This window comes from Methylococcus sp. S1M (genome assembly GCF_051295855.1).
Classification (GTDB): Bacteria; Pseudomonadota; Gammaproteobacteria; order Methylococcales; family Methylococcaceae; genus Methylococcus; species Methylococcus capsulatus.
On sequence record NZ_JBPDXO010000007.1, the window covers coordinates 111,851 to 166,486 of the forward strand.

The window sequence follows — 54,636 nt, forward strand, 5'->3', positions numbered from 1 at the left end:
CCCAGAACGTCCGCAACGACATGTACCTCCTCGACGAGGCGATGCGGCGGCTGGAAAAGCTGGGCCAGCCGGTGTTCGACGAGCGCACGAGAAAGGAGATCGGCGGCTACCGCAAGGCGCTGGGGAACGCCACCCGCTTTATCCCCACCTGGGTGAAGGTCGCCGTCGCCATCGCCCTGGGCCTGGGCACGATGGTGGGCTGGCGGCGCATCGTGGTGACCGTCGGCGAAAAGATCGGCAAGCAGCACCTGACCTACGGCCAGGGCGCGTCGGCGGAACTGGTGGCCATGAGCACCATCGCGGCGGCGGACATGTACGGGCTGCCGGTGTCGACGACCCACGTGCTGTCGTCAGGAGTGGCCGGGACGATGGCGGCCAATGGCTCGGGTCTGCAGTGGTCCACGATCCGCAATCTGGCCATGGCCTGGGTGTTGACCCTGCCCGCCGCGATCCTGCTTTCCGGGAGCCTCTTCTTCGTGTTTCACCAGATGATCGCCCATTGACCCCGATCCGCGATTGCCGTTGACGGCTCAGGGCGAATTTTCCAGCAATCGCCGCAGGGCATCTTCGATGCGGGCGAGCATCCGCCCATGGGGCTCGGCCTCGCCCGCTCGCAAAGGGGCGCCGAAGCGCACACTCACGGGGGCCGCGGCGCGTGGCACGATCCTGCCCGGCGGCATGACCTTTTCGGTGCCTTCGATGACCAGGGGCACCACGGGCACCCCCATGTCGACTCCGATGGTGCCGGCGCCCCGGCGGAGCGGCTGGATGCCCAGTCCGCCCCGGTTCATCTGGCCTTCCGGGAAGATCAGGACATTCCAGCCGTCGTCGAGGAGGCGGCCGATGAGTTCGAGGCCGGGGCGGATGTTCTCGTCGGGGCCGCTGGGGAGCGGGAAGGCGTTGAGCGAGAGTTCGCCGATCGGCACGGCCCAGCGGTAGCGGGTGTACAGCACCCCGGTGGCGGCGGCGATGGCGAGGCGGTAGCGGAAGCGGTCGGGCAGGGCGAAGCTGGCCATGGCGGAGTCGAGATAACTGCGATGGTTGGCCATGAAGATCACCGGGCCTTCCAGCGCCGCCAAGTGCTCCAGGCCCGAGACCCGGAGCCGGCAGAACGGTGCGATCCACCACTGCAGGAAAACCTTCTGTGCCAGGGGACGTAACCTTGAAGCCCAGGGAGACAGCGACCAGCGCGGATGGGCATCGACTCGCGGCATCCGGCCCTGACGCCGTACCAGCAGGTTTTCGAGATCGGCCACCGTGGTCAGCGGGCCGATGTCGATTTCGTCCAGGCAGACGCCGAGATCTTCTTCGATACGGGCCACCAGTTCGATACGGAGCAGGGAGTCGAGTCCCAGGTCGGGGACCAGGCGGGTGTCATCGCTCAGGGCGCCGGCCTCGGTTCCGGCCACCTGGGCCAGGAGAAGCCGAAGCGGTGTCGACCGTCCGACGGGTACCGCTTGGGTCGAGGGCTCGCGTCGCAATCGGCCCAGGACCTCGTCCTTCTTGACCTTGCGCGTGACCGAGCGGGGAAAGTCCGGTTCCGGCCACAGCGACCAGCTCACGATGCGTTGATGCGGCGCCAGGTGGCGGTTGGCCTCCGCGACGATGGCGGCGGCCCGTGCTTCGTCAGCGTCAGCGAGCAGCACGGCGTGGACGAGGGTGCGTCCGCCGCTTTCCAGTCCGACGACGGCGCAGTCCGTGATGCCGGCAGTGCGGTTGAGCACGGCCTCTATGTCTTCCGGAAATACGTTTTCTCCTCCCGGCCCCAGGATCATGTAGCGCTTCCTGCCGTAGACGTACAGGAAGCCGTCGGCATCGAGGCGGCCGGCGTCGTCGGTTTTCAGCCAGCCGTCGGCGAAAGCCGCTTCGGTGCGTACCGGGTCGCGGAAATAACCGGCCATGACCATGGGGCCCTTCACCAGGATTTCGCCGTCGGAGGCGATGCGCAGCTCCACTTCGTCCAGCGGCTTGCCGACCGAGCCGAGGCGATGGGCCTGGGGCGTGTTGGCGGCGATCACCGGGCTGGTTTCGGTCAGGCCGTAGCCTTGCAGCACTTCGAAGCCCAGCGCCCACCATTTTTCTTCGACGACCGGATCCAGTGGGGCACCGCCGCACACGATGGTCCGCAAAGAGCCGGAAATCCGGGCGCGGATCCTGCCCCGCAGCAGAGGCCACAGGAAGCCGGGAATCCTGCCGATGCGGGCCTCCAGCCGGTCCATCATGGTCTTGAGAACTTCCGGCACCGCGACGAGGTGAGTGACGGGCGTGTGCGTCAGTGCCTCGAGCACGCTGCGGGTGGTAGGCGTCGTGAGGTAGCTGACCGGACAGCCTGCGGCGAGCGGGCAGAATAGGCTGGTCATCTGGCCGTAGACGTGGAACAGCGGGACCAGGCTCAGCACATGGTCATCCGGCGCCAGCGGAACGGCACGCGCAACCGCGCTCAGGTCGGACAGCAGATTGGCGTGGGTGAGCATGACGCCCTTGGGGTCGCCGGTGGTCCCCGAGGTATAGATGATCTCGGCCAGTCGCGCGGGACCGGTGCGGGTAGCCGGCCGGTTGGATGGCACCCTACCGGGACGTTCGATATCTACGACGGGTAGCGGGGGACCTTCCCAGCGACGGCGGGGCGACGCCAGGACCAGACTCGGCCCGGCCGATCGAACCAGATTGGCGAGCTGTTCCGGCGGGCTCCTGGGGTTGAGTGGCACGATGACCGCACCGCGGGCGGCGATGGCGAAGAAGGCCGCCACCCAGTGAGGCGAGTTCTCGGCGGACAGAAACACCCGATCGCCGCTGCCGACACCGTGTTCGTCCAGCAACGATGCCAGCTTCGCGGCGTGGGTTCCGAGTTCGAGGTAGCTCCAGCGCAGGGTGCGGTAGCGTGGACGGTACTGTATGGCGAGGCGGGGACCGTAACGGCCCACCATGTCGTCCAGGAATTCGGAAAATGATCCGACCGTTTGCATTCGTCCGGCCTCGAGGTTGCATTGGGATGCCCCGATTGAGGATACTGCGAATCCTCGCGCCGTTCAGCGGTTCCGCCTTCCAGGACCGGGCGGCCGGGCAGCGCAAACCGTCGAGTTTTCTTTCGGACGGCCTTCCCCATGAAAAACAAGGCCAAGGATACGGCATTTCGTACCTTGATCGACCGGCTCATAGATCGGATCGGCTTCCGCAGCGGGGTTCGCCTTCTATTCGGCAGCATCCTGCTGCTCGGCGTAGCCGGTGCGATCGCCGATATCCGGCCAGGAACCTGGCTCAGGTATTTCGACCTCGACCGGGAATACACGGTGCCCGCACTGTTTTCCGGCTGTCTGCTGCTGGCAGCGGCCTGGGAATCCTTCACCGCGGCGTCTTCGAAGCGGCTCGGAGGCTGGGCGTTTGCGCTCGCGGCCGTGTTTTTCGAGATGGGATTCGACGAACTCCTGATGATTCACGAACGCATCGAGCAGGCCACCGGCGTCGACTGGCAGATCCTCTACCTGCCGGTCATGGGTTTTGCGGGCATCGCCTGGCTTTTGGTCTTCATACAACTGCGGGATCGGCAGCAGCGGCGGTTATGGATCGCCGGCGCCATCGCCTGGACCGCCTCCCAACTGTTCGAGGCCGCCGAATGGGGATGGGGTGCGGAGAGTAAGATCGCTTTGCCAGGATATCTTTATCTGGTGCATGTCGAAGAATTGCTGGAAATGTCGGGCTCCTCTTTTTTCCTGTTGACGCTGTTGCTCCTGAACGGCGGTCCTCCGATGTCACGGAAATGACATGCAACGATAACGTTTCTCAGGGGGAAACCGGAAATGCATCGTGGTAGCTTTTGACGGTCGTCCCACGCGTTCCGCCATGCCGAAATCGACATGAATTTCGATCACGCCGACCTTTCACTGAAGGAAATATTCCAAGACCATCTGAGCTGCTGCGTCGAATGTGGCCAGGCTCTGGAGCGGCTGTTCGCCGATCTTGATGCCGCCGAAACGCACATCGGCCTGATCCGGCAGCTCGAGGAAAAGGGCGATGCGCTGATGCGCAAAGCGTATGACGCGCTGGAGACCGCTCCTTATTCCGAGCTTGTGCTCCTGATCCAGCAGTTTGCCAGGCATCTCGACGACATTCTCGACGGCCTGAACGACACCGCCCGGGTCATCGACATCTTCACGCCTCGACGGGCGGAAACAGCCGCGCTCGACCTGCTTGCGATTAGCCAGGGGATGGTCCGGCGGCTATCGGCGGAAATGGACCACTATCCGGAAAACCCGCCCGCAGGCATCAAACAATGCCGGGAGGAGCTCAAGGTATCGGAGACGGACGCGGACCTGGTGTATCACGAGTGGCGGAAGTCCCAGCGGCGTTACAGCACTTTGTCACTCCTGTCCGAATCGGACTGGACGGAGATTTTAGGAATCCTGGAAAAAACCACGGATTCCTGCTACCACGCCGCGCTCGTGCTCGAGCGCATCACCAAGTACCGGTTGAGGCAGGCTTCCTGACACGCCGGCGGCCGGGGCCGGCGGAAGCCCGAGCCAGCGCTTTCCGCGTTCAGTAACGCCTGCCGCCCCCACTGCCGCCGCGCCTCTCCGGTGGACGGGCTTCGTTGACCATCAGATTACGTCCGTCCATTTCTTTGCCGTTGAGTCCGGCAATGGCGGCCTGAGCCTCCTGGTCGCTGCCCATTTCCACGAACCCGAATCCCCTGGAGCGGCCGGTGGCGCGGTCCATGACGACCTGCGCCGACTTCACGGTGCCGTATGCTGAGAAAGTCCGTTCCAGGTCGGCATCGCCGACACGATAGTTCAAATTGCCCACATATAGCTTGCTGCCCACGAAAGACCCCCGTCGAGGTTCATGAAAACCCGCGATCCACAATAAAACAAAAATGCCTGGTTCGACAGGGGAGGGATGAAAAAAATATTTCCGGCCGTCTGCGGCGCCGGCGTGGATTTGTGGGGTTCACTCCGGCTGTTTTGAGGTTTTGGGTGACAGTCTGGGGCGCTCGGCTTATAATCCCTGCTACGGCGCGTCCAACCAATCACCGCGCCGTTTCCATCTTGATTTCCTCTCATCCATTGGACCGTCTGCCTCGATTGGTGCCGTTTCTCCGTTGAACGGCAGGCCGTCGCAGGACACTTGACCCTATATGTCATCAGATTTGAATTCTGCCGGCCCGGCGTTTGCCGATCTCGGGCTGGCTCAGCCCCTTTTGCGTGCCGTTTCCGAAGCCGGTTACGTCCATCCCACACCCATCCAGGCACAGGCGATCCCGCTTCTGCTCGCCGGCGGCGATCTGCTGGCGGCGGCCCAGACCGGAACCGGCAAGACCGCAGGCTTCACCTTGCCGATTCTGCACAGGCTGCTGGAGAAACAAGCTCCGCGCCGGCCGAGGCGCCCGCGCTGTCTCATTCTCGCGCCCACCCGCGAGCTGGCGGCGCAGGTCCTGGAATCGGTCGAAAGCTACGGCAAGTACGTACCCCTGAAAGCCACGGTCATGTTTGGAGGGGTGGGGCTCAACCCCCAGGTCCGTGCTCTCGCGGCCGGCGTCGATATCCTCGTCGCCACGCCGGGCCGCCTGCTCGATCATTGCGGACAGAACACCGTCGATCTTTCCGCCGTGGAAATCTTCGTACTGGACGAGGCGGACCGCATGCTGGACATGGGGTTCATCCGCGACATCCGGCGGATTCTGGGACTGCTGCCGAAGCAGCGGCAGAACATGCTGTTTTCGGCCACGTTTTCGGATGAAATCCGGACGCTCGCAGACGGCTTGCTGAACAATCCGGGTTACGTCGAGGTGGCGCGCCGCAACGCGGCTTCCGATCTGGTGGACCAGACCGTCCATCTGGTCGCCCAGGAACACAAGCGCGATCTGCTTACCCACTTGATCCGCCGGCATGACTGGCGCCAGGTGCTGGTATTCACCCGGACCAAACACGGCGCGAACCGGCTGGCGGAGAAACTGGCCGAGGATGGCATCCCTGCCGCGGCGATTCATGGCAACAAAAGCCAGTCTGCGCGTACCCGGGCGCTGGCCGATTTCAAGGACGGCACGGTGCCGGTGCTGGTGGCTACGGACATCGCGGCACGCGGTCTGGACATCGACCAGCTTCCCCACGTGGTGAACTTCGAATTACCGAACGTGCCGGAGGACTACGTCCATCGGATCGGCCGCACCGGGCGTGCCGGCAATGCCGGCTCTGCCGTGTCGCTGGTAGCGAAAGAGGAACTGAAGCTGCTGGGCAGCATCGAGCGTCTGATCAAACGCCCGATCCGGCGGGGAACGGTGGAAGGTTTCAACCCGCCGTCCCGCCCGCGGATCGAGTGTCGGGACGACCGCTCACGGCGGCCGCAGGAGGTGCGCGATGGCGGTGGCCGACAGTCTTCTCCGGGCCAGCCCAAGGCGCGGGCAGGTCTGGGGCCCCGCAGCGCTGCCCGGCATGCGCAGAAGCCGCAACAGCGGCAGGCGGGCAACCGGCTGCGCAGCCAGGGCGGCAAGCGTGGATGACGCGCCGGCCGAGCCGGCGGGTATTGCCGGCTTTCCGTGCGCTGCCGTTCTTTTCGCGCAACAGTTTGTCACCCCCCACTTTGTTGCTGACACCGTCTACGGCGGCTAGTCTGAATCCGGCCTTGGATCAGCCTGGGCGGGGCGGGTTTCAGCCGTTCCTTGACCGGCCTGACGCGTCGGGCGGTGCCATTCCCGCCGTGCGCAGCCAGGGCTTCTTTCAGACAGCATTCGTGCGGAGGAAAGATCATGATCCTGAGCAATCTGACGTCGCATCTGAAGTTCCCCGGCATCGACCGTCTGGGGCAGGATTTGGCCGGCGAGGACGTGCTGCCGGCGGTGATTCTGCTGACGTTCGCCGTTCTGATGGCGGCCGAGGTCCGGCTCGGCCGGGGCGGGCGCGCCAATCCCTCGGTGCGGAAATCGTACCGGACGAACCTGTCGTTGTTCCTGTTCAATGACCTGCTGATGTCCGCATTGTCGGTGTCTTCCCTGCTGATATTGGCGGAGCGCCACACCGGCGGCGGACTCCTGGCGGGCGTGAGCAACCCCTGGCTCCGGGGGCTGCTGGCCCTGCTCTTGCTCGATCTGGTGCTGTATTGCTGGCACTGGGCCAGTCACCGCCTGTCCTGGCTGTGGCTGTTCCACAAGGTGCATCACAGCGACCGCTCGATGAACGTGACGACCGGTTTCCGGCTGCATTTCGCCGAGGTGCTGTTGACGGTACTGGTCAAGGCCGGCTTCATCGTGATCACGGGTGTGCATGCCGCCCAGGTCCTGCTCAGCGAGGCGCTGATCACCCTGGCCGTGCTGTTCCACCATGCCGATGTCTCGTTCCCGGGGGAGCGCCGACTAGGCCGTCTGTTCGTCGTGCCGAGCCTGCACCGGGTGCATCACTCGGCTTTACGCAGCGAGCACGATCGCAATTACGGCGCGCTGTTTTCCTTTTGGGACCGGCTTTTCGGCACGCTGCTGGAAGTCCGGCCGGCACAGATCGGCTTACGCGAGGTGGACGCCTTGGGCTTCGTCGAAACCCTGAAGTTCGGTTTCACCTACGCCTACGGGTCGACACCCCTTCCTCTCCGGCTTCACTCGGGTCAGTCCTTGGAGCCGATGATCGCCGAAGCTGCCTATTTCCGGGCCGAAAAGCGCGGGTTCATGCCGGGGTTCGAGATGTTCGACTGGCTGGCGGCCGAGCGCGAAATCGAAGAGCGGATGAACGTTGGTCGCATCAATGTCGGAACTGCCCGGCGGACGCCGTGAAGGTGGAGACGACGGGACATCCGGCCGCATTCGCGGCGGGTGGCCCGAACGGCGGAGGAATCTCGACGTCACGGTTTTGTTTTGGGGCATTCACAATTTAGACTATGCCTCGAAAGCACCACCGCGGTGCGCTTTCTTGCGTCCGACCGTCACCGGAGCTGCGGGTTCGGGCACCATTACCGCAAGCCCTTGAAACGAACAGCCTCGAGTGAACATCCCCCATTTGGCTGCCCTCGCGGCCGAACGCTTCGCCCGCCGGCCGTGGCGGGTCCTGGCTCTCGCCATGGCGCTCTCGGCGCTGTCCCTGTGGGCGGTTTCCCGGCTGCCGGTCCATACCTCCCGCCAGGCCTTGCTGCCGCACGACAATGCCGTTGCTCAGCGTTTCGACGCTTTTCTGAATAAGTTCGGGGCCGCTTCCGACCTGATCGTGGTCCTGGAAGGGGCGCCACCGGACGAGCTCAAGCCGTTTGCCGACGAACTGGCGACGGCGCTTGCTGCCGAGCCCGAAATCGCTCAGGCGACGGCCCGGCTCGATCTGCGTTTCGTGCTGGAGCATGCCTATCTCGCAGTGACCCCGGAGCGGCTCGGGACGCTGGCCGGCGTGCTGGAAAAGTTCGGGGCTGGCGCCATTCCGGAGGACTCCTCGCAGGTCGATGCCACTTTGGGCCGCCTGGTGCAGTGGCTCGAAGGGGCGCCCGCCATGCCCGCTGCCGGCATCGACCTTCCCACGGTCGAAGTCGGGTTGAAACTGCTGGGGGCTTCGCTCGACGAGTGGCACCGCTGGCTCAGCGCGGGGGAGGTGCCGGCGGCGCTCGACTGGACGCGGCTGCTGGCCGGCCAAGGTGGGAGCGAGATCGCCAACGATGGCTACTTCGTCTCGCGCGATGGCCGGATGTACTTCCTGTTCGTACACCCGGCGAGCGCGTCGGAGGATTTCACAGCCATCGGGCCATTCGTCGAAAAGGTGAGAACCGTGGCGGCGGATCGGGCGGCCAGGGCCCGTGCGGCCGGCCGCACCGCGCCGAAGGTGGGGCTGACGGGGCTGCCGGCCATCGAGTACGAAGAGCACGTCAGCATCCGTCATGACATAGCGCTGGTGGTCGGTTCCGCCGCCGGGCTGATCGTCCTGCTGATACTGGTGGTGGTGCGGAGCTGGCGCTGGGCGCTGGTCATCTTCGTTCCCATGGGCCTCGGCGTGTTGTGGAGTTTGGGTCTTGCGCTGGTCACCATCGGCCACCTGACCCTCATCACCGCCAGCTTCATTGCCGTTCTGTTCGGCCTGGGCGCGGATTACGGCATATTCACCTCGGCGCGTATCGCCGAGGAGCGTCGTCGCGGTAAACCGCTGACCGAGGCGATCGGGGCAGGGATGGGCGCTTCCTTCCAGGCGGTGTTCACCGCGGGCGGCGCCTCGGTGGTGATTTTCGGGGCTTTGGCCACGGTCGATTTCCCCGGCTTTTCCGAACTGGGGCTGGTGGCGGCCAAGGGAGTGATGCTGATCCTGGTCAGTACCTGGCTGGTCCAGCCGGCGCTGTATGCCTTGCTGCCGCCGAAACTCGCGCCGTTGCCGGCCGCGGCGTCTGCCGGGGCGATCGAGCCGGGCCGTATGCCTTTCCGGGGAAGCGTCGCCGTGATCCTGGTCGCGGGGGCGTTGGCTACGGCGGCATTCGGCATCGGAAGCGGCTACGAGCTTCCCTTCGATTACGACGTGCTTTCGCTGTTGCCGAAAGACTCCGAGTCAGCCTACTACCAGAACCGTATGGTCGCGGAGAGCGACTATCAGGCGGAAGTGGTCATCTTTACCGCACCAGACCTCGAAGAGGCCCGACGCATCGCAGCGGAGGCGGGCAGGCTGGGGAGCGTGGCCAAGGTGCAGTCGCTCATGGACCTGTTTCCGCCCGACGCCGACGCACGCGCCCTCGAGGCCCGGCGCATCGGCGAACTTGCTGACGACGGCTATGCGGTCCGATTGGCCAGGCTCGCCGCCATCGGTCTGCCGGAAGGGACTTTCGGACGCGTGCGGACGATTCTGGAGAAGGGCGGCGATTTCATCGACCAGTCCCAGGAGCTGGCATTCTCGGCCGGGCATTCCGGGCTGGTGGCGGCTTTGGAAGACGTACGGGGGAGGCTGGATGCAGTCCGGTCCGCCATCGAGGCCGATCCCGTCCAGGCCCGGGAGCGCAGCGAGCGGTTCTTCCGGATGCTGCTGTCGGCGGCGGAGCGGGGCGTGGCACTGCTGGCGGAGTGGCGCCAGGCGCGGCCCATCACCCCGGCCCAACTTCCGCCGGCTTTGCGGGACCGGTTTTTCGCCGCCGACGGGACGGTTGCAGTGTACGCTTTTCCGGCAAAAACTGTGTATGATCCCGCCAACCTCGACAGGCTGATGCAGGAAATTTATGGCGTGTCGCCCGATGCGACCGGCTTCCCGGCCACCCATCAGGTGTTCTCCAAGTCCGTGGTGGAAAGCTTCACCCATGGAACTCGTGAGGCGGTGACCGTTTGCCTGCTGTGGCTGGCGTTGGTCCTGCGCAACTGGCGCGGTTTCGTGCTGGCTTCCATGCCTCTGCTGATCGGCGGTGGCTGGATGCTGGGGCTGATGGCTCTCTGCGGCATCCGCTACAACTATGCCAACATCATCGCTTTGCCCCTGGTCATCGCCCTGGCGGTGGATTACGGCGTATGGTTCTCCCAGCGCTGGTTCGACCTCAAGGACCGTTCGCTGACGCAGATCAATCGGGTCGCGGGGAGGGTGATCGGGCTCGCCGCCGGCACCGAGCTGGCGGGACTGGGGGCGATCACCCTGGCGAACTATCGCGGCGTGTCCAGCCTGGGCGTCAACATCACCGTCGGTCTCCTGTGCTGCTTGGCCGCGACCCTGTGGGTGGCACCGGCGATCGGACAGCTTCTCGATTCAAGAAAGAAACCATGACAGACAAGATTACGCGCTTTTCCCTCCTGGCGGCCCTGCTGGCCCCCTTCGTTCCCGCGCAGGCCGGCGCCCCCGCACCGGTGGTCGTCTGTTACCCGGGGGGAGCCGTGAATGAGCGCGACGCCGATCAGGCGATGGATGCGATGCTGCGGGTGGTGGAGCGGGTAGGGCAGTGGCCGGAGAAGAGTTTCAGCAGCGTGTTCACCGCGAAGGTGGCGGATTGCGGAAAACTCATGGCGGAAATGAAGCCCGCGTTCGCGATCACTTCGCTGGCGCTATACCTGGACATGCGCGGCCAATACGATCTGGTGCCTGTGGTTCAGCCCAGGATCGACGGACGTACCAGCGAGCGTTACCGGGTCGTGGCAAAGCAGGGCAGGTTCCACGACATGGACGAACTCAAGGGCAGGACGCTGGGGGGTACCATGCTGGATGAACCGGCCTTCCTCGGCAAGATCGTGTTTGCGGGCAAGTATGATCCGGAAAAGGATTTCGCCCTCCAGCCTTCGCGCCAGGCGATCCGGGCCCTGCGCTCCCTGGACAAGGGCGAGCTGGATGCGGTGGTGCTCAATGAACAGCAGTTCGCGGGTCTGAGCGCGCTGCAGTTGGCGAGTCCGGTGGAGACGGTGTTCACATCCGCGGAGATTCCGCTGATGGGTGTGGTGGCCAATGCCCGGTTGACTTCGGCCCAGGAACGGGCGCGCTTCGCCCAGGCGCTGGAAACCCTGTGTGCCGATCCCGAAGGCAGGAAGCTGTGCGACCTGTTTGGTATCCAGTCTTTCGTAGCGGTGGATCCCACCGTGTTCGATCCCATGGCCAGGCTCTGGCTGGCGCGGAACTGACGCATTGCATACCGTGCGTCTGTTTGCTGCCGGTATTCTGGCGGGGGTCCTGGCCGGTTGCGGCGGCCTCCACCGCGATGGCATTCCGGCAGGTCCGTCGGCGGGCTGTCCCCGGCTGACCGCCGCCGCCCTGAGTGCCGGTCAGGATGCACTCGGTCCTTCCAGCGAAACGCGGGAGCTGGAATGTGCCCTGGATTTCCTGCGCGGCTCGGATGACCCAGCGTTACGCCGCAGTTCCCTGGGCAGCCGGATTTGCCTGCATCTCGCCGAGCGCAATTCCGATCCGGCGGAGCGTGCGCGCTTCGCCAGGGAGGGGGTGGAGCGCGCCGAAGCCGCGCTGGCGCAAGGCGGAGAGGATGACGGCGCGGTCCATTATTATCTGGCTGCAAACCTGGGGCTGGCCGTGCGCGATGACATGACGGCGGCGCTGGCGAATCTGCACCGGCTGGAGCACGAGTCCGAGGCGGCGGTGAAGCTGAGTCCCGATTTCGATGACGGCGGCCCCTTGCGGCTCTTGGGCATGTTGTACCTCAAGGCCCCGGCCTGGCCCGCAGGGATGGGCGACGGCGACAAGGCTCTGGACCTGCTCGGACAGGCGGTGGAAAGACACCCCGGGCACCCCCTCAACCATCTGTTCTATGCCGAGGCCCTGTGGGAAGTGAACGGCGAGAGCGAAAGCCGGCGAGTCGAGGAGGAAATGGCCGCCGGTTGGAGATTGCTGGAGTCCGGAAGCTGGGGATACAACAAACAAATATGGGAACGGGAGTTCGCCGATCTTCGCCAGGAGATCGGGGCGCCCGCTAGGTAGCATTCTCTTCCGCTCTTTTCCGAGGCGCCGACCATGAGCCGATCGATCAGAAACCAAGATGTCCCCGAACTGCCCCGTCGGCGGCAGGTCCGCACCGTCGGCATGAGCGGCAATTACTGGTATGTGGTCGAGATCGACGGCAGGCTCAAGCCCCGGCAAGTCAAACGGGTGCGTTTCTGGGGACAGGACATCGCGTTGTTCCGCGACGCTGCTGGCGAACTGCATGCCGTGGAAGACCGTTGCCCGCATCGGCAACTCCCGCTGTCCCAGGGCTTCGTCGAGGGGGGAAACCTGGTCTGTACCTATCATGGATGGAAATTCGATGGCTGCGGCCGGTGCACCGAAATCCACCATGAGCTTGGCAAGGGCCGTACCAGGTTACCTAGAATCCGCATCAGGACCTATCCCGTCAAGGCGCAATGGGGGCTCATCTGGCTGTTTCCGGGCGATCCCGCCCTGGCGGACGGCACCCCGCTGCCGACGATCCCGCAGCTCGAAGGGGGGCAGCCCTGGCCGTTCTTCCCGATCGACGTGACGATCAAAGCGCACTTCTCGATGATCGTGGAGAACGTCTGCGACTTCAACCACGAATACCTGCACCGGCACAAACGCCCCTTCCTGCAGCCTATCCTGCGCGAGTGGAAGCAGGACGCCGACAGTGTTCGGGTCTACTACGACACCCGTTTCGACGGGAGCCCCGTCGCCAAGCTCTTCATGGAAGGCGGGGCGCGTGATCTCAACGAGATCGAGATCTGGTACCAGTACCCTTATCAGGGTTCCGACATCGGCGGCAAGTACATCCACTGGCTGTTCATGCTGCCGGAGGACGAGCGCACCACCCGCTGTTTCTTCGTCTTCCTGTTCGGGCCGATCCATGTCCCGATCGTGAACTGGAAGATGCCCGAATTCCTGCGCAAGCCCATCCTCTGGTTCACCAACAAGTGGTACATCGAGCCCCTGTTGGGCGAGGACAAATGGGCGCTGGAATTGGAGCAGGACGGTTTCGAGCGCCATCCCGATGCGCCGCAGATCGAGCTCAATCCGGCCATCAGCTCGTTCCAGAAGTTGTCGCTGGAGAAGTGGAAGGCTTACCAGCAGTCCATGGAGAGAGCCGGGCCAAAGCCGGCGGCAGACCCGGCATGACCACACTGGTCACCGGCGCCACCGGCCATCTCGGCGCCAATCTGGTTCGGGCGCTGCTGGCCCGGGGCGAGAAGGTGCGCGCCTTCATCCGCCGACAAAGCGACGTCGCGGCGTTGGACGGCTTGGCGGTCGAGCGGGCCTACGGCGATCTGCGCGACCGCCGCTCGATCCGGGATGCGCTGGAAGGTGTGGAGCGGTTGTACCACACCGCGGCCTTCGTCAGTATCCGCGACGGTGACCGCCAGGAGCTGTTCGACGTCAACGTGGTCGGCACTCGCATGCTGATGCAGGAGGCGCGGCGGGCCGGCGTGCGTCGGGTGGTGCATACCAGCTCCTTCGGCGCGGTCGGCATCAACCCCCAAGGCGCATCGAACGAACACTGGACAGTCAGCCCGTTCGAACCGGGCACCGACTACGAACGGACCAAGGCCGTGTCGGAACACGACGTGATCCTCGAAGCCGTGCGCGGCCTCGACGTGACCATCGTCAACCCGGCCGCGATCGTCGGTCCGTGGGATTTCCGGCCCAGCCTGGTCGGCCGTACCATCCTCGACTTCGCCCATGGCCGGATGAGGGCGTTCGTTCCCGGTGCCTTCGACTTCGTCCCGATGCGCGACGTGGTGGCTGCGGAACTGCTGGCCATGGACAAAGGCATCCGCGGTGAGCGCTATCTCGTCACCGGCGAGCACTGCACCATCGGTCAGATACTGCAATGGCTGGAGGAGCTGACCGGGCAGCCGCGTCCGAAGCTCGCGATCCCGCCGCGCCTCATGCAGGGCATCGCGCTGCTGAAGGACCCGCTGGAACGCCGTTTTTTCCCCCGCCGGACGCCACGCTTCAACTACCACTCCATCCGCCTGCTCAACTCGGGCAAGCGCGGGGATTCCTCACGGAGCCGGCGCGAACTGGGCCTGGTCCCGACTTCCACCCGTGCGGCTTTCGCCGATGCCGTGGCCTGGTTCAGGGAGAGGGGGATGATCTGACCCCGGGCCGGTCGCGCTGCGGTTCTTCCAGGGCGATGCGGGTGGAAGTGGATGACGGTGGCGAATGCATGACCGTCACCGGCACTCCGAGCGAGGCCCACTGATACAGCCAGCCGGCATCTTCGGGCGCCTTGGGCCAGCGCACGTTGTGCTTCTGGGTCGACATGTTGACGCAGCCATGGCTTGCAGGGCGGCCGAAGCCATTGTGCCACCAGGCGCCGTGGAAGGCGTAATCCGAATAGAAATACTGGGCATAGGGAACGTTTTCCACGATGTAATGCCCTTTTTCCCCTTTTTTGGCCCTGCTTTTCATGGTCTTCGTGGGAAAGCGCGCATAGATGTAGAACGAGCCGGTGACCGTCGGTGTCTGCGGTTTGCCCGTGCTGACCTTGAAGGTCCGCACGGTTTGGCCGTTTTCCACCGCTGTCATCGTCTGGGTGTCGAGGTAGACGAAGATTTTCCGGTCGGTTCCCGTCGAGAAGCTCAAATCCAGCGGGGGCTCGAGATAGCCCCCCTGGACACCGCGGAAAGCGCCGGGTTCCGCGCTGACCCGTATCACACTGGAGGGCGGCCAGCCGTTGAGCGGGGTGAATTGCAGCCGGGTTTTGCCGACCCAGCCCCATCTTCCGGTGATTTCCCTACCGTCCTCGGTCTGGATCCGGACCTGCCGGCCCGCCTTGTCCCGTTCGGCCAAAGGCTCGTTGAAGGTGATCTGCAGAGGCATCGCCGTGCCGAGATTCTCCGCCCCCCGGAGATTGACCTCCGCGGATACCGGAGGCGGCGTCGAAATGCGCAGCTCGAATGGAGGCAGCGGCACCCCGCCAGGGGTTTCCCAGCGAATCTGCGTCGGGTAGGTGCTGCCCTGGGCGTAGTCCGAGGCCTCAAGCCTGAAAACGGTGCGGGTTTGCTCCGGCTGGACGGTGAGTTTCAGTCCGCCGACGGCTTCGAGTTTACCCACCGGCTGATCGAACACGAGCGTCAGTGAGGCATCCGGGGCCAGGGTACGCTCCGCCGGTCCTTCCAGCCTGGGGATACCCACGGTGGTGAATTCCAGCACTTCGGTCCGCTTCTCGTCGGACCAAAGGCGCTCGATCGTTGTGGTGAGGACGTAGTGTCTGCCGAAGGCGAGCGGGCCGGTGAACTCGAAATGCTCCAATTCCTGGGCGGCCGCCACAACCGTTCCGTTGTCTTCCCGCAGTTCCACGGCTGCGATCCGGCTGCCTACCCCGACGGGTTCCACCGTGACGGCCCGGCGTGGATCGGCCATTGCAGCGCCATTCGCCGGATACGTCACCATGCCGAAAGGAGTGAGGCGGGCGTGGATTTCCAGGGTGATCAGTGCCGCCGCCGCGACGGTCAGGATGCCCGCCAGTACCCGGCCCCTTCCTGATCGGATCGAGCGTACATTTGCGGATCGGTTCACGCCATATCTCCACTTCTGGTTTCGGTGCCGGAAACCCTGCTCTTGAATATTATCGGGATTTGCGCACGAAAGTGATACGGGCCGGCGGCATTGCCCCCGGATCGAATGCCGCGCAGCAAGCCGCGGCTCATCGCATCGAACCATGATCGACTTGAGGGCCGGGAACACGTAAAGTGTCGCGGTCTCGAACCCATCGGCACCGAGCGATCCGGTTCCGTCAACACAGAAGCCATGACCAACTATTCCGAAAATCTCGAGAGGCATCTCACCCAGGAAAATCCGGTGCTGCTGGGCGCGGCGCGGAGTTTCGAAGAACTGGACAACATCGCCCGTGAACTGGGCCTGATCGATCCGGAGTACGCCAGCGCCGGCCAGATTTCCTGGTGGCCGGTGATTTCGGTATTGGGCACCTTTTCCGCCGGCAAGTCGACTTTCATCAATCACCTGCTTCAGGCCAGGATCCAGCGCACCGGTAACCAGGCCGTGGACGACAAGTTCACAGTGCTGAGCTATTCCGATGACGTCGAGTCCAGGACCCTGCCCGGCATCGCACTGGACGCCGATCCCCGTTTCCCTTTCTTCCAGATCAGCAAGGAAATCGACCAGGTCCTGCAAGGCGAGGGCGATCGCATCAACGCCTATCTCCAGCTCAAGACCTGCAACAGTCCTTTTCTCAAGGGCAAGATCATCATCGATTCGCCCGGATTCGACGCCGATCCGCAGCGCGATGCCGTTCTGGCGATCACCAAGCACATCATCGACATCTCCGATCTCGTGCTGGTATTTTTCGATGCCCGCCATCCCGAACCGGGCGCAATGAAGGACACCTTGCGCTATCTGGTGACCGAAACCATCAAGCGCCACGACTCCAACAAGTTCCTGTTCATCCTCAACCAGATGGATACCACGGCCCGGGAGGACAATCCCGAGGAGGTGGTGGCGGCCTGGCACCGGGCCCTGGCAGAATCGGGGCTGGTTACGGGACGGTTTTACACGATTTTCTCGCCGGATGTCTCCGTGCCCATCGCCGATGAAACCCTGCGCCAACGCTATCTCCAGCGGCGCGACCGTGACTGGGCGGAGATCAACGCGCGTATCCAGCAACTCGAAATCGAGCGTTCCTACCGCATCCTCGGTACCCTGGAACGTCTGGTCGAGGAGTTCCAGGACGTGGCGCTGCCCGAAATCGAGAAGGTGTTCAAGACCTACCGCAAACGTCTGATCCGGACCGACTGCGCGACTTTCCTGCCGGTATTGGGGGCCGCCGGTTACGGGATGGTGGAATTCGTCCCACTGGAGCCGAATCTCCTGGTAATGGCGGGTTCGGGTGTGCTCATAGGGCTGCTGCTGTTGTGGTCGCGGGTCCACATCGTACTGAGCGTGATTTTTGCGGCATTCGGCGTGCGGACTCTCAAAAAACGCCAGAAGGCGCTCAACATCCGCTGGGACATGGTCCGCGGCTTCCGGGCGAATGCCGTGCCCTGGCCGTTCTTCCGCAAACCGGGCCTGATGGGCTGGAGCCGGCACTGCGAGATTCAGCTGTCCGCAATACGCCAGCGTTGCAAGGAATCGATCCAGTCGCTGAACGATCTGTACACGAATCCGTCGGGCAGGCCGGAAACAGGACGGCCGGTCGAGACGGTTTCACCGTTGGCAATCGAGTGTGCGGCCGAGCCGGTTCCAGCGATTCCGAACGAGGTGGAGCCAGGCCCGGAACCGCCGCGGGAGTTGCCCACCCCGCCGGAACGAGAATCTCCCTAGCCCGGCTGGCCGCCTCTGCGTGGCCGCAGGGACCTGGAGGCCGACGAATTGATGGAAGGAGACGGCGGTCACTGGCCCAATGCTGTGTAGTCGGGAAGTGAAGCGCATCGGGCTGATCGCCGACACCCACGGCCTGCTGCGTCCGGAGGCCGTCGCGCTGCTGGCAGGCAGCGACCTCATCATCCATGCCGGCGATATCGGCCATCCCGGGATTCTCGATGGCCTGGGCGAACTGGCGCCGGTGGTGGCCGTGCGCGGCAACAACGACCGCGGCGCCTGGGCCGAGAGCCTTGCCGAAACCGCGGTAGTCGAATGCGCGGGTCTTGCCTGCTACGTGCTGCACGACTTGCAAGCGCTGGCGATCGACCCGGTGGCCGAAGGTTTCGGCGTCGTGGTTTCCGGCCATTCCCACCGCGCTGCGATCCGCGAAAGCGGCGGGGTGCTCTATCTCAATCCGGGCAGCGCCGGTCCCCGGCGTTTCAAGCTGCCGGTCAGCGTGGCCCTGCTCGACATCACCGACGGCGCGCCTTCGGCCCGGATCGAATGGATCGCCGTCTGATACCGGGTTTTCAAAGCGCGCCGGCGATACGCTCCAAGGCCTCGGCGATGATCCGCCTCGGGGCGCCGATGTTGAGGCGCATGAACCCGCTGCCGGCATCGCCGAAAGTGATTCCGGGATTCATGCCGACCCGCGCCTCGTGTACGAAGAATTGCTTCAGTGCCGCATCGCTCATGCCCAGCGCGCGGCAATCCAGCCAGACCAGATAGGTGCCCTCGGGCGGGACCGGCCGGATAGCCGGCGCGTGGCGGCCGAGGAAATCGGCCACGAAGTCGCGGGTCTCGGCGAGATAGGGCAGCAAACGCTCCAGCCAGCCTTCGCCCTCGCGGTAGGCCGCTTCGAAGGCCGTGAGGCCGAACGGCGTCGAGGCGCCGATGTGGAACAGTTCGTAGATCTCGCGCAGCGCCCTGCGCAGGCCGGCGTCCGGGACGATGAGGGCGGACAGGCCCAAGCCGGGGATGTTGAAAGTCTTGGATGGGGCCACCGCGGTCAGAACGTTGGGGGGATTGTCCGCCAGCGCGGCCAGCGGCGTGTGCCGGTAGCCCGGATAGATCAGATCGTGATGGATTTCGTCGGACAGTACGGTCATACCGTAGCGGTCGGCGATGCGTAGCACCTCCTCCAGTTCCTCCCTCGACCACACCCGCCCGACCGGGTTGTGCGGCGAACACAGGATCATGAGCCGGGCGCCTTCGGCGGCCCGGCGTTCCAGGCCCTCGTAGTCCATCCGGTACCGCCCCTGCTCCAGCCGCAATGGATTCAGCGCCAACCGGCGGCCGGGAACGGTGACCGCCGTGAAGAAGGGATGGTAGACGGGCGGCTGAATCACCACGGGGTCACCGGGTCGGGTGAAGGCCATCACCGCGGCGTGGAGCGAGGGCACCACGCCGGGAGAAAGGAGTATCCATTCCCGCCGGATTTCCCAGCCATGACGTTTCTTCATCCAGGCGATCAGCGCTTCGTACAGGCTGTCCGGGCACAGGGTGTAGCCGTAAATCGGATGGGCCGCGCGTTCCGACAAGGCCTGCGTGATCGCTGACGGCGCGGCGAAGTCCATGTCGGCGATCCACAGCGGAATCACGTCCTCGCTGCCGAAATAGGCGCCGCGTCCCTCGTATTTGACGGACAGGGTGCCGGCGCGCGGGATTTCGAGGTCGAATTCGGAAGCCACCCGGTCGTTCTCCTGGAGTCGTTCAAAGCTCTTCAAGTCTACCGGAAGGCGCCGCCGAAGGGTGGTGATGCAGTGCTTCACAAAAGAAATGACCCACTCGCCTCCTGGGGATATAGAATGCCGCGACGAGCGGTGCATGCTCCGCTCAAGCCCTCATCACCCTTGGAATCTTTCGCGTGCCAGACCCATGAAAATCGCCAATAGCGTCACCGATCTCATCGGCAATACCCCCCTGGTCCGAATCCACCGGCTCAGCGCAGGCTGCGGCGCGGAGGTCGTCGCCAAGCTCGAATTCTTCAACCCGGCCCACAGCGTCAAGGACCGCATCGGCGCGGCGATGATCGACGCCGCCGAGCAAGCCGGCCTGATCGGTCCGGACACCGTCATCGTCGAACCCACCAGCGGCAACACCGGCATCGCCCTGGCCATGGTCTGCGCCGCGCGCGGCTACCGCTGCGTGCTGACCATGCCCGAAACCATGAGCAAGGAGCGTCGCATGCTGCTGCGGGCCTACGGGGCGGAGCTCGTTCTGACACCGGGCCCGGATGGCATGGGCGGGGCGATCCGTAAGGCGGAGGAACTGGCGGCTTCCGATCCGAAATATTTCATGCCCCAGCAGTTCAAGAACGCCGCCAATCCGGAAATCCACCGCAGGACGACGGCCGAGGAAATCTGGCGCGACACCGAGGGTCGGGTCGACATCGTGGTGGCGGGAGTCGGTACCGGCGGTACCATCACCGGGGTGGGCGAAGTCCTGAAGCAGCGCAAGCCCTCCCTTCGGTGTGTAGCGGTGGAGCCGGACGCTTCGCCGGTGCTGTCCGGCGGCGAGAAGGGACCGCACCCGATCCAGGGCATTGGCGCCGGCTTCGTGCCGCCGATCCTGAATACCACGATTTACGACGAGGTCATCCGGGTGAAGAACGACGATGCTTTCGAATTCGCCCGGCGCGCGGCCCGGGAGGAGGGTCTGCTGGTCGGCATTTCTTCCGGTGCGGCGCTGTGGGCCGCGCGGCAACTGGCATGCCGTCCGGAGAACGCAGGGAAGCTGATCGTGACGATCATCCCCTCGTTCGGCGAACGCTACCTCAGTACCGCCCTGTTTGCACATCTGGAGGACTAAAGCCCGGTTCACGGCGTGAACCGAAGCCGTGAGTCCTGTATCTTATCGGTCCGGTGGGGCGAAGGCCCATGTCGAAATAAGAAAACGATGGAGGAGAAATCATGATCGGCGGCATCGTCGCAATTCTGATTGCGATCTGGTTCTACCGCTCGGCGGAAGGTCGCGGCCTGCCCGCGGTGCAATGGGCATTCGCCGGGCTGGTGGCCTATTACGTTCCGAATTTCATCTGGAGCCTGGTGGTGGCCAAGCCTTTGATGGCCGAATTCCATGCCCGATCGGCCGTCATGATGGCGGGATTGATCGGGCATTCGTCCGTGGTGGTGGGAGCGGTGGTGGCGATAGCCGTCCGCCACTATTTCCTGCTGCGGGCTCCGACCAACGGCTAAGCAAAAAGCGCGGGGGAGGTCGATTCCACCCGCGCTTTCCTGCGCACCGTGCGCCGGCGGGATTACAGCTTGTCAGCGTTCTTGCTCAGATAACTGGCCACCCCTTCCGGGTCGGCCTTCATGCCGCTCTGGCCCTTGTTCCAGCCCGCGGGGCAGACTTCCCCGTGTTCCTCGTGGAATTGCAGGGCATCCACCATGCGGATCAGCTCGTCCATGTTGCGGCCCAGCGGCAGATCGTTGACGACCTGGTGGCGCACGATGCCCGACTTGTCGATCAGGAAGGTGCCACGATAGGCCACGGCAGCACCTTCGACTTCGACATCGTAGGCCTTGACGATGGCATGGCTGACGTCGGCGACCAGCGTGTATTTGACCGGTCCGATGCCGCCCTTGTCGATGGGGGTGTTGCGCCATGCATTATGGGTGAACTGGGAGTCGACCGAAACGCCGATCACCTCCACGCCGCGCTTCTTGAGCTCATCGACGCGGTGATCCAATGCGATCAGTTCCGACGGGCAGACGAAAGTGAAATCCAGCGGGTAGAACACGAGGGCGACATACTTGCCCTTCGTTTCCTTCGAAAACCAGTAGTCGTCGACGATGGTGCCGCAGCCGAGGACCGCCGCGGCTTTGAAATCCGGGGCCGGTTTGCCTACGAGAACGCTCATTTACAGATCTCCTATGAATGAATGGACGGTGTTGGATCGCGGTGCCGGGCGAAACCTCGGGTCCAGCCCGGCGACCCTACGAATTTTGAGAGAGAGCCGGAAATCGGCAACCGGATTGTACACAAAATTACTCAGAAATAGTCCAGAGCCGGCATTCACAACGTAGAGTGTGAAAAGGTGTCCATCAGGTCCTGCCAGACTGCGCCGATCACCGGATCCGGCAGGCCGCAGATGCGCGTGATGAGACCGCCGTCTCGGTGATAGAGTTCGACCGCGGCCCCGGACTGGCCTTCGTCGTCTTGCTCCGTCAGGTAAATCCGTCCGATCATCCGCTCTTCCAGCCCAAGGCTGAATTGATCGCTTTCGATCACGATGCGGCCCTTTTCCCGTACGCATTGGCGCAATGGGCCCATGAACAGCTGCCCCACGCCGGGACCGCTCAAATAAACCATGCAGGGCAGCCCGATGTTGGCCAGGAGACTCAGGCGTTCACAAAATGCTTCGAGGCCGAGCAGCACCCGGTGCGTGATCCGTGAGACGCCCAGAGGGGAAACGTGCGGGTGCAAATGTCCTGGATTCAGGCCGGTCGAGGGATCTGACATATGCGGCTCCGTTGTCGTCTAGCGGAAAGAACAGAGTGACCTGCGTTCGAGATTCCGTTTAGCAAATCGGGTGCCATGGTCGGCTCCGGCTTCCCTGGACCGCGCGAGACCGCGTGATTCGGCGCTCAGTGTAGTTTTCCGGATTTAGCGGAGTGTGACGCCGGCTGTGTGGACTCACCCACGAGCGCGGGAAATCGCGCCGCCCGTCTTCACTGCGCCCGCGGATAGCGCCGTTCCAGGTCGGTGAGGAAACGGTCGATCTGCCGCAGTCCACCGTAAAGAAGCTTGGGGGTGCGCCGATGCAGCCAGCGTTCCAGGCGGTAGCCCATCCTTGGCCACAGAACCAGTGTCCCGGCGACCCAGAAAGGTGTCCCGATGACGCCGGGCGCCAGTTCGGCGACGATGCCGGCGGTCACCAGCAGCCAGCCGACATCGCGCGGCAGGCTTTCGAGATAGCGGGCGGCCACTCCCGGCTCGGCCTGATCGATGCGTGCCGGGAGGAGGGATGTGCCGGCGGGGGGGTGTCCGGCCTCGGCTTTTTCTTCGGAAACCGTCATGGATCGTTGCGTAAGACGTGCGCTTCGAGTCTCCCAGTCTGCGCCTTTACCGTTACAGGGCGATGAAGCTTTTGGCCGGGAGGGCTTGCGCGAAGTCCCTCGCCCGGGGAGGAAAAAAACAATCCCCGCAAGCTGCGGGGATGGCGGAGAACGGCGTTCGGTGACGAGGGGTTCAGGTCGTCGCCATGCCTTCCCCGGACGCAGCGAGCGCTGCGCGTTCATTTTCACGCCTGGTGAAATCCTTGACCGCGGAGTCGGCTCCGTCGTACATGCCTTTGGCGAGGGCGCTGTCTCTGGGAATCAGGCTGCCGATCATCAGGCCGCCGAACACCAGGCCGTAGGTGATGCCGTAGGAGCCGGTATAGACGACCTTGGAGAGGGTTCGGGCCAGGGCGGGAACGAATTCGCCCGCGGCTTTGCGTGCTTGACTGGCGCCTTCTTTCAATCCTTCCACGGCGACCGCGACCGCAGTGATCGCGGTGGATTTGGTGGCTTCGGTTCCGGACGCCGACTCCATCGAAGTCTCCGGTGCCGTGGCCTCGGTCGGGGGCGTGGGGGGGCTTTCTACTCCGGTGTCCTGGGACGTTCGGGATGAGGGTCTCTTGGCCATTGATAGTTTCTCCTGCCAACACGATTGAGACGGTTTTTCCGCTGCGGAGGACGGCGGGGCGGCGGAAAGTCCTGGTTTTCGCCCTGGGGAAAACCCTGAAAACCAAATATAACAAGATTTTCTTTTGCCGTCGTACACGTCATTGTGACGGTCCAAGAGGAGTTCGGTCCCGCGAGCGGCGGCGCTGCCGTTCCGCCCGGATTTTCGCCATGCCGCGGAACAGAACCGCCGTGACATGAGCGATGTGCGCCGTTGCAGCATGGGCGAGAGCCGACAGCAGGTCCTTCAGCTCCGGCCAATGGCGGTGCCAAAGCCGGATCCATCGGGAAGGAAGGCGGGGACGATAACGGACCACGTCGATCCGCCGCTTGTGCGCCCAGTGGACGAGGCCGGTCACATACAGTGCGAGGGGGACGAAACCGCCAAGAAATCCCAGGATGCGGCCGGTTGCGCCGAACAGGCTGCCGTTGTGCAAGGGGCGGATGGCGTTGACGAAGCGTTGTCCCCGGCTGAAGTCGGCGGAGTTGCGGGTCTGGCGGATGTGGCCGCTGTAGGGGTCCACCCAGACGGTGGTGAGGGCGTGATGCTCCCCGGTCCGGCGGAAGTCCACCCGGTACATGCCGTTGCTGGCACGGGGGGTGGTCACGCTGTCGACGACAGCGTTCGGAAACAGGCCGCGGGCCATCAGTATGGCCTGGGTCAGGTTCAGCGGCGTGTCGGAAACGGCGGACGAGGCAGTGATTTCTTCCGCATCGGGGCTGTCATGATGCCCGAAATCCGCGGTGCCGGTCACGGTGGTCAGCAGCGAGGGAAACGCGAGATGCAGCCCGGTGAGGGCGGCGGTCACCAGTAGCGGCAGGCCGTAAATCCCGGCGATCCGGTGCAGGTCGAAAATTCTCCGCTTGAAGCCGGCCCGGGGCTTGACGGTCATTGCTTGGCGCAGACGGCGGCCGGCTGGTAGCCACAGCCGGAAACCGGTGACGAGGCTGGCCAGCAGCGCCAAGCCGGTCAGGCCGACGAGCACCTGGCCGAATCCGCCCAAAAGCCACTGGGAATGCAGGCGGTGGGTCCAGGTTGCGAAGGTGTGGCCCCAGAACCGGTTTGCCAGGATTTTCCCCGTGTAGGGATCGATGGCCACCATGAGTGGGGCATAGGGTTCCCCGCTGGTTTCGATCGGTTTGTCGTACCAGGCGACCGCCGGGCTGTCGGGCGACTCCGGGAATTGCAGCCGCCAGGATCCGAAGCGTCGGGGATGGGCGGATTTCACCGCAGCCATCATCTGGTCCGGTGACAACCCGCCGCCAGCGCGGGGGATCACCGTGAGCTCGGGATTGAGCCAACGGTCGAGTTCCGGGCCGACCAGATTCAGACTGCCGGTGAGTCCCGTGAGGACGAAGAGAAACCCGACGCTCAAGGCGAGGGTCGAATGAATCCTGAGCCAGCGCTTTCGCCGGTGCCGTCGGTTGGTCATCATCCCGTGTTACTCATGGTCTGGTGGAGGAGGGGGCCGGCGATGTCTGGAAGAAGAAAGCCGTCCGGGCAACCGGGCCAATTCCTGCAATCCCCAGGGTTGGGACGCGATTTCCGCTTCCAGGTCCGCTTCTGCGGCGTCTTCGAGTTCGTGGAAGAAATCCAGGCCGGACAGGGCCTCAACGGTGTCGACGCTGGCCAGGAAACGGTCCAGGGGGGCGTTTGCGGGCGCATCCTGCGGCACGATGAAGGCCAGGAGGCGTGGAGCACCCGATGCAGTCGGCGCCGCATAGATTCGGAAGAAGGCATCGGGAATTTCGACCCGGAAAGCCGATTTCAGCCGCTCCGTCCGGGCATCGAACAAGGGGCCGGTGACGACCCAGACCGGATCGAACAGACGGGTGAAATGGTCCAGTTCGGCTTCCTCCAGGCGCTCCCATAGCTTGCGGTTCAGTTCGGGCTTTTGCGGGACGACGTTGGTCATCAGGAAACTGTCGAGCTGTCCCGGCCGACCAAACAGCAGGTCCATCGCATGATTGGGGGCCATGTGTCCCCGATCGTACCCGCTGCGGGTATAGTCGTCGGGGCTGACCCGCGTCAGGTTGCGCCAGTCGGTCCTGAAATGGCGGGGGCGGGGATGCGTTTCCCCGCCGTGACTGACCGGCCGCAAGGTGAAGATGACCCAAAGCGGATTGCCGCGCAGTTCCGAATACCCGAGCATGAACCCGTGGTTGCGGAGTACGTGAGTCCAGGTCTGCGGCCGTTTCCAGTCGGTCGCGCGAGGAACGCCCAGATAGGCCATGCGGGGTCTGGCCAGGAAGACCTCGTAGGCATACCCGGCTGCTGCGGCGATCAATGCCAGGGCCCACAGGGCGGCGTGAAGACGGCGGGGAGCGTATGTCGTAGGTGATGCGTGTCGGCGTGTTCCGGACCGGGGCCGGCGGCTGGAGAATGGAAGCAAGGACGGCAAGCGGCTCGGGTTATCGCTGGGGGAGGAACGGAAAAAGCCGCCGGACCGGTGTTGACCGGTCGGCGGCTCGGCGGAAGCAGGAAGCCTTGCCTGCTCAGTGCTGCACTGCCGGGGCGGGCGTGGCTGCCGAGTGGGCGCCGTGACCGCCTTCGCTTGCCCCATGGCCGCCGTGGCCGCCGCGGCCGGTGCCGCCGCCGCTCTGGCCAGGACCTGCGCCACCGCCACCGGCTCCGGCGCTGACCCCTTGGCTCTGACGCAGGCCGATGGCTCCCCCCGATGCCTTCGCGATGTTCTCGGCAGTGAGCCCACCCAGGGCGATGGCGGAATCGACCACGATGGTCGACACGGCGGTGACGTCCTGACGGTCGGCGATGTCGCTGGTGACCACGGCTTTGACCGGCGCCGTGGATGCGGCATTGGGGTTCGTGGGGGTCACGGTGATGACGATGGGATAGACCGTGCCGGCGGGGATGGTCAGTTCGAAATGGTTGGTGTCTTTCAGGTCGAACGCAGTGATGACCGCGCCATTCCTGTCGGTGACCTGCAGGCGTCCGTCGTTGATCGGGCCGGTTTGATCGCTGACATTGCCGCTGATGTGGGCTTCCGAGCTCGACGCGGCGGGGATGGAGCTGCCATTGTCGCCGCAGCCGGTGATCAAGCCGGTGAGGACCAGGGAAAGGGCTCCGGCTTTCATGAGATGAAGCGCGTTCGTTGTATTCTGCATCGCCATGTCTGTATAACCACTTTCCGTACTAGAGCGGGAATGGAGGGTCTGTTCGTCGGAACAGTGTAATGTCCGTATGGTATGCTCGCGACCAGCGCGACGGATCGCGTGGCTTTATAGCACAAGCAGAAACACGGTGTACACTGGTCGAGCCCCCGGCGAGGGGATTCGCAGCCACTCTCTTCAGTCTGCCGACAGACCGCTCCAGCGGCGGTAGCTCATGGCTTTGACGATCGGCTTCATCGCAAGCCGGACTGCCGCCTCGCGGGGCAGGGTGCCGTCGGTTTCGACCGACTGCAGAACCTTCTCCGTATTGCGGCGGATCTTTTCCTTGATGGCGCTCAGGACCTGGGTCTTGTTGGCGCCACGGCATTCCATAGCAGCTCCGATCAGGCCGCCGGCGTTGGCGATGAAGTCCGGGACGCAGATGATGCCTTTTTCGTGAAGATAGCGCTCCGCCGCAGGGGCCAGTGACGCATCGGCCGCTTCCACCACCAGCCGGGCCTTGAGCCGGGCGGCGTTGTCCGGCGTGATGACGTCACTGCCGGCGGCCGGTATCCAGATGTCGCAGTCCAGATCGACCGCGGCGTCCGGAGCGAGGCGCTCGCCTTCGGACGAATCCACCACGCTGCCGCCCTTCGCCTTGATGGCGACCAGCTCGGCGATGTCGAGTCCCCGCGGGTGGTGGAGCGTTCCCCCGCTGTCGGCGATGCCTACCACCACGGCGCCGTTTTCCACGAGGTAGCGGGCGGTGTTCTGGCCGACCGTGCCGAATCCCTGTATGACGACCCGGGCGTCTTCGAGTTTGAAACCGCAGTACCGTAGCGCCACCTCGGTGGCATGGTAGAGCCCCCAGCCGGCAGCGCCGATGCGGCTCAGCGCGATGCCGCCCAGTTCCCGCGGGAGACCGACCGCTCTGCCGTTTTCGTCGCGGATCCAGGCCATGGCGGTTTCACCGGAACCCATGTCCGGTGCGAAGATGAACTGGTCTTCGCTTCGCAGTGCGCACGCCAGCGCCCGCACCCGATGTTGTCTGCAGGCGTTTTCAGGGCTTCCGGGAGCCGGGTGGAGCATTGCGATCCCCCCGCCGTGGGGGAGGTCGGCCGCGGCGCTCTTGAGGGTCATGGTCCGGGCGAGGCGGCAGCCGTCGGCGGTGGAACCGGCGGAAGCGATGCGCAATCCGCCGATCGCCGGTCCCAATGCGACGTTGTCGATGATGACGGTTGCCCTCAGCCCGACCGAAGGTTCCCGGACTTGAATGATGCGGGCGGGACCGAATTCGTCGGAGGGGTCGAATATGTCCGTCATTTGGGACTCCTGTAGGCGGGAACGATCGTCGTCAAGCCCAACAGGCTAGCCCGCCCATATTACAGTGAGTCGAGGGATGGTCCGCCGGAATGAGGATGGATTCCCGAAGGGACCCGCCCGTGGCATGGCGGGTCCTCGGCGATTCAGATCGTCTGGGGTGCCTGATGGTTTTTGACTTCGCCGCGCTGTATGCGGACGTATTCTTCGAGCTGGCGCTTGAGCGCGTCGAAAGCGTCGCGCAGTGCGACGTAGACGTCCTCATGAGCCTGTTTGTCGTGATGTTCGCGACTGACTACCAGATGTTTGTTCGGCACGGCCAGGTCGATGCGCACATGGTAGAGATTACCCTGGTGCTGATGATGGTGCTCGGCTTCCACGGCAACCCTGCAGCTGATGATATGGTCGCAGAACTGCTCCAGCTTGCCAGCTTTTTCGCGAATCCTGGTCTCCACCGCGTCGGAGTGCGGAATGCCACGAAATGTAATCTCCAGAGGTACTTGCATAATCGATCCCGATGACTTTTCGAATGAGTGTGAGCTTGGGAAGAGTCGGTGCGCCGGCGGTCCTCGGCTTCGTCGGCGTTTCTGTCGAGCCGGCCCGCCCTCCCCGTTCGCGAGGCGCGCATCGAACTGCGGCGCAATTGTGCATTATTGCATTGCTTTGCGGCGGTGTCGAACGAGCCTTGCCCGGATTCTTCCGGGTCCGGCTGCGTTGCAAGGGGTGGGGCTGTTAAAATCCGGGTTATTTTACCGACTCGTGCAGGATCGAAGACGATGGATGTGATCGCCCGCATCGCTCAGGAACTCGGCGTCCAGGTACGCCAGGTACAAGCGGCGGCAGCGCTGCTGGACGAAGGCGCCACTGTGCCTTTCATCGCGCGCTACCGCAAGGAAGTGACCGGGGGTCTGGATGATACCCAATTGCGCACCCTGGAAGTCCGCCTCGGCTATCTGCGCGAGCTGAATGACCGACGCGAAGTCATTCTGGCCAGCATCGCCGAACAGGGCAAGCTGACCGCGGAGCTGGAGCAGGCCATCCGTGAGGCCGATACCAAGACCGGGCTCGAAGACCTGTATCTTCCCTACCGGCCGAGGCGGCGGACCAAGGCACAGATCGCCCGAGAGGCGGGTTTGGAGCCTCTGGCCGATGCGTTGCTGGCCGAACCGGCGCTCGAACCTCTGGCGACGGCGACCGGCTATGTCGATGCCGGCAAAGGCGTGGCCGATGCCGGCGCAGCCTTGGACGGTGCCCGTCAAATCCTGATGGAGCGCTTCGCCGAGGAGGCGGTCTTGGCGGGCGAGTTGCGTGAAAAGGTGTGGCGCGAAGGGCTTCTGGTTTCGTCCCTGGTGGATGGCAAGGCAGAGGGAGGAGCGAAGTTCAAGGATTATTTCGACTATGAGGAGGCTCTGGCCGGGATTCCTTCGCACCGCGCCCTGGCCCTGCTGCGCGGGCGCAATGAAGGCGTCCTGTCGCTGGTTCTGCGGGTGGCCAAGGACGAGGAAGCCGGCCACCGGTTCGCCGAACACCGCATCGCCAGCGCTTTCGCCATCGCCGACCGCGGACGTCCGGCGGACTCCTGGTTGTTGGAAACCGTGCGCCTGGCCTGGAGGGTGAAGCTTCTCACCCGCATCGAACTTGATCTGATGCAGCGCCTGCGGGAGACGGCGGAGGCCGAGGCCATCCGGGTGTTCGCCAGCAACCTGAAGGATTTGCTGCTGGCCGCGCCGGCCGGGCAGCGCGCCACCCTGGGGTTGGATCCGGGGTTGCGCACCGGGGTCAAGGTCGCCGTGGTCGATGGCACCGGCAAACTGGTGGCCACCGGTACGATCTATCCGCATGCCCCCAGGAACCAGTGGGATCAGTCCATCGCCACCCTGGCCGCGCTGATCGCGCGCCACGGCGTCAGCCTGGTCAGCATTGGCAACGGCACCGCTTCGCGCGAGACCGACCAATTGATTGCCGATCTGATGCAGCGCCATCCGGAACTGGGCGTGACCCGCGTGGTGGTGTCGGAGGCCGGGGCCTCGGTGTATTCGGCCTCGGAGCTGGCAGCGCAGGAATTTCCCGAGCTGGACGTATCGTTGCGCGGCGCGGTGTCCATCGCCCGCCGCCTACAGGATCCGCTGGCGGAGCTGGTCAAGATCGATCCCAAGTCGATAGGCGTCGGCCAGTACCAGCACGACGTCAACCAGGCCCAACTCGGCCGTACCCTCGATGCGGTGGTGGAGGACTGCGTGAACGCGGTGGGGGTGGACGTCAACACCGCTTCGGTCTCGCTGCTGCGTTACGTCTCCGGCCTGTCGCCGAGTCTGGGCCGGAATATCGTGGAATACCGCAACCAGCATGGGCCGTTCGCCAATCGGGAGCAGCTGAGGCAGGTCTCGCGGCTCGGGCCCAAGGCCTTCGAGCAGGCCGCAGGCTTCCTGCGCATCACCAATGGCGAACATCCGTTGGATGCGTCCGCCGTGCATCCGGAAGCCTATCCGGTGGTGGAGAAGATCGTCCGGCGCACTGGCAAGGATATCCGTGAGCTGATCGGCAACGTGGCCTTCCTGCGCAGCGTGAATGCCGAGCAGTTCACCGACGAGCGCTTCGGCCTGCCCACCGTCACCGACATCCTGCGCGAACTGGAGAAGCCCGGTCGTGATCCGCGGCCGGAGTTCAAGACCGCCCGCTTCAAGGAGGGGGTGACCGAGCCGAAGGACCTCGAGCCGGGCATGCGGCTGGAAGGGGTGGTGACCAACGTCACCAATTTCGGCGCCTTCGTCGATGTCGGCGTGCATCAGGACGGTCTGGTCCACATCTCCCACCTGGCGGACAGGTTCGTGCGCGACCCGCGCGAAGTGGTCAAGGCCGGGGATGTGGTTCAAGTGAAGGTGCTGGAGGTCGATATCCCGCGCAGGCGGATCGCCCTGTCGATGCGCAGCGAGGCGGCGAAGGGCGAAGCGGAGCCGCCGCGCCGGGAAACGGGAGAGACGGCCGGCAAGCCGCGCCGCAGAGCCGCTCCCCAGCCGGTACGGCAAGGCGCGATGGCCGAGGCGTTGGCGCAGGCCTTGAAGCGCGGGCGCTGAGTTTACCGTTTCAGGTGCCGTCCGCTGCCGGGAGTCCTTCGGCGACCTGGCGTTCCGCCCCGGATGGCAGTGGCGCTGCCGGTGTCGCGATCCAGGCCGCAATGTCGCGCCAGGGCCGCTCGGCCTGGAGGTCGCGCAACAGCAGGTGGTAACCCCGGTGGTAATAGGCGAAGCGGGTGCCGGCTGGAAGCTTGTCCAGCAGTGCCATGAGCGGTGTCCTCGGAATGATCTCGTCGCGCTCGCCATAGAGCACGAGGGTCCGCGTCCTGAGCGCCGGGACACGTTCCTGGGCGGTATCCATCAGATCGGCCAGGCCGTGGATCGCGTCAACCCGGGTGGCCTTGATGACGTTCGGATCCCGGCCCAGCCCGCGGAGCATCTCTATGTTGTCCGATGCCATCACCCCCAGCCCTTCGCCGGTGAGGCGCAGCCAGGGGATGGTATGCGAGCTCACGGCCAGCAATAGGCTTTGGTACCACGGCATGGTGTCGCGCGACCATACTGCCGGTGCGGAGAGGATCAGGCCGTCGGCGCGCGGAGGCCGGGCGGAGGTCATGGCGACGATGGCCACGGCGCCGCCCATGCTTTCCCCGAGCAGATAGACCGGCACGCCCGGATGCCGGGTCTGGACCTGGCCGACGAAGGTTTCGAGATCCTCGGTATAGGCATCGACTCCTGCCCAGAGTCCGCGCCCCGGCGCCAGGCCGAAGCCGCGCTGGTCGTAGGCGTAGCAGCCGATACCCTGGGTCTTCAGATAACTGCCCAAAGGCTCGAAAGCAAGGCTGTAGTCGTTGAAGCCGTGGACGGCGACGACGACGGCTTTGGGGCGTGTCCCCGCCGGCAGCCAGTGCCGGACCGGGAGAACCGCGCCGTCGGCGGCGATGAAATGGGCGGCGTGCAACTGCGGCGACGCCACGACCGGGCCGGGACGGTTGATCACAGGGGTACAGGCCGCCTGTATCATGAGCGTTATCAGGCAAATCAAGGCACATCGGGGTGCGATGACGGCACGACGGTCCATGGCGGACGTGGCGGTGAGGAGATGAGCAGCGGATTATACCGCCGGACGCCGAGCCTTCCAGGTGAAAAAAAAATCGACCAGGGACGAGCAGTCGAGTGAGAAGACGTGAGTGCAAGACTTGGGAGAGGAGAATGCGGTCTTCGCGAAGAAGAAGTGTGTCGGTCCCCGGCGTACCCCAGAAAGGCAAAGTGTTCGCTCGATAAATGTACAAGACCCGTGCCACTCATTCGAGACGCCGTGTTTTCGGGCATCGGCGTCGGTCGTTGCGGCAGAATCGAGTCGGGGCTGTGGCAATAGCCCCGAGTCCTGCGGGAAATGACTTGGTTTGCCCTTGCTGAAGGATGCCATGGCTGCGTCGACGACACCCGCGCCAGTCAGGAAGTTTGGCGGAACCCTCGTTCATTTCGTGCGCGATGCTTACGGTTCGATCGAGGTGGTCGATGCATTCGGTGTACGGACCCTGCATTTCGGCACGCCGGCGCGACAAAGCGCCATGTGTCTGCAGGAGCCGGACAGGGTGGAACTGCCTTACGTGCGGGCGATGCTGAGCGCCCTGTTGTTCCAGCCCGAGCCTTCCGGCGTTCTGTTACTGGGGCTCGGTGGCGGTTCGCTGGCGAAGGCCTTGTTCCAGCACGTTCCGGCCTGTCGGATCGACGTGGTGGAGCGGCGCGGGGAGGTCGTCGAGGTCGCCCACCGGTTCTTCGGACTGCCTGTTCACCCGCGGTTGTCCATCACGGTCGGCGACGCCGGGACATTCGTCAAAGAGGCGGGGAGGCTTGCCGCCTATGATCTCATTCTCGCCGATCTGTTCGACGGGGAGGGCATGGCGTCGCCGGTGGCGGAGGAGTCGTTCTATTTCGGCTGCGCGAGTGCGCTGCGGCCGGCCGGCGTGTTCGGCATCAATCTCTGGGGCTCGCAGACCGCCCCTTGCAACCGGGCTCTGGAAATGATGAGAAGGGCCTTCGGCGGGCCGACATTCCGGCTGGCGGTTCCGGCGCGCGGCAATCTGATCGGGTTTTCGCTCGCCTCCGAGCCGAAGCGGGCGGTCCTGGAGGCGATGGAACGGCGGGCCCGGCGGCTCGAGGCCAGGCTGGGCATCGAATTCGGCCGTTTCCTGCGGGTCTTGAAAGCGTCGGGCCGGGTGTTTCCCTGACCGGGACCCGGGCCACGGGACGGTCGACTCAGTCCCTCGTCGCGTCGGCGAGGCGGAGGCCGTTTTCGTCGAAATCCAGTACGGTCAGTTCGCCGTCGGCGTCGGTGATTTCAGCGCGCCTGAGCTTGCCGTTCCGGTCATAGGCATAGCGGTGTTCCATCTCGACCTCACCGTAAACCATCTTCTGCAGGCCGACCAGGCGGTCCTGTTCGTCGAAATACCCCTGGAAATAAGTGTTCCTGTGGCCGATCTGTTCCGGCTCCAGTTCGGTCATCAGCTTGAGAGGGAGGTTTACACCGCTGTAGGTCAGGAAGAACCGGCATGTGCCGGCCATTGTTTCGGACATGGCTTCACCCGGGGCGTGATTTCTGGGAACGACGATGATGGCACAAGTCCGGGCCGGCATGGAATGCCGGGGTCTGCGTGAAAAGACTTCATCGTTTCCGGGTTTTGACCTGCCGTATGCGGAGCGGGGACTGGTTCACGGTTTCCAAGTCCGGAAAATCGGGGGTGGGCATGATTGGCATCAGAATTGCTGGATACATGGCGCATAACCTCACTTGAGTCTGGCGGTAAGGCGTCTTTGAACGGAGATCTGCGCATGGACGCGCCACTTTCCGCCAGCTTTTTTTCTATGCCCCTCAGATCGGTTCGAGCTTGGCATAGGCCAACATCAGCCATTTTGCGCCCACTTCCGCGAAATTGACATGGACCCGCGCCTGGGCTCCGTCACCCTCCCGTTGCAGGATCACGCCCTCGCCGAACTTGCCGTGGCGGACCCGCTGGCCCAACCTGAATTCCCCCGGAGCGTCTGCGCCGAGCATGGCCGACGCATCGTCCGACTGCATCGCCGATGCGACGGGCCGGCTGACACCGCCTTTCATCCTGACTTCTTCCAGACAGTCCGGCGGCAGTTCCCGCAGGAAACGGGATCGCCGCGGATAGGTCTCTTTGCCGTAGAGCCGACGGCATTCGGCGTGGGTGATATAGAGCTTGCGCCGTGCCCGGGTGATGCCGACGTAGCAGAGCCGGCGTTCTTCTTCAAGGCGGGCGGGGTCTTCCAGCGACTGCAGGCTGGGAAACAGGCCCTCCTCCAGACCGACCAGGAACACCAGGTCGAATTCCAGGCCCTTGGCTGCATGCAGGGTCATGAGCTGGACGCAGTCCTCGAAAGTTTCTCCCTGGTTTTCGCCGGCTTCCAGCGCCGCATGGGCGAGGAACTGGTCGAGGCCGCCCAGTTCGGGATCGATCAGCGGGCTCAGCTCGAACTGGCGGGCGGCGCCAACCAGTTCCTCCAGGTTTTCCACCCGGGCTTCCGCCTGCTCGCCTTTTTTCTTGCGGTAATGTTCCAGCAGACCTGAGCCTTTGACTGCGAGTTCGACCTGTTCCCACAGCGCCCGCCCCTGGGCCGCGCCAGCCATGGTTTCGACGAGATCCAGGAAGCCGGCCAGGGCGCCCGTCGCCCGAGCGGGGAGCACATTGTCGGCGATCAGCTTCCGTGCCGCGCTCCACAGCGAGAGCCGTTCGAAGCGCGCCAGTTCACGGACGAGATCGAGGGTCTTTGCGCCGATGCCGCGGGTCGGCGTGTTGATGACCCGTTCGAAGCCGGGATCGTCATGCCGGTTGGCCATCAGCCGCAGGTAGGCGAGGGCATCCTTGATTTCTGCGCGCTCGAAGAAACGCAGGCCGCCATAGACCCGGTAGGGGATACCGTGGGCCAGCAGCCTCTCCTCGAACTGGCGCGACTGGGCGTTGGATCGGTACAAAATGGCCGCGTCGCTGCGCCTTCCGCCTTCCCTCACCCAGCGGCCGATCCGGTTGACGACGAAACCGGCCTCGTCCTGCTCGTTGAAGGCGGCATAGACCGAGATCGGTTCCCCCCGGCCGCCTTCGGTCCACAGATTCTTGCCGAGCCGTCCCTCGTTCCGGGCGATCAAGGTATTGGCGGCGCTGAGGATGTTGCCGGTGGAACGGTAGTTCTGCTCGAGGCGGATCATGCGGTGGCGCGGATAGTCCCGCCGGAAACGGTGCAGGTTTTCGATCTTGGCGCCGCGCCAGCCGTAGATGGACTGGTCGTCATCACCCACCACGCTGAGATTGTCGCGGTCCTGGGTCAACAACCGCAGCCAGGCGTACTGCACGTCGTTGGTGTCCTGGAATTCATCGACCAGTACGTGCTGGAAGCGTTCCTGATAGTGGGCGAGGATGTCGGCGTCGTCGCGCAGGAATTCGTGGGTGCGCAGCAGCAGCTCGGCGAAATCCACCAGGCCGGAACGTTGGCACAGTTCCTCATAGGCGAGATAGATCCGCCGCATCTGCCGTTCGAACGGGTCGTAGGAGTCGGGCAGGTTCCTGGCCCGGCGGCCTTGATCCTTCTGGGCGTTGATGTACCACTGGATCTGGCGCGGCGGCCAGCGCGCCTCGTCCAGCTCCAGGGTCTTGAGCAGCCGGCGGATCAACCGGTACTGGTCGTCGGAATCGAGAATCTGGAAACCCTCGTGCAGTCCGGCGTCGGCGGCGTGGCGGCGCAGGAGGCGGTGCGCCAGGCCATGGAAAGTGCCGACCCACAGGTCTCGGGTCGACAGGTCGAGCAGCGCCTCGAGCCGCGCCTTCATCTCGTTCGCCGCCTTGTTGGTGAAGGTCACGGCGAGAATGGCGTGCGGCGAGACGCCCTCCGCCCGAAGCAGCCAGGCGATGCGGTGTATCAGCACGCGGGTCTTGCCACTGCCGGCGCCGGCCAGCACCAGCAGTGAGCGGTCCGGCGCGGTGACGGCCTCACGCTGGGCTTCGTTCAGGGGGGCGATGATATCGGTGATGTCCATAGATGGGCATTTTACACCCGTCTTGCGCAAGACCTGGGGAGCCTGCACAATCGAGCAGCTTTACCCCACGGATATGGCCCGATGCGCCATGCCCGTTTTCCTCGCCCGGTCCTCCATCCGCAGAGGGCACGGGTTTTCCGTCAAGCGACCGCACGTTCAAGAGGAGGTTATGACATGGCTTTTGATTATAAGAAAATGTTGAAACGTGAGCTCAACGTCGGCCTGAAAGATCGTCAGTACCGCATGATGGGTGGCGCCGCGGCGCTGCTGCTTTCGGTGTTCCTCGGCAACATCTTCCTGTTGCTGATCGGCATCGTCCTCGTGGCCACCGCGTTCATGCGCTGGTGTCCGGTGTATTCCGGCCTCTCCAAGAGCACCGTCGATCCGAATGAACCGGCCCCCGACAGCGGTTCCCATTCCGGTACCGAGTCCCACTGACGGGCCTCGGTCTCTCCGGGCGCAGGGAGGCGCCCTGTCTAATCCTCGCGCCGGAACTGACCTTCGATCGTGCGGGAACCGGAATCGGGCGGAGCCGCCGGCTGGAAACCCTGGAGCACGTGATTGACGAGATGGTCCGCCAGCCAGCGGCGCGACGCCGGCAGCAGCAGCACGAGGCTGGCCCCATCGGAAATGAAGCCGGGTATCAGTAGGAGGATGCCGGCAGCGAGGATCAGGCCGCCCTCGATCATGTCCTGCGCCGGGAGCCGCCCGGCCTCCAGGCTTTGCTGGATACGGCCGAAGGTTTTCAGTCCCTGGGTTTGCATGAGATAAGTACCGGCCAGTGCCGCCGAGCCGAGCAGCATAAGGGTCGGCAGGAAACCGAGCACGCTGCCGACACGGATCAGGACGTAGATTTCCGCGATCGGCAGCAGCAGTAGCGCCAGGATGGCGAGTTTCAACGGATTCATCGATACGGGTTTCTGTAATCTTTGAGAGAAGGGGCGCACTTTTTCCCATGACATCGGTCTACTGTCTAGTCGTTTGCAGTTGTCCGGATGAGGAAACCGCCGGTGTTTTGGCGGAAGGGCTGGTCGAAGGGAGGCTGGCTGCCTGCGTGAACATCGTCGCCGGGGTACGGTCGGTCTATCGGTGGCAGGGTGTTCTCGAGAAATCGGCGGAATGTCTTCTGTTGGCCAAGACTCGGGCATCCCGTCAGGCGGAGCTGCAGTCCTGGCTGCGGGCGCGACACCCTTATGAACTTCCAGAAATCATCGCGATCCCCATCCAGGGCGGATTGCCGGAATATCTCGAATGGGTCGGATCATGCGTGACGCCGTGAAACGGATTGGCTTGCTGTTGATTTTGGGATTGGTCGGCATTCCGGCACTCGCCGTCGATGGCCGCGACCTCCTGCCGCCGGAGCGGGCGTTCCCGGTAGCCGCCCGGCAGTCCGGCGCCGGCGTGGTTTCACTGGTGTGGGACATAGTGGACGGCTATTACCTTTACCGGAGCAAATTCAAGTTCGCATCGCGCACCGCCGGTGTCCGTCTGGGCGAGCCGGTCTTTCCGGAAGGCCACAAGAAGCACGATGCATTCTTCGGCGAAGTCGAAACTTACCGGGGACACATCGAGGTGCGGCTGCCTCTCGTTGCGGAATCCGCATTGCCGGAATCGCTGGAACTGGAAGTGACGGTGCAGGGGTGTGCCGATGCCGGCGTCTGTTTTCCGCCGTATCAGCGGCGGGTCGAGGTGAAGACCAGTGCGATCAGCGGTGGCGGCGCGTTCACGCGTCTGGCCGGTGCGCTTCGAAACGTCGGAACCGGCGCGGCGACCGGGGACCTGCTGCCGCCGGACCAGGCGTTCCGCTTTTTCGCCGAGGCGCCCACGGGGGAGATCCTCCGGCTCGGTTGGCAGATCGCCCCCGGTTATTACCTCTACCGGGAAAAATTCCGCATCAGCCTGCGCGATTCCGGGGGCGTCGCCCTGGGAGACTATACGTTCCCGCGCGGGGAGCCGAAGGTCGACGAAGAGTTCGGTGCGGTGGAGGTCTTCCACGGCGAGGTCGCGGTTGACGTCCCCTTGGTCCGGACTGACGCCGGTCCGCGCACCGTCACCGTGGAAGCCGGCTTCCAAGGCTGCGCCGAGCGCGGCGTGTGTTATCCGCCGATGACCAGGACGATCGATCTCGTTCTGCCAGCCGCTGCGGAAGGAAAAAGCGTCTCGGCGATGGCCGGAGCCACCCTCATCACCGAGCAGGACCGCATCGCCGACGGACTCTGGCGCGGTTCCCTCTGGCTCAACCTGTTGAGCTTCCTTGGTCTCGGCATCCTGCTCGCCTTCACCCCCTGCATCTTCCCGATGATCCCGATTCTTTCCGGCGTCATCGTGGGTCATGGCCATGCGATCACCACGCGGCGGGCGTTCTCGCTCTCGCTGGCCTATGTGCTCGCCCATGCCTTGGCTTACACCTGCTTCGGTGTGTTGGCCGCCCTGTTCGGTGCGAATCTCCAGGTCGCACTGCAGAACCCCTGGGCGATCGGGGTGTTCAGTGGTCTGTTCGTGGTGTTGGCGCTATCCATGTTCGGCTTCTACCAGCTTCAGCTCCCGACCGTCCTGCAGTCGCGGCTCGCGGCGCTCAGTTCGCGGCAGCAGGCTGGCAGCCTGGTCGGCGCGGCCGTGATGGGACTGCTGTCGGCCGGCCTCGTGGGGCCTTGCGTGGCGGCGCCGCTGGCGGGTGCACTGATCTACATCGGCCGCAGTGGCGATGTGCTGTTGGGCGGGCTCGCCCTGTTTTCCCTGGGGCTGGGTATGGGGTTGCCGCTCCTGGCGGTCGGGACCTCGGCGGGCAAACTGCTGCCCAAGGCCGGCATGTGGATGAATACCGTCAAGTCGGTGTTCGGTGTAGCCATGCTGGCGGTGGCGGTATCGATGCTGGAGCGGATCGTCCCTCTCTCCCTCGCCATGCTGATGTGGGCGCTGCTGCTCATCGTGCCGGCCGTGTACATGGGAGCGCTCGATGCGCTGCCCGCTGGGGCGTCGGGCTGGCGCAAGCTATGGAAAGGACTGGGAGTGGCGATGGTCGCCTATGGCGTGTTCATGCTGCTGGGGGTGGCAGCCGGTAGTCGCGATCCGTTGCAGCCCTTGCGCGGTGTGGCCGGCGCCTCCGCTACCGTCGCCGATGCCGGTCCGCCGCCTTTCGTGAGGGTGGCGAGCCTGGCGGATCTGGAGGCTCGTCTGGCTGAAGCCGCTGCCGCAGGACGCTGGGTGATGCTCGATTTCTACGCCGACTGGTGCGTATCGTGCGAGGAGATGGAGCGTCATACCTTCAGCGATCCCGTGGTCAAGGCGAAGCTGAAAGAGATGGTGCTGCTCAAGGTCGACGTCACCGAAAACGACGATGAGGACCAGGCGCTGCTGCAGCGCTTCGGTCTGATCGGTCCGCCAGCCACCCTGTTTTTCGGTCCCGACCGGAGCGAGCGGAAACCTTTCCGGCTGGTGGGGTTCACCGAGTCGGAAGAGTTCGTCCATCACCTCGAGCGGCTGTTCGACGGTGTCCGATAGGTTCCTTCTGATCGTGGTCGCTGTGTCGGCTCTCCTGGCAGGGGCGCTGGCGCAGCGCTGGCTGTCGGTTGCGGCCACCGACTGGCAGGGGCCGGAATCGGTGTTTCCCGACATGTCCGGGCGCCCGGTGCGTCTGTCGGATGAGCATTCCGAGGTGCTGCTGCTGAATTTCTGGGCAAGCTGGTGCGAACCCTGTCGTGAGGAGATGCCGATGCTCGACGAACTGCAGGCGGAATTCGGTCCGCGCGGGCTCAAGGTCGTCGGGCTGGCGCTGGAGGACCGGGCGGCGGTTGCGGCGTTTTTGCGGCGGCTGCCGGTGGGCTATCGCATCCTGGTCGGCGAGCGCGGCGGCGATGCGTTGGCCGCCCGCCTCGGCGACGCCGGGGGCGGTTTGCCTTTCACCGTGGCTTTCGATATCCGCGGGCAGGTGCTCGCGACTTTCCTGGGGTCCCAGACGCGGGACGGTTTTCTGGCGGTCATCGGGCCGCGGCTCCTGTCGCCCCGCTGACCGCCGCCAACGGTGGGTGTGGCTGCATTTGTGGACAAGATACCGTCATTTCGGCAGAATACCGCCGCCTGTTTGGGCGATTTCATCGAAATTAAGAGCTGGCACACGCAATGGCGGGTATCTTGGTGCTGAACGGGCCTAACCTCAATCTGTTGGGGGTACGTGAGCCGGGTATCTATGGCAGCGACACGCTTTCGGATATCGAATCGCGTCTGCAGGCACAGGCCAGGGTGGCAGGCATGCCGATCGATTTCTTCCAGAGCAATGCCGAGCATGCTCTGATCGAACGCATTCACCAGGCGTTCCGCGATGCGGTCGACATGATCATCATCAATCCCGGCGCCCTCACCCATACCAGCGTCGCTTTGCGCGATGCGTTGCTGGCCACCGCCGTGCCTTTCATTGAAGTACACATTTCGAACGTTCATGCGCGCGAGCCGTTCCGCCGCCATTCCTATCTTTCCGATATTGCCAGGGGGGTCATCTGCGGATTGGGCCCCATGGGCTACGAACTGGCGCTCCAGGCCGCCCTGCAAATGACACATAGGTCGTTATAGATGGACATTAGAAAAATAAAAAAACTGATCGATATCATCGAGGAGTCGGGTATCGCGGAGATCGAAATTCGCGAAGGTGAGGAGTCCGTCCGTATCAGTCGCTACACGTCCAGTGTGGCGGCTCCCGTTGCCGTGGCGGCGACGGCGGTGCCCGCGGCGGTGTCCCAGGTTCCGGCCGGGCAGCCGGCAACGCCACCCGCCGAAGCAGCCAGGGAAACCACCGGCCACGAAGTGCGGTCCCCCATGGTGGGCACTTTCTATCGGGCACCCTCGCCCGGTTCCAAGGCGTTCGTGGAAGTGGGGCAGCGGGTCGAAGTCGGCGACACGCTCTGCATCATCGAAGCGATGAAAATCCTCAATCAGATCGAAGCCGACAAGGCCGGCATAGTGACCAGGATTCTGGTGGAGAACGGTCAGCCCGTGGAGTACAACCAGCCGCTGTTCGTGATCGAATAGCCTGCGGCCCGTTTCGGCTCAACAGTCTCCAAGGTGCTCACTATGCTAGGTAAAGTCGTCATCGCCAATCGCGGTGAAATCGCCCTGCGCATCCTCCGGGCCTGCCGCGAGCTCGGCATCAAGGCCGTCGCCGTGCATTCCGAGGCGGATCGCGATCTCAAGCACGTGCGCCTGGCCGACGAGTCGGTCTGCATCGGGCCGGCGCCATCGCGCGACAGCTATCTGAATGTTCCGGCGATCATCAGTGCCGCCGAGGTCACCGATGCTCTGGCCATCCATCCCGGCTATGGCTTTTTGTCGGAAAACGCCGATTTCGCTGAAAAGGTGATTCAGAGCGGATTCATCTTCATCGGCCCGAGGCCGGAAACCATCCGGATGATGGGCGACAAGGTCGCGGCCATCGAAGCGATGAAAAAGGCCGGAATTCCCACTCTGCCGGGCTCGGACGGTCCGCTGGGAGACGACGAGGAAGAGAATCTGGCAATCGCCAGACGGATCGGTTTTCCCATCATCATCAAGGCCGCCGGCGGCGGCGGCGGGCGCGGCATGCGGGTCGTGCACAGCGAGGCCAGTCTTGCCGCTTCCATCGAACTGACCCGGAGCGAGGCCGGTGCCGCGTTCGGGAACGACATGGTATACATGGAGAAGTTTCTGGAGAATCCGCGTCACATCGAGTTCCAGGTGATCGCGGATTCATACGGCAACGTGGTTCATCTGGGTGAGCGTGATTGCTCCACCCAGCGCCGCCACCAGAAGGTCGTGGAAGAAGCGCCGGCACCCGGCATCACCCAGGCGCAGCGGGATGAGATGGGCATGCGTTGCGTGCAGGCATGCAGGGAGATCGGTTATCTCGGCGCCGGTACGTTCGAATTCCTCTACCAGGACGGTCAGTTCTATTTCATCGAAATGAACACCCGGGTCCAGGTCGAGCACCCCGTGACCGAGATGGTCACCGGCTTCGACATCGTCAAGGAACAGCTGCGGATCGCCGCTGGCGAGCCGCTTTCGATCCGCCAGGCCGAAGTGGAAATGCGCGGGCATGCCATCGAATGCCGGATCAATGCGGAGGATCCCGTCAATTTCATGCCATCGCCGGGGTTGATCGAGCAGTTCCACATGCCGGGCGGGCCGGGTATCCGCGTCGAGACCCACATCTATAACGGCTACCGCGTGCCGCCGTATTACGACTCGATGATCGGCAAGCTGATCGCCCATGGCGAGACCCGCGCCGGAGCGATCGCCCGGATGCGTACGGCCTTGAACGAGATGGTGATCGGCGGAATCAAGTGCAACATTCCGCTGCTGCTCGATATCGTCAACGACAGTGCTTTCGAAGCGGGCGGGCAGAACATTCATTACCTGGAGCAGAAGCTGGGACTCAAGCACTAGAGCCATGTGGCAGCAATTGATGGTGACCGTCGACGAGGATCTGGCAGAAGACGTGTCGGATGCGCTGATGGATGCGGGGGCCTTGTCCGTCAGTTTCCTGGACGCTGGTGACCAGCCTTTGTTCGAACCGCCGCCCGGGACGACCCCGGTGTGGGCGCAAACCCGGGTGGTGGGGCTGTTTGAGGAGGGGGGCGATCTGGCGGCGATCCGCTCGGCACTCGGCGGACGGTTCGGCGATGAAAGACTTCGGGACTGGAGCGAGGAAGCGCTGGCCGACCAGGTCTGGGAGCGGACTTGGCTCGAACATTTCCGGCCCATGCGTTTCGGCAGCCGGTTGTGGGTCTGCCCGACCGGCTTCACGGTCGAGGATACCGATGCCGTGGTAATGTCGCTGGATCCGGGGTTGGCGTTCGGCACCGGGACCCACCCGACCACCGCGTTGTGCCTGGAGTGGCTGGATGCGGCGGATTTGCAGGGCGCATCGGTGCTGGATTATGGCTGTGGCTCCGGCATCCTGGGCATTGCTGCGGCGCTGCTCGGTGCCGCCGGCGTCCATGCTGTGGACATCGATCCGCAAGCGCTGGCGGCCACCGTGGAAAATGCTCGAAAGAATCGGGTCGGGGACAGGATCGAGGTCGCCTCGCCCGGCGGGCTGGCGGATTTCGACAGCGACATCGCACTGGCGAACATCTTGGCCAATCCGCTGATGGAATTGGCCGACGCGCTGCGCTCGCGGGTGCGCCCCGGCGGCCGGATCGTGCTCTCGGGCATTCTGGCGGAGCAGGCGGATGCCGTGGCCTCGGTTTATGCGAGGAAGGGCTTCGAAATGGAGCCGGCGGTCTTCCGAGAAGGCTGGGTCCGGCTCGCCGGGGTGAGACGGACCTGAAGGTGTTTACCCGCTGCCCGTCCTGCGGTACGGCTTACGGTATCTCGGTGCGCCAGCTACGGGAAGGTCGGGGCGTCATGCTCTGCGACCACTGTGGGCGGGTTTTCAATGCCCTTCCGGGATTGGAAGAAAGTGTTCCCGATCCGTATTCGCGGCCGCCCAGGACCGGGGCGGGGCGCTGGTTCCGGGGAGGGAGGGGGAGAGAAGACCGGCCCGCCCGCCCCGGGTTTTTCCTCCGACTGGCCTGGGGTATCGGCAGCATCGCCCTGGCGATCGCGTTGCTCGGCCAGCTGGCCTATTTCGGCAGCACCCGTTTTGCCCAGGACGAAGCCCTGCGGCCGTGGCTGGTGATGCTGTGCGATGCCGTGGGATGCCAGGTGCCCCCCTACAGCGACGTCGAATCCATCCAGATCGTCGAGCGGACCCTGCGGCCGGTCCCCGCCACCGGTGGCTATGAATTCCGGCTGGTCATGGCCAACCAGTCCACGGCGGCCCAGGTATTTCCTTCGATCGTCCTGCGTGTGGTCGATCGGCAGGGGAAGCCGGCGGCGGGCAGGGTGTTTTCACCGGCGGAATATCTGCCGAAGGGATCCGGCCTGTCCATGATGCCGGTCGGGAAATCTCTGGAAATCCGTCTGGATCTGGCGAAGCCCAGTCGGGAGATCAGCGGCTTCACCTTCGAATTGATCTGACCCCGTTTTTTCAGGCGCTTCCCGTTCGGGAACCGCCTTTTCTCTTTCAAGCGCCGGGGGCGCTTGGGTTGGCGACGGTATGTCTGAATTGTCGGTATTGCGGCTGAAGAAGAACGAGGAGCGCCGTTTGCGGGCGGGGCACCTGTGGGTGTTCAGCAATGAGGTGGATGGCGAGAAGACGCCGCTCAAGCGGTTTGCCCCTGGCGAATACGTGATAGTGGAGGACTCCCGCCAACAGCCGTTGGGTCTGGCTTACGTCAACCCGGAATCGCTGATCTGCGCGCGTCTCCTGAGCCGCGACCATCGCGTGGCGATCGATCATGCCTTTCTGCTGAAGCGCCTGAGCAGGGCCCTGCATCTGCGCGAAATGCTTTTCGCCAAGCCTTATTACCGTCTGGTGTATGGTGAAAGCGACGGCCTGCCCGGTCTGGTGATCGACCGCCTGGGCGACGTGCTGGTGCTGCAGGCCAGTACGCTCGGCGCGGAGCGGCTGCAGGAGCAGGTGATGGACGTGCTCGACAAGCTGCTCTCACCCCGCACCCTGGTGGTGAAGAACACTTCGAGCCTGCGCCAGTTCGAGAAGCTCGAGAATTATGTCCGGGTGTTGGGTGCGCCGCTCGAGGGTCCGATACCGATCGAGGAGAACGGGGCGAGATTCCTGGTCGATCCGGTGGAGGGGCAGAAGACCGGTTGGTTCTTCGACCATCGTCTGAACCGGGCCGTGGCGGCGCAGTTGTCGAAATGCCAGCGGGTGCTCGATCTGTTCTCGTATACCGGGGGCTGGGGGGTGCAGGCGGCTCTGGGCGGGGCGGAATCCGTGGATTGCGTGGACAGTTCCGAATCGGCGCTCGCGCTTGCCGCTGAAAACGCCCGGCTCAATGGCGTGGCGGACCGTATGGGCTTCATCCGCCAGGATGTGTTCGAATTCCTGAAGCAGCTTCGGCACAAACGCCAGCGCTACGATCTGATCGTGGCGGATCCGCCCGCCCTCATCAAGCGCAAGAAAGACGTCAAGGCGGGAGTGGAAGCCTACCACCGGCTCAACCAGGCGGCCATGCAAGTGCTGAATCCCGGTGGGGTCCTGGTGTCGGCCTCCTGCTCATTCAATCTGCCGCGCTCCACCCTGCACGACATCCTGCGTACCAGCAGCCGGCATCTGGATCGGCATTTGGTGATCCTGGGCCAGGGTTGCCAGGGGCCGGATCATCCGGTTCACCCCGCGATTCCGGAAACCGAGTACCTCAAGACCTTCTTCTGTCACCTGTCGATGCCGCTCTAGGCGGTTCTTTTAGCTTTCGGGTGCCCGCAGCGCTGAGGTGACGCGTTCGTGACCCTGCAGATCGCGATGATGACGGACGTCGCGGTAACCCGCTTTGCCCAGGATCCTAGCAACTGCGTCGGCCTGGTCGAAACCGTGCTCGATCATCAGTCCGCCATCGGGCAGCAGACGCGGGCCGGCGTTGTCGGCGATCAGGGCGATGTCATGCAGCCCGTCTTTGACCGATACCAGTGCCTGTCGGGGTTCGTAGCGGAGGTCGCCGCGCAGCAGGTGCGGGTCGCTTGGGCTGACATAAGGAGGGTTGCTGACGATCAGGTCGAAACGAATATCCGCCGGCAGCGGCGCGAACCAGTCGCCCCGCAGAAACCGGACCGTTTTGGCACCGAGCGCGGCAGCATTGTGACGGGCCACCGCGAGCGCTGATTCGCTGACATCCACCGCCCAGACTTCGGCGTCCGGACATTCGAGGGCCAGGGTCACGGCGATGACGCCGCTGCCGGTACCCAGATCGAGGATGCGGGGGCGGTTTCTGCGGCAGGCTGCCTCGACGGCAAGCTCCACCAGCAGTTCGGTTTCCGGGCGGGGAATGAGTACATCGGGGCAGACCTTGAAGGATCTGGACCAGAATTCTCGTACTCCGGTCAGATAGGCGACGGGGACACCACGGGCGCGCGCCGCGATGGACGCCAGAAAGCGCCGTTCTTCGTCGGCTTGCAGCAGCCGTTCGGGCCAGGCCCGGAGATAGGCGCAGTTTTTCCCGATCACATGGGCCAGCAGCACCTCGGCGTCGAGGCGGGCCGTTTCGCTGACGGAGTTGAGTTCGCGGCTGGCGGCCTGCAGCGCTTCCCTAAGGTCGGTGGGCACGTCTTCAGCTTCCGGCCAGGCTGGCCAGCATGTCGGCCTGATGCTCCTGCAGCAGGGGATCGATGACCGGGTCGAGGTCGCCTTCCATGATGGCGTCCAGCCGGTAGATCGTGAGATTGATACGATGGTCGGTCAGCCGGCCCTGCGGGAAGTTATAGGTCCGGATGCGCTCGGAGCGGTCGCCGCTGCCTACCTGCAGTTTCCTCGATGCGGCGATTTCGGAATTCTGCTTTTCCTGGGCAGCGGCCAGGATACGGGCCTGCAGCAGCGACATGGCACGCGCCCGGTTCTTGTGCTGGGAACGCTCGTCCTGGCACTCCACCACGGTGCCGGTCGGAATGTGGGTGATGCGTATGGCCGAATCGGTCCGGTTGACGTGCTGACCGCCAGCGCCCGAGGCGCGGAAGGTGTCAATGCGCAGATCGGCCGGGTTGATGTCGATCTCGACATCGTCGAATTCCGGGAGAATCGCCACGGTACAGGCCGAAGTATGGATGCGGCCCTGGGCTTCGGTGGTGGGCACCCGCTGGACGCGGTGGGTACCGGCTTCGAATTTGAGCCGGGAATAGACATTCTGGCCGCTGATGCGCATCACGACCTCCTTGTAGCCGCCGTGCTCACCCTCGCTCTCGCTGACGATCTCGGCTCGCCAGCCCTGCCGTTCGGCGTAGCGGCTGTACATGCGCTGCAGATCACCGGCGAAGATCGCCGCTTCTGCGCCGCCGGTGCCGGCCCGGACTTCGAGGAACACGTTACGCTCATCGTTGGGGTCGCGCGGCAGCAGCAGAATCTGCAGCTCCTGCTCCAGCGCATCGCAGCGCTTGCGCCCGGTTTCGAGTTCTTCCCGCGCCAGGCTGCGGACTTCGGGATCCGGATCCTGCAGCAATGCTTGCGCATGATCCAGGCCCTCCAGCGTTTCCCGGTAGCGCCGGAAACAGGCGACACAGGGTTCGAGCTGGGCGTATTCCCGGCTCAGGGCCTTGAACCGGTTTTGATCGTTCTGGACTTCCGGGGTGGCCAGGAGGCCGGTGATTTCTTCGAAGCGATGGGACAGGTTCTCGAGTTTCTGTTGAACGGAAGGATTCACGTATCGGGGTCTTTGAGTTGAAAGAGTTCGCGCGCCACGGCGACGATGTCGGCGCGCTCGTTCACACCCGCCTGCCAGATTTGCGAGCTGGGCGCGTGAATGATCTTGTTGGTGAGGGTGTCCGCCAGCCAGCGCAGGGTGTCTTCGGCGCTTTTGCCGCGGCGCAGCTCCCGCAGTGCCCGTTGCAGAGCCGCGTCGCGGTGCAGTTCGGCTTGGCGCCGGACGTCGCGGATCGTTTCGGTCGCCGCCTGGGCCCTCAGCCAGCTCAGGAAATGTTCGACTTCCAGGTCGATGATTTCTTCGGCCTGCAGAGCGGCTTCCTGGCGGGTCTTGAGATTTTCCTCGACGGTGTGCTGCAGATCGTCGACGGTGTACAGATAGACATCCTGGAGCTGCTCGACCTCGGGCTCGATGTCCCGCGGGACCGCAAGGTCCACGATGAACATCGGCTTGTGGCGCCGGCTTCGCAGCGCGCTTTCGAAGCTGCCTTTGCCTAGAATGGGCAGGGGGCTGCCGGTGGATGCCACGATGATGTCGGCTCTGGCGAGGTGTTTGGGCAGTTCTTCCAGCGAGATCGCGAAGCCGCCGAACTGGTTGGCCAGTGTATGGGCCCGGTCGAAGGTCCGGTTGGCGATGATCAGGTGTCCGATCCGGTTCTCGGTCAAGTGCCGCGCGGTCAGCTCGATGGTTTCCCCGGCGCCGACGAGGATGGCGGTCAGATCGCCGAGATCGTCGAAAATGCGCTGGGCCAGCCGGATGGCGGCGAATGCGACTGAAACGGGGCTGCAGCCGATCGCCGTGTCGGTACGGACCTTCTTGGCCGCGGCGAAGGTGCGATGGAACAGCTTGGTCAGAATCTTGCCCACGGTGCCGGCTTCGCGCGCCGCCTGGTAGGCGGTCTTCATCTGGCCGAGAATCTGCGGCTCCCCCAGAATCATCGAGTCCAGCCCGCAGGCGACGCGGAACATGTGTCGAATCGTGCCGGCGTCGAAATGGGAGTAAAGGTATTGAGAGATGTCCTGATCGTCGAACTGTCGCTGGTCGCACATCCAGTCGACGATGGGGCGCTGGTCGCGCCCGTCGAGTTCGCAATATACCTCGGTGCGGTTGCAGGTCGACAGGATCGCCGCTTCCCCCACCTGCGGCAGGTCGATCAGGTCCCGCAGCGCGGATTGCAGCTGCTCTGCGGGGAATGCCAAACGTTCCCTGATCGAGACCGGTGCGGTGGTGTGATTGACGCCTAAAGTCAGGATCGCCATGGCGGGCAGGTGGGTGAAACAGACGCCGATTTTAATGAAAACGCGCCCCTAATCCAATTTCGCTTAAGCACAAGTCTTGCCGGTTCAACGGGAAAGGGTACAATTCCGCACGGAAAAATCGGTTCTGGCCCGCGTCGCAAGCAATACAGGCAATCCCTCGTTCTCCTCAAAATATCCCAGAATGTCGGCGCAGGCGGGATGCAGGGAAAGTTTTTAGCCCGTCCGGTTTCCTCTCTCAAGCCTTTGAATTCCTACGCGCAATTCGCGGGACGATAGTGCCTAAAATTCGGATACGAAAGTTCTGGCCCAGTGGTGCAGGTACTGTGCCAGGTGTGCTGTTGATTGCCCTGGCACTCGGGTGCGTGGGCCACAGGGCCAAATTTGCGGACGAAACGTTCTCGAGCGATGAGGCCGAGATCCGTTCCGCGGTCGAGCCGCTGCCGCCCAAAGCTCAGCTCGTCTACCTGGTGCTGGCCGGGGAGTTGGCCGGCCAGCGCGGCCGCTACGAGGTTGCGCTCGAGCATTATCTCCAGGCCGCGCGCCTGTCGCGGGACGGGCGCCTTGCGGAACGGGCGACGCAGATCGCCCTGTTTATAAAAAAATATCCCGAAGCGATCGAAAGCGTGGCGCTCTGGCTGAAGGCCGAACCCCGCCACGCGGGGGCCCGCCGCATGGCGACCCTGCTCTACCTGAAGGAAGGACGGCGTGACGAGGCGGTGACGCAGATGAAAGTGTTGCTGACGCTGCCGGACGCCGATCTGGAAAATACGCTGATCGAGTTGGTGAAGGTGCTCGGCAACGAGGTGCCCAGACAGGATGCAACGGAATTCATGGACGCCCTGTTGCGGGCATTTCCTGCCATGGCGGATCTCCATTTCGCAGCCGCCCTTCTCGCCGCCAACCAGGGCGAGTTCCAGCAGGCTCTGAGCGAAACCGAGGAGGCCCTGAAGCTGCATCCGGACTGGGGCCGGGCCCGAGTACTGCAGGCACAGGTCATGGCGCAGATGGGTGATTCGGCGACTGCCGGGGACCTGATACAGCGCGCGCTCAAGCGCGATCCGGACAATGCCAGGCTGCGCTTGATCTACTCTCAGTTTCTCATCAAATCCGGTGACATCGAAGGGGCGCGGCGGGAGCTGGAGCGTATCGTAGCCAAGGAGCCCGGCAATCAGGACGCCCGGTTCGGACTCGGATTGGCGCTCATCGATCTGGGCCGGCTCGATGCGGCCCGCCGCGAGTTCGCGGCGCTGGCCGCGTCCGAAAAATGGCGGGTTCAAGCCTACTTTTATCTGGGGCTGATCGATGCCCGCAAGGGCAGATTGAATGAGGCGCTGGACTGGTTCGACCGCGTCACGACCGGTCCGACCGAGTTCGATGCCCGGGTGAACGGCATTACCGTCCTGATCAGCCTGGGCCGTTTGACAGAGGCGCGAACCCGGCTCGCCGACATCCGCCGGCGTTTTCCGAACGAATCGGTTCGCCTGTATCTCCTGGAGGCCGAGCTGCTTTCCAAGAACCGAGACTACGAAGATGCCTTCAATCTGTTGACCGATGCGCTCGGCGAGAATCCGGGGCAGAGCGATCTGCTCTATGCCCGGGCTCTGGTGGCGGAGAACCTCGGTCGCTTCGACGTCCTGGAAGCGGATTTGCGCCAGGTGCTGGAAAAGAGCCCCGATGATCCCAACGCGCTGAACGCCTTGGGTTACACGCTCGTCGAGCGGGGCGAACGGTTGGACGAGGCCAAGGGCTATCTCGATCGGGCGATCCGGCTCAAGCCCGATGACCCGGCGATACTCGACAGTTACGGCTGGCTGCTGTACCGGCTGCGCAAGTATGCCGAAGCCATCGAATACCTCCGCCGGGCCTATGACAAGGTTCAGGATCCAGAGATCGCATCGCATCTGGGTGAGGTTCTGATGGAGTCAGGCCGGCGTCAGGAAGCCCGGAAAATCCTGCGCGAGGCATGGAAGAAGGCGCCCGAGCATGAGGACATGCAGCGGATCAGGGCGCGCTATCCGGAACTGCTGGCGCCGTGATGCGTGGTAGGCTCCGGCTTGCAGCGGTGTCGCTGACCGTATTGGCGGCGGCAACCAGTCTGCAGGGCTGCGGCCCTGCGCCGGTTCGGCCGGGGATGCCGGGCTCGGTCCGGTTGGCTGGTCTCGAACGCTGGCGGCTGGAAGGCCGGGTGGCGGTACAGACTGCGGATGACGCCTGGCAGGCCAGTCTGTCCTGGGATCACGACGGCCGCCAGGATCGGCTGTGGATTTCCGGTCCTTTGAATCAGGGAACGGTCTCGATCGTTCTCCAGGATGACTTGATCCTGGTCAACGAAGGCAACGGGAACGAGAGCATTTCCCGTGATCCCGAAGGGCTGCTGAAAGAAAAACTGGGTTTTTCGATTCCGCTGCCGAGCCTGCGCTACTGGGTCCTGGGAGTGGCGGCGCCCGGAGATGCGGGCGAAGAGATGGAGTTCTATCCGGACGGTCGCCTGAAGCACTTCAAGCAGGCGGAATGGTCGCTCGATTACGAGCGTTATCGCGATTGGGACCAGTTTACCCTTCCTCAGAAGGTATCGATCCAGGGGCGTTCGCTCAAGCTGAAACTGTTTGCGGACGAATGGACCGTCGGGAATCCTCCGTCATGAAGTCGCCTTCTCTGCGTTTGCCGGCACCGGCCAAGCTCAATCTAACCCTTCGTATCACGGGTCGCCGTCCCGACGGATACCATGATCTGCAGACGGTGTTCCAATTCGTGGACGTGTGCGACTGGCTCGAATTCCGCGCCGATGCCTCCGGCGAAATCCGCTTGCAGACTTCACTGGCGGGCGTGCCGGCGGAACGGAATCTGATCGTCCGTGCCGCCCGCCTGCTCAAGGAATATGCAGGCGTGGCCGCCGGGGCCGACATCGTCTTGGAGAAAAACCTACCGATGGGGGGCGGTCTGGGCGGCGGAAGCTCGAATGCGGCGACCACGCTGGTGGCGCTGAACCGCTTGTGGGATCTGGGTCTGGACCGGCAAACGCTGATGAATCTCGGTCTCCGCCTCGGAGCGGACGTGCCGATCTTCGTGTTCGGCGAGGGCGCCTGGGCGGAAGGTGTGGGCGAAAGGTTGCAAGTCCTGGAACTGCCCGAGCCGTGGTACGTCATCGTTGTGCCGCCATGCCATGTTTCGACGGCCGAGATATTCAACGCCCCTGATTTGACAAGAGATAACGACCCGATCACAATAGCGGACTTCCTTGCGGGATCCCATCAGAATCATTGCCTGGACGCCGTCGTGCGTCGATATCCCGTGGTGGGCGAGGCGATGTGCGTGTTGGGGCGATACTCCCGGGATGTCCGGCTAACGGGTACGGGTGCCTGCGTATATTCGGTCCACGGTAGCGAGGAAGAAGCCAAGGCCGCATGCGACGATCTGTCCCGCGATTGGGTCGCGATAGTGGCGTCCGGCCGCAACCTGTCGCCTCTGTACGAGGCGCTGAACGAACGATAGATTTTTTCGCATCTTTGGGGCGTAGCCAAGCGGTAAGGCACCGGGTTTTGATCCCGGCATTCCCAGGTTCGAATCCTGGCGCCCCAGCCAATTCCCTGTCTGCGTCGATATCTGGAGTGCACGATGACCGACACCTCCTTCATGGTGTTTTCGGGTAACGCAAATCTCCCCCTTGCCGAAGGCGTGGTACGCAAACTCAACATGCGTCTTGGCATGGCGACGGTAGGGCGCTTCAGTGACGGCGAGATCGCGGTGGAGATCGAAGAGCACGTGCGCGGGCGGGAGGTGTTCGTCATCCAGCCCACTTCGCAGCCCATCAACGAGAATCTCATGGAGCTTCTCGTCATGATCGACGCTTTGCGGAGGTCGTCCGCATCGGTCATTACCGCGGTCATTCCGTATTTCGGCTACGCTCGCCAGGATCGACGCATCCGTTCGGCGCGGGTGCCGATTACCGCCAAATTGGTGGCCAAGATGATCTGCGCCGCGGGCGCCGACCGGGTTCTGACCGTCGACCTGCATGCCGATCAGATCCAGGGTTTTTTCGACGTCCCTGTGGACAATGTCTATGCCTCGCCGATCCTGCTCGGCGACGTCTGGCGGCAGAAATATCCCGACCTCATGGTGGTTTCGCCGGACGTCGGTGGCGTGGTCCGGGCCCGGGCGCTGGCCAAGCGGCTCGACGACGCCGACCTCGCCATCATCGACAAGCGCCGTCCCCGCGCGAACGAGGCGAAGGTCATGAACATCATCGGCGATGTCAGGGGGCGCACCTGCGTCATGGTCGACGACCTGGTGGACACCGCGGGCACTCTGTGCAAGGCGGCGGGCGCCCTGAAAGAGCATGGTGCCGAAAGGGTGGTGGCGTACTGCACCCATCCGGTGCTGTCCGGTCCAGCCGTCGATAACATCGAGGCATCGATGCTGGACGAGCTGGTGGTGACCGACACGATTCCTCTGCAGGAGCGTGCCAGTGCCTGTAACAGAATTCGGCAGTTGACCATTGCCGAAATGCTGGCGGAGACGATCCGCCGGATCGCCATGGGGGAGTCGGTCAGTTCGCTGTACGTGGATTGATCGCGGTCCTCGTTTTTCAATATCTGCTAAGAGTATTTTGGAGAAAGAGATGGTAGGCAGTTTCGTATTCGAAGCCGAATTGCGGCATCAATTGGGCAAAGGGGCATCCCGCCGCCTGCGTCATGCGGGCAAGGTTCCTGCGGTGCTTTACGGAGGTGGGGGGGAGCCGGTGTCGCTGTTGCTGGATCATCACAAGGTAGTCAAAAACCTGGAAAACGAGGCGACTTACTCGCATGTGTTGACGATCCGTTTCGATGGTCGTGAGGAAAACGCCATTTTGAAGGCCGTACAGCGCCATCCTGCCAAACCCGTCGTGATGCACCTTGATTTCCAGCGTGTCAGCGCGGCGGACAAGATCCGCGTCCATGTGCCGCTCCACTTCATCAACCAGGAGTCTTCGGTCGGCGTCAAGAAAGGAGGCGTGGTTTCCCATGGCATGGTGGACGTGGAAGTCGACTGTCTCCCCAAGGATCTGCCCGAGTATATCGAGGTCGATCTCGCCCAAGTAGACATCGGAGGCATCATTCATTTGTCGGACTTGAAACTCCCGGCGGGCGTTGAAATTCATGCGCTGGCGCAGGGTGTCGGTCATGATCTTCCGGTGGCGTCCGTGCATGCGCCGCGTACCGCAGAAGGCGGCGAGGGTGGCGCCGGCTGACCGGTCCGGGTGTATGGTCAGACTGATCGTCGGTCTCGGCAACCCGGGACCGGCTTATGACAGAACCCGGCACAATGCCGGGTTCTGGTTCATCGACAGGTTGGCAGCCGCGCATGGCTGCGTCTTGCGGGAAGAATCCCGTTTTCATGGTCGCGTCGGTGCGATCAATCTGACCGAGCCCGTTCATCTCCTGGCTCCATTGACATTCATGAACCGGAGCGGGCTCGCGGTGGCGGCAATGGCCAGGTTCTACAAGATCGCCCCCGAGCACATCCTGGTGGTTCACGACGAGCTCGACTTCGGGCCGGGAGTCGTTCGCATCAAGCGGGACGGCGGACACGGGGGTCATAACGGTCTCCGTGACATCATGGCGCAACTGGGGAGCGGCGGATTTCTGCGGCTGCGGATCGGGATCGGCCGGCCGGCCGGATCCATGGCGGTGGCGGATTACGTGCTGGCCGCGCCGTCCGTCAGCGATCGTCAGGCTATTTCCGGAGCGATAGAGAAAGCCCTGGCCTGTTTGTCCGAATTATTGGCCGGTCATGTCGAACAGGTGATGAACCGTCTGCATGTCTGAGTGGTCGTGTCGGGTGTGGATAAGATACGGTTGCTTGACATGATTATAAGACTCTGGAACAATGCGCGCTTTCCGCTTTGGAGGGGTTCCCGAGCGGTCAAAGGGATCAGACTGTAAATCTGACGGCTCAGCCTTCGAAGGTTCGAATCCTTCCCCCTCCACCAATTGGATTTTGTGGTACGCGGGTGTAGTTCAATGGTAGAACCTCAGCCTTCCAAGCTGATGGTGTGGGTTCGATTCCCATCACCCGCTCCAGTGTTGTGATGGTGTGCTGAAGATTGAATGGCCCATATAGCTCAGTCGGTAGAGCACTTCCTTGGTAAGGAAGAGGTCACCGGTTCAAGTCCGGTTATGGGCTCCATCGTATAGCCGTTAAACCGTTTTTGAGTGAATTGAAATAGCCGAATCAGGGGTGTTGGCGGATGTCCAAAGAGAAATTTACGCGCACGAAACCGCATGTGAATGTGGGAACGATAGGTCACGTGGATCATGGGAAGACG

52 protein-coding genes and 4 tRNA genes (1 of these 56 running past the window's edge) are annotated in these 54,636 nt (G+C 63.8%); 36 read left to right on the forward strand and 20 right to left on the reverse strand.

The genetic code is table 11. The annotated features are described in order from the left end of the window. Nucleotides 1–503 carry the final stretch of an inorganic phosphate transporter gene (locus tag ACSHWJ_RS12855; RefSeq protein WP_282213457.1) on the forward strand. The gene continues 1,129 nt to the left of window position 1, outside the view, so 503 of the gene's 1,632 nt are visible here — the last part of the coding sequence; its start codon lies beyond the left edge, outside the window; its stop codon occupies nt 501–503. A gap of 27 nt (nt 504–530) precedes the next feature. On the opposite strand, the gene ACSHWJ_RS12860 is transcribed toward ACSHWJ_RS12855, so the two are convergent. Beyond that, the gene (locus ACSHWJ_RS12860) at nt 531–2,966 is read right to left on the reverse strand and encodes an AMP-binding protein (protein ID WP_282213456.1); all 2,436 of its coding nucleotides are present in this window, start codon (nt 2,964–2,966) and stop codon (nt 531–533) included. A 138-nt stretch (nt 2,967–3,104) separates the two neighbouring features. On the opposite strand from ACSHWJ_RS12860, the gene ACSHWJ_RS12865 reads away from it, so the two are divergent. Beyond that, nucleotides 3,105–3,761, forward strand: a complete 657-nt coding sequence (locus tag ACSHWJ_RS12865) for a hypothetical protein (RefSeq protein ID WP_282213455.1) — start codon at nt 3,105–3,107, stop codon at nt 3,759–3,761. 93 nt (nt 3,762–3,854) lie between these two features. Then, nucleotides 3,855–4,484, forward strand: coding sequence for a DUF47 domain-containing protein (locus ACSHWJ_RS12870; RefSeq protein WP_282213454.1), 630 nt, complete (start codon nt 3,855–3,857; stop codon nt 4,482–4,484). A 49-nt stretch (nt 4,485–4,533) separates the two neighbouring features. Here ACSHWJ_RS12870 and ACSHWJ_RS12875 read toward each other — a convergent pair whose 3' ends face one another. Then, nucleotides 4,534–4,818 carry an RNA recognition motif domain-containing protein gene (locus ACSHWJ_RS12875; protein WP_218801163.1) on the reverse strand — a complete coding sequence of 95 codons (285 nt, stop codon included), beginning with the start codon at nt 4,816–4,818 and terminating at the stop codon, nt 4,534–4,536. 313 nt (nt 4,819–5,131) lie between these two features. On the opposite strand from ACSHWJ_RS12875, the gene ACSHWJ_RS12880 reads away from it, so the two are divergent. The 7 genes from ACSHWJ_RS12880 to ACSHWJ_RS12910 all read left to right on the forward strand — a co-directional run bounded on the left by ACSHWJ_RS12880 (nt 5,132) and on the right by ACSHWJ_RS12910 (nt 14,458). Continuing rightward, nucleotides 5,132–6,493: a DEAD/DEAH box helicase gene (locus ACSHWJ_RS12880; RefSeq protein ID WP_432539888.1), complete on the forward strand. Its 1,362-nt coding sequence runs from the start codon at nt 5,132–5,134 to the stop codon at nt 6,491–6,493. Nucleotides 6,494–6,739: 246 nt separating this feature from the next. Further along, complete coding sequence (locus tag ACSHWJ_RS12885; RefSeq protein ID WP_432539889.1) at nt 6,740–7,753, forward strand: sterol desaturase family protein; 1,014 nt, start codon at nt 6,740–6,742, stop codon at nt 7,751–7,753. A 208-nt stretch (nt 7,754–7,961) separates the two neighbouring features. Continuing rightward, the gene (gene bstA / locus ACSHWJ_RS12890; protein ID WP_432539890.1) at nt 7,962–10,682 is read left to right on the forward strand and encodes a sterol transporter cytoplasmic membrane protein BstA; all 2,721 of its coding nucleotides are present in this window, start codon (nt 7,962–7,964) and stop codon (nt 10,680–10,682) included. Then, complete coding sequence (bstB, locus tag ACSHWJ_RS12895; protein WP_198323292.1) at nt 10,679–11,524, forward strand: sterol transporter periplasmic substrate-binding protein BstB; 846 nt, start codon at nt 10,679–10,681, stop codon at nt 11,522–11,524. The genes bstA and bstB overlap by 4 nt, the downstream gene beginning before the upstream one ends. Nucleotides 11,525–11,537: 13 nt before the next feature. Then, nucleotides 11,538–12,332, forward strand: coding sequence for a sterol transporter outer membrane protein BstC (bstC, locus tag ACSHWJ_RS12900; RefSeq protein ID WP_277458321.1), 795 nt, complete (start codon nt 11,538–11,540; stop codon nt 12,330–12,332). Nucleotides 12,333–12,365: 33 nt separating this feature from the next. Further along, nucleotides 12,366–13,475, forward strand: a complete 1,110-nt coding sequence (locus tag ACSHWJ_RS12905) for an aromatic ring-hydroxylating dioxygenase subunit alpha (RefSeq protein ID WP_198323294.1) — start codon at nt 12,366–12,368, stop codon at nt 13,473–13,475. Continuing rightward, nucleotides 13,472–14,458 carry an SDR family oxidoreductase gene (locus ACSHWJ_RS12910; RefSeq protein ID WP_017364427.1) on the forward strand — a complete coding sequence of 329 codons (987 nt, stop codon included), beginning with the start codon at nt 13,472–13,474 and terminating at the stop codon, nt 14,456–14,458. Before ACSHWJ_RS12905 ends, ACSHWJ_RS12910 begins: the two co-directional genes overlap by 4 nt. Here ACSHWJ_RS12910 and ACSHWJ_RS12915 read toward each other — a convergent pair. Next, nucleotides 14,436–15,881 carry a L,D-transpeptidase gene (locus tag ACSHWJ_RS12915; protein WP_432539891.1) on the reverse strand — a complete coding sequence of 482 codons (1,446 nt, stop codon included), beginning with the start codon at nt 15,879–15,881 and terminating at the stop codon, nt 14,436–14,438. The two genes, ACSHWJ_RS12910 and ACSHWJ_RS12915, sit on opposite strands and share 23 nt — an antisense overlap. Nucleotides 15,882–16,112: 231 nt before the next feature. On the opposite strand from ACSHWJ_RS12915, the gene ACSHWJ_RS12920 reads away from it, so the two are divergent. Further along, complete coding sequence (locus tag ACSHWJ_RS12920; RefSeq protein WP_432539892.1) at nt 16,113–17,642, forward strand: dynamin family protein; 1,530 nt, start codon at nt 16,113–16,115, stop codon at nt 17,640–17,642. Nucleotides 17,643–17,721: 79 nt separating this feature from the next. Continuing rightward, nucleotides 17,722–18,201, forward strand: a complete 480-nt coding sequence (locus ACSHWJ_RS12925) for a metallophosphoesterase family protein (protein ID WP_026045823.1) — start codon at nt 17,722–17,724, stop codon at nt 18,199–18,201. Nucleotides 18,202–18,211: 10 nt separating this feature from the next. Here the strand turns inward: ACSHWJ_RS12925 and ACSHWJ_RS12930 are convergent, their stop codons facing one another. After that, nucleotides 18,212–19,372, reverse strand: a complete 1,161-nt coding sequence (locus ACSHWJ_RS12930) for a MalY/PatB family protein (protein WP_432539893.1) — start codon at nt 19,370–19,372, stop codon at nt 18,212–18,214. Nucleotides 19,373–19,559: 187 nt separating this feature from the next. Between ACSHWJ_RS12930 and cysK the strand changes: the two genes are divergently transcribed. Both cysK and ACSHWJ_RS12940 read left to right on the forward strand, forming a co-directional pair. Further along, nucleotides 19,560–20,492, forward strand: coding sequence for a cysteine synthase A (gene cysK, locus ACSHWJ_RS12935; RefSeq protein ID WP_010960323.1), 933 nt, complete (start codon nt 19,560–19,562; stop codon nt 20,490–20,492). A gap of 101 nt (nt 20,493–20,593) precedes the next feature. Beyond that, a complete protein-coding gene (locus ACSHWJ_RS12940) occupies nt 20,594–20,878 on the forward strand; it encodes a hypothetical protein (RefSeq protein ID WP_017364433.1) in 285 nt (94 codons plus the stop codon). Between the two features lie 62 nt (nt 20,879–20,940). On the opposite strand, the gene ACSHWJ_RS12945 is transcribed toward ACSHWJ_RS12940, so the two are convergent. From ACSHWJ_RS12945 to ACSHWJ_RS12985, 9 genes are all read right to left on the reverse strand, one after another. After that, complete coding sequence (locus tag ACSHWJ_RS12945; RefSeq protein WP_010960324.1) at nt 20,941–21,546, reverse strand: peroxiredoxin; 606 nt, start codon at nt 21,544–21,546, stop codon at nt 20,941–20,943. A 155-nt stretch (nt 21,547–21,701) separates the two neighbouring features. After that, nucleotides 21,702–22,148 carry a hypothetical protein gene (locus ACSHWJ_RS12950; RefSeq protein ID WP_010960325.1) on the reverse strand — a complete coding sequence of 149 codons (447 nt, stop codon included), beginning with the start codon at nt 22,146–22,148 and terminating at the stop codon, nt 21,702–21,704. Nucleotides 22,149–22,357: 209 nt separating this feature from the next. Next, nucleotides 22,358–22,705, reverse strand: coding sequence for a hypothetical protein (locus tag ACSHWJ_RS12955; protein ID WP_432539894.1), 348 nt, complete (start codon nt 22,703–22,705; stop codon nt 22,358–22,360). A gap of 172 nt (nt 22,706–22,877) precedes the next feature. Further along, nucleotides 22,878–23,222 (reverse strand): hypothetical protein, encoded by a 345-nt coding sequence (locus tag ACSHWJ_RS12960; protein ID WP_432539895.1) that lies wholly within the window; start codon nt 23,220–23,222, stop codon nt 22,878–22,880. A 232-nt stretch (nt 23,223–23,454) separates the two neighbouring features. Beyond that, nucleotides 23,455–24,789, reverse strand: coding sequence for a PepSY-associated TM helix domain-containing protein (locus ACSHWJ_RS12965; protein WP_432539896.1), 1,335 nt, complete (start codon nt 24,787–24,789; stop codon nt 23,455–23,457). A gap of 6 nt (nt 24,790–24,795) precedes the next feature. Then, entirely contained in the window at nt 24,796–25,641 is an 846-nt protein-coding gene (locus ACSHWJ_RS12970; protein ID WP_248617078.1) for a DNA/RNA non-specific endonuclease, read from the reverse strand. Between the two features lie 208 nt (nt 25,642–25,849). Next, nucleotides 25,850–26,449, reverse strand: a complete 600-nt coding sequence (locus ACSHWJ_RS12975; protein ID WP_041361455.1) for a hypothetical protein — start codon at nt 26,447–26,449, stop codon at nt 25,850–25,852. A gap of 213 nt (nt 26,450–26,662) precedes the next feature. Next, the gene (locus ACSHWJ_RS12980; protein WP_432539897.1) at nt 26,663–27,787 is read right to left on the reverse strand and encodes a Glu/Leu/Phe/Val dehydrogenase dimerization domain-containing protein; all 1,125 of its coding nucleotides are present in this window, start codon (nt 27,785–27,787) and stop codon (nt 26,663–26,665) included. A 143-nt stretch (nt 27,788–27,930) separates the two neighbouring features. Continuing rightward, nucleotides 27,931–28,290: an HPF/RaiA family ribosome-associated protein gene (locus ACSHWJ_RS12985; RefSeq protein ID WP_010960332.1), complete on the reverse strand. Its 360-nt coding sequence runs from the start codon at nt 28,288–28,290 to the stop codon at nt 27,931–27,933. Nucleotides 28,291–28,560: 270 nt separating this feature from the next. On the opposite strand from ACSHWJ_RS12985, the gene ACSHWJ_RS12990 reads away from it, so the two are divergent. Next, nucleotides 28,561–30,858, forward strand: coding sequence for a Tex family protein (locus ACSHWJ_RS12990; protein ID WP_432539898.1), 2,298 nt, complete (start codon nt 28,561–28,563; stop codon nt 30,856–30,858). A gap of 10 nt (nt 30,859–30,868) precedes the next feature. Here the strand turns inward: ACSHWJ_RS12990 and ACSHWJ_RS12995 are convergent, their stop codons facing one another. Beyond that, the gene (locus tag ACSHWJ_RS12995; RefSeq protein WP_218797535.1) at nt 30,869–31,879 is read right to left on the reverse strand and encodes an alpha/beta hydrolase; all 1,011 of its coding nucleotides are present in this window, start codon (nt 31,877–31,879) and stop codon (nt 30,869–30,871) included. A 346-nt stretch (nt 31,880–32,225) separates the two neighbouring features. Here ACSHWJ_RS12995 and ACSHWJ_RS13000 point away from each other — a divergent pair, with 346 nt between their 5' ends. Then, nucleotides 32,226–33,032, forward strand: coding sequence for a hypothetical protein (locus tag ACSHWJ_RS13000; RefSeq protein WP_333688792.1), 807 nt, complete (start codon nt 32,226–32,228; stop codon nt 33,030–33,032). A gap of 28 nt (nt 33,033–33,060) precedes the next feature. Here ACSHWJ_RS13000 and ACSHWJ_RS13005 read toward each other — a convergent pair whose 3' ends face one another. Together ACSHWJ_RS13005 and uvrD are read right to left on the reverse strand one after the other, a co-directional pair. After that, entirely contained in the window at nt 33,061–33,378 is a 318-nt protein-coding gene (locus tag ACSHWJ_RS13005) for a DUF6156 family protein (RefSeq protein ID WP_041361457.1), read from the reverse strand. 295 nt (nt 33,379–33,673) lie between these two features. Further along, nucleotides 33,674–35,854: a DNA helicase II gene (gene uvrD / locus ACSHWJ_RS13010; protein ID WP_432539899.1), complete on the reverse strand. Its 2,181-nt coding sequence runs from the start codon at nt 35,852–35,854 to the stop codon at nt 33,674–33,676. A gap of 174 nt (nt 35,855–36,028) precedes the next feature. Here uvrD and ACSHWJ_RS13015 point away from each other — a divergent pair, with 174 nt between their 5' ends. After that, nucleotides 36,029–36,292, forward strand: coding sequence for a YgaP family membrane protein (locus ACSHWJ_RS13015; RefSeq protein ID WP_010960338.1), 264 nt, complete (start codon nt 36,029–36,031; stop codon nt 36,290–36,292). Between the two features lie 38 nt (nt 36,293–36,330). Here ACSHWJ_RS13015 and ACSHWJ_RS13020 read toward each other — a convergent pair whose 3' ends face one another. Further along, on the reverse strand, nt 36,331–36,762 hold the full coding sequence (locus tag ACSHWJ_RS13020) for an FxsA family protein (RefSeq protein ID WP_010960339.1): 432 nt from the start codon (nt 36,760–36,762) through the stop codon (nt 36,331–36,333). A gap of 47 nt (nt 36,763–36,809) precedes the next feature. Here ACSHWJ_RS13020 and cutA point away from each other — a divergent pair, with 47 nt between their 5' ends. The 9 genes from cutA to ACSHWJ_RS13065 all read left to right on the forward strand — a co-directional run bounded on the left by cutA (nt 36,810) and on the right by ACSHWJ_RS13065 (nt 45,122). Then, the gene (cutA, locus tag ACSHWJ_RS13025; RefSeq protein ID WP_010960340.1) at nt 36,810–37,133 is read left to right on the forward strand and encodes a divalent-cation tolerance protein CutA; all 324 of its coding nucleotides are present in this window, start codon (nt 36,810–36,812) and stop codon (nt 37,131–37,133) included. After that, complete coding sequence (gene dsbD / locus ACSHWJ_RS13030) at nt 37,106–39,355, forward strand: protein-disulfide reductase DsbD (RefSeq protein ID WP_432539900.1); 2,250 nt, start codon at nt 37,106–37,108, stop codon at nt 39,353–39,355. The genes cutA and dsbD overlap by 28 nt, the downstream gene beginning before the upstream one ends. Continuing rightward, nucleotides 39,345–39,863, forward strand: coding sequence for a TlpA disulfide reductase family protein (locus tag ACSHWJ_RS13035; protein WP_041360860.1), 519 nt, complete (start codon nt 39,345–39,347; stop codon nt 39,861–39,863). Before dsbD ends, ACSHWJ_RS13035 begins: the two co-directional genes overlap by 11 nt. Nucleotides 39,864–39,973: 110 nt before the next feature. Further along, nucleotides 39,974–40,420 (forward strand): type II 3-dehydroquinate dehydratase, encoded by a 447-nt coding sequence (aroQ, locus tag ACSHWJ_RS13040; RefSeq protein WP_010960344.1) that lies wholly within the window; start codon nt 39,974–39,976, stop codon nt 40,418–40,420. Then, entirely contained in the window at nt 40,421–40,876 is a 456-nt protein-coding gene (gene accB / locus ACSHWJ_RS13045) for an acetyl-CoA carboxylase biotin carboxyl carrier protein (protein ID WP_010960345.1), read from the forward strand. A 42-nt stretch (nt 40,877–40,918) separates the two neighbouring features. Next, nucleotides 40,919–42,265 (forward strand): acetyl-CoA carboxylase biotin carboxylase subunit, encoded by a 1,347-nt coding sequence (accC, locus tag ACSHWJ_RS13050; RefSeq protein ID WP_218801178.1) that lies wholly within the window; start codon nt 40,919–40,921, stop codon nt 42,263–42,265. 4 nt (nt 42,266–42,269) lie between these two features. Continuing rightward, nucleotides 42,270–43,151, forward strand: coding sequence for a 50S ribosomal protein L11 methyltransferase (gene prmA / locus ACSHWJ_RS13055; RefSeq protein WP_010960347.1), 882 nt, complete (start codon nt 42,270–42,272; stop codon nt 43,149–43,151). 2 nt (nt 43,152–43,153) lie between these two features. After that, a complete protein-coding gene (locus tag ACSHWJ_RS13060; protein ID WP_010960348.1) occupies nt 43,154–43,843 on the forward strand; it encodes a DUF3426 domain-containing protein in 690 nt (229 codons plus the stop codon). Nucleotides 43,844–43,922: 79 nt separating this feature from the next. After that, nucleotides 43,923–45,122 (forward strand): class I SAM-dependent rRNA methyltransferase, encoded by a 1,200-nt coding sequence (locus ACSHWJ_RS13065; RefSeq protein WP_218797542.1) that lies wholly within the window; start codon nt 43,923–43,925, stop codon nt 45,120–45,122. 9 nt (nt 45,123–45,131) lie between these two features. Here ACSHWJ_RS13065 and prmC read toward each other — a convergent pair whose 3' ends face one another. From prmC to hemA, 3 genes are read right to left on the reverse strand one after another with little or no spacing between them, the layout of a single operon-like run. Beyond that, nucleotides 45,132–45,986, reverse strand: coding sequence for a peptide chain release factor N(5)-glutamine methyltransferase (gene prmC, locus ACSHWJ_RS13070; RefSeq protein WP_432539901.1), 855 nt, complete (start codon nt 45,984–45,986; stop codon nt 45,132–45,134). Between the two features lie 4 nt (nt 45,987–45,990). Continuing rightward, the gene (gene prfA / locus ACSHWJ_RS13075; RefSeq protein WP_010960351.1) at nt 45,991–47,073 is read right to left on the reverse strand and encodes a peptide chain release factor 1; all 1,083 of its coding nucleotides are present in this window, start codon (nt 47,071–47,073) and stop codon (nt 45,991–45,993) included. Beyond that, nucleotides 47,070–48,332 carry a glutamyl-tRNA reductase gene (gene hemA, locus ACSHWJ_RS13080; RefSeq protein ID WP_017364364.1) on the reverse strand — a complete coding sequence of 421 codons (1,263 nt, stop codon included), beginning with the start codon at nt 48,330–48,332 and terminating at the stop codon, nt 47,070–47,072. The genes prfA and hemA overlap by 4 nt, the downstream gene beginning before the upstream one ends. Before the next feature lie 332 nt (nt 48,333–48,664). Between hemA and ACSHWJ_RS13085 the strand changes: the two genes are divergently transcribed. The 10 genes from ACSHWJ_RS13085 (at nt 48,665) to ACSHWJ_RS13130 (ending at nt 54,497) form a co-directional block, all read left to right on the forward strand. Continuing rightward, nucleotides 48,665–50,368, forward strand: a complete 1,704-nt coding sequence (locus tag ACSHWJ_RS13085) for a tetratricopeptide repeat protein (RefSeq protein ID WP_432539902.1) — start codon at nt 48,665–48,667, stop codon at nt 50,366–50,368. Continuing rightward, nucleotides 50,368–50,976 (forward strand): lipoprotein insertase outer membrane protein LolB, encoded by a 609-nt coding sequence (gene lolB / locus ACSHWJ_RS13090; protein ID WP_010960354.1) that lies wholly within the window; start codon nt 50,368–50,370, stop codon nt 50,974–50,976. The genes ACSHWJ_RS13085 and lolB overlap by 1 nt, the downstream gene beginning before the upstream one ends. Continuing rightward, complete coding sequence (gene ispE, locus ACSHWJ_RS13095) at nt 50,949–51,824, forward strand: 4-(cytidine 5'-diphospho)-2-C-methyl-D-erythritol kinase (protein WP_010960355.1); 876 nt, start codon at nt 50,949–50,951, stop codon at nt 51,822–51,824. Before lolB ends, ispE begins: the two co-directional genes overlap by 28 nt. A 15-nt stretch (nt 51,825–51,839) precedes the next feature. Then, nucleotides 51,840–51,914 (forward strand) — tRNA-Gln (locus tag ACSHWJ_RS13100). Nucleotides 51,915–51,947: 33 nt separating this feature from the next. Then, nucleotides 51,948–52,901 carry a ribose-phosphate diphosphokinase gene (locus ACSHWJ_RS13105; protein WP_017364368.1) on the forward strand — a complete coding sequence of 318 codons (954 nt, stop codon included), beginning with the start codon at nt 51,948–51,950 and terminating at the stop codon, nt 52,899–52,901. A 49-nt stretch (nt 52,902–52,950) separates the two neighbouring features. Then, nucleotides 52,951–53,559, forward strand: coding sequence for a 50S ribosomal protein L25/general stress protein Ctc (locus ACSHWJ_RS13110; RefSeq protein WP_010960357.1), 609 nt, complete (start codon nt 52,951–52,953; stop codon nt 53,557–53,559). A 13-nt stretch (nt 53,560–53,572) separates the two neighbouring features. Continuing rightward, nucleotides 53,573–54,136 (forward strand): aminoacyl-tRNA hydrolase, encoded by a 564-nt coding sequence (gene pth, locus ACSHWJ_RS13115; protein ID WP_010960358.1) that lies wholly within the window; start codon nt 53,573–53,575, stop codon nt 54,134–54,136. Nucleotides 54,137–54,215: 79 nt separating this feature from the next. Further along, a tRNA-Tyr gene (locus tag ACSHWJ_RS13120) sits at nt 54,216–54,300 on the forward strand. A gap of 17 nt (nt 54,301–54,317) precedes the next feature. Beyond that, nucleotides 54,318–54,391, forward strand: a tRNA-Gly gene (locus ACSHWJ_RS13125). A gap of 30 nt (nt 54,392–54,421) precedes the next feature. After that, nucleotides 54,422–54,497: transfer RNA gene (locus ACSHWJ_RS13130), tRNA-Thr, on the forward strand. The last annotated feature ends 139 nt before the right edge of the window (nt 54,498–54,636 follow it).

What these genes read in the sequence shown, in the direction of transcription:
- ACSHWJ_RS13105 (WP_017364368.1), top strand. Translation starts at nt 51,948, where the DNA reads ATGACCGACACCTCCTTCATGGTGTTTTCGGGTAACGCAAATCTCCCC.
- ACSHWJ_RS12965 (WP_432539896.1), bottom strand. Translation starts at nt 24,789, where the DNA reads ATGATGACCAACCGACGGCACCGGCGAAAGCGCTGGCTCAGGATTCAT.
- ACSHWJ_RS13015 (WP_010960338.1), top strand. Translation starts at nt 36,029, where the DNA reads ATGGCTTTTGATTATAAGAAAATGTTGAAACGTGAGCTCAACGTCGGC.
- ACSHWJ_RS12990 (WP_432539898.1), top strand. Translation starts at nt 28,561, where the DNA reads ATGGATGTGATCGCCCGCATCGCTCAGGAACTCGGCGTCCAGGTACGC.
- ACSHWJ_RS12940 (WP_017364433.1), top strand. Translation starts at nt 20,594, where the DNA reads ATGATCGGCGGCATCGTCGCAATTCTGATTGCGATCTGGTTCTACCGC.
- ispE (WP_010960355.1), top strand. Translation starts at nt 50,949, where the DNA reads ATGGACCGTCGGGAATCCTCCGTCATGAAGTCGCCTTCTCTGCGTTTG.
- ACSHWJ_RS12995 (WP_218797535.1), bottom strand. Translation starts at nt 31,879, where the DNA reads ATGGACCGTCGTGCCGTCATCGCACCCCGATGTGCCTTGATTTGCCTG.
- ACSHWJ_RS12960 (WP_432539895.1), bottom strand. Translation starts at nt 23,222, where the DNA reads ATGGAGTCGGCGTCCGGAACCGAAGCCACCAAATCCACCGCGATCACT.
- hemA (WP_017364364.1), bottom strand. Translation starts at nt 48,332, where the DNA reads ATGGCGATCCTGACTTTAGGCGTCAATCACACCACCGCACCGGTCTCG.
- ACSHWJ_RS12980 (WP_432539897.1), bottom strand. Translation starts at nt 27,787, where the DNA reads ATGACGGACATATTCGACCCCTCCGACGAATTCGGTCCCGCCCGCATC.
- ACSHWJ_RS12920 (WP_432539892.1), top strand. Translation starts at nt 16,113, where the DNA reads ATGACCAACTATTCCGAAAATCTCGAGAGGCATCTCACCCAGGAAAAT.
- ACSHWJ_RS12865 (WP_282213455.1), top strand. Translation starts at nt 3,105, where the DNA reads ATGAAAAACAAGGCCAAGGATACGGCATTTCGTACCTTGATCGACCGG.
- dsbD (WP_432539900.1), top strand. Translation starts at nt 37,106, where the DNA reads ATGGGTCGGATCATGCGTGACGCCGTGAAACGGATTGGCTTGCTGTTG.
- ACSHWJ_RS13020 (WP_010960339.1), bottom strand. Translation starts at nt 36,762, where the DNA reads ATGAATCCGTTGAAACTCGCCATCCTGGCGCTACTGCTGCTGCCGATC.
- bstB (WP_198323292.1), top strand. Translation starts at nt 10,679, where the DNA reads ATGACAGACAAGATTACGCGCTTTTCCCTCCTGGCGGCCCTGCTGGCC.
- lolB (WP_010960354.1), top strand. Translation starts at nt 50,368, where the DNA reads ATGCGTGGTAGGCTCCGGCTTGCAGCGGTGTCGCTGACCGTATTGGCG.
- uvrD (WP_432539899.1), bottom strand. Translation starts at nt 35,854, where the DNA reads ATGGACATCACCGATATCATCGCCCCCCTGAACGAAGCCCAGCGTGAG.
- ACSHWJ_RS12925 (WP_026045823.1), top strand. Translation starts at nt 17,722, where the DNA reads ATGCTGTGTAGTCGGGAAGTGAAGCGCATCGGGCTGATCGCCGACACC.
- accC (WP_218801178.1), top strand. Translation starts at nt 40,919, where the DNA reads ATGCTAGGTAAAGTCGTCATCGCCAATCGCGGTGAAATCGCCCTGCGC.
- ACSHWJ_RS12945 (WP_010960324.1), bottom strand. Translation starts at nt 21,546, where the DNA reads ATGAGCGTTCTCGTAGGCAAACCGGCCCCGGATTTCAAAGCCGCGGCG.
- cysK (WP_010960323.1), top strand. Translation starts at nt 19,560, where the DNA reads ATGAAAATCGCCAATAGCGTCACCGATCTCATCGGCAATACCCCCCTG.
- ACSHWJ_RS12870 (WP_282213454.1), top strand. Translation starts at nt 3,855, where the DNA reads ATGAATTTCGATCACGCCGACCTTTCACTGAAGGAAATATTCCAAGAC.
- ACSHWJ_RS13005 (WP_041361457.1), bottom strand. Translation starts at nt 33,378, where the DNA reads ATGTCCGAAACAATGGCCGGCACATGCCGGTTCTTCCTGACCTACAGC.
- ACSHWJ_RS13065 (WP_218797542.1), top strand. Translation starts at nt 43,923, where the DNA reads ATGTCTGAATTGTCGGTATTGCGGCTGAAGAAGAACGAGGAGCGCCGT.
- accB (WP_010960345.1), top strand. Translation starts at nt 40,421, where the DNA reads ATGGACATTAGAAAAATAAAAAAACTGATCGATATCATCGAGGAGTCG.
- pth (WP_010960358.1), top strand. Translation starts at nt 53,573, where the DNA reads ATGGTCAGACTGATCGTCGGTCTCGGCAACCCGGGACCGGCTTATGAC.
- prmA (WP_010960347.1), top strand. Translation starts at nt 42,270, where the DNA reads ATGTGGCAGCAATTGATGGTGACCGTCGACGAGGATCTGGCAGAAGAC.
- ACSHWJ_RS12880 (WP_432539888.1), top strand. Translation starts at nt 5,132, where the DNA reads ATGTCATCAGATTTGAATTCTGCCGGCCCGGCGTTTGCCGATCTCGGG.
- ACSHWJ_RS12955 (WP_432539894.1), bottom strand. Translation starts at nt 22,705, where the DNA reads ATGACGGTTTCCGAAGAAAAAGCCGAGGCCGGACACCCCCCCGCCGGC.
- ACSHWJ_RS12860 (WP_282213456.1), bottom strand. Translation starts at nt 2,966, where the DNA reads ATGCAAACGGTCGGATCATTTTCCGAATTCCTGGACGACATGGTGGGC.
- ACSHWJ_RS12910 (WP_017364427.1), top strand. Translation starts at nt 13,472, where the DNA reads ATGACCACACTGGTCACCGGCGCCACCGGCCATCTCGGCGCCAATCTG.
- ACSHWJ_RS12905 (WP_198323294.1), top strand. Translation starts at nt 12,366, where the DNA reads ATGAGCCGATCGATCAGAAACCAAGATGTCCCCGAACTGCCCCGTCGG.
- ACSHWJ_RS12885 (WP_432539889.1), top strand. Translation starts at nt 6,740, where the DNA reads ATGATCCTGAGCAATCTGACGTCGCATCTGAAGTTCCCCGGCATCGAC.
- ACSHWJ_RS12950 (WP_010960325.1), bottom strand. Translation starts at nt 22,148, where the DNA reads ATGTCAGATCCCTCGACCGGCCTGAATCCAGGACATTTGCACCCGCAC.
- cutA (WP_010960340.1), top strand. Translation starts at nt 36,810, where the DNA reads ATGACATCGGTCTACTGTCTAGTCGTTTGCAGTTGTCCGGATGAGGAA.
- ACSHWJ_RS12985 (WP_010960332.1), bottom strand. Translation starts at nt 28,290, where the DNA reads ATGCAAGTACCTCTGGAGATTACATTTCGTGGCATTCCGCACTCCGAC.
- aroQ (WP_010960344.1), top strand. Translation starts at nt 39,974, where the DNA reads ATGGCGGGTATCTTGGTGCTGAACGGGCCTAACCTCAATCTGTTGGGG.
- ACSHWJ_RS12975 (WP_041361455.1), bottom strand. Translation starts at nt 26,449, where the DNA reads ATGAAAGCCGGAGCCCTTTCCCTGGTCCTCACCGGCTTGATCACCGGC.
- ACSHWJ_RS13110 (WP_010960357.1), top strand. Translation starts at nt 52,951, where the DNA reads ATGGTAGGCAGTTTCGTATTCGAAGCCGAATTGCGGCATCAATTGGGC.
- ACSHWJ_RS13000 (WP_333688792.1), top strand. Translation starts at nt 32,226, where the DNA reads ATGGCTGCGTCGACGACACCCGCGCCAGTCAGGAAGTTTGGCGGAACC.